Source organism: Streptomyces sp. NPDC002676 (assembly GCF_053592455.1).
Window position 1 is genome coordinate 1 of the sequence record NZ_JBSFVT010000023.1, and the last position, 55,356, is coordinate 55,356.

The 55,356-nt window shown below is 70.4% G+C and carries 55 protein-coding genes and 1 tRNA gene (1 of these 56 only partly in view); 33 read left to right on the forward strand and 23 right to left on the reverse strand.

Annotated elements, in window-relative coordinates; genetic code table 11:
- Window positions 1–341 (forward strand): hypothetical protein (locus ACWD3E_RS36750; RefSeq protein WP_451391852.1); only part of this gene is annotated, 341 nt, incomplete at its 5' end.
- A gap of 89 nt (window positions 342–430) precedes the next feature.
- On the opposite strand, the gene ACWD3E_RS36755 is transcribed toward ACWD3E_RS36750, so the two are convergent.
- Both ACWD3E_RS36755 and ACWD3E_RS36760 read right to left on the reverse strand, forming a co-directional pair.
- Window positions 431–832 carry a hypothetical protein gene (locus ACWD3E_RS36755; RefSeq protein WP_451391853.1) on the reverse strand — a complete coding sequence of 134 codons (402 nt, stop codon included), beginning with the start codon at window positions 830–832 and terminating at the stop codon, window positions 431–433.
- A gap of 282 nt (window positions 833–1,114) precedes the next feature.
- Window positions 1,115–1,186, reverse strand: a tRNA-Arg gene (locus tag ACWD3E_RS36760).
- Between the two features lie 118 nt (window positions 1,187–1,304).
- On the opposite strand from ACWD3E_RS36760, the gene ACWD3E_RS36765 reads away from it, so the two are divergent.
- The 8 genes from ACWD3E_RS36765 (at window position 1,305) to ACWD3E_RS36800 (ending at window position 12,028) form a co-directional block, all read left to right on the forward strand.
- Window positions 1,305–1,880: a response regulator gene (locus ACWD3E_RS36765; protein WP_451391939.1), complete on the forward strand. Its 576-nt coding sequence runs from the start codon at window positions 1,305–1,307 to the stop codon at window positions 1,878–1,880.
- Window positions 1,881–2,003: 123 nt separating this feature from the next.
- The gene (gene nrtL / locus ACWD3E_RS36770; RefSeq protein ID WP_451391854.1) at window positions 2,004–2,993 is read left to right on the forward strand and encodes an ArgS-related anticodon-binding protein NrtL; all 990 of its coding nucleotides are present in this window, start codon (window positions 2,004–2,006) and stop codon (window positions 2,991–2,993) included.
- Between the two features lie 53 nt (window positions 2,994–3,046).
- Window positions 3,047–4,438 carry a diaminopimelate decarboxylase gene (gene lysA, locus ACWD3E_RS36775; RefSeq protein ID WP_451391855.1) on the forward strand — a complete coding sequence of 464 codons (1,392 nt, stop codon included), beginning with the start codon at window positions 3,047–3,049 and terminating at the stop codon, window positions 4,436–4,438.
- 242 nt (window positions 4,439–4,680) lie between these two features.
- Window positions 4,681–5,973 carry a homoserine dehydrogenase gene (locus tag ACWD3E_RS36780; RefSeq protein ID WP_451391856.1) on the forward strand — a complete coding sequence of 431 codons (1,293 nt, stop codon included), beginning with the start codon at window positions 4,681–4,683 and terminating at the stop codon, window positions 5,971–5,973.
- A gap of 6 nt (window positions 5,974–5,979) precedes the next feature.
- The gene (thrC, locus tag ACWD3E_RS36785) at window positions 5,980–7,038 is read left to right on the forward strand and encodes a threonine synthase (RefSeq protein ID WP_451391857.1); all 1,059 of its coding nucleotides are present in this window, start codon (window positions 5,980–5,982) and stop codon (window positions 7,036–7,038) included.
- A gap of 335 nt (window positions 7,039–7,373) precedes the next feature.
- Window positions 7,374–8,303, forward strand: a complete 930-nt coding sequence (thrB, locus tag ACWD3E_RS36790; RefSeq protein WP_451391858.1) for a homoserine kinase — start codon at window positions 7,374–7,376, stop codon at window positions 8,301–8,303.
- Between the two features lie 407 nt (window positions 8,304–8,710).
- The gene (gene rho / locus ACWD3E_RS36795; protein WP_451391859.1) at window positions 8,711–10,654 is read left to right on the forward strand and encodes a transcription termination factor Rho; all 1,944 of its coding nucleotides are present in this window, start codon (window positions 8,711–8,713) and stop codon (window positions 10,652–10,654) included.
- 237 nt (window positions 10,655–10,891) lie between these two features.
- Window positions 10,892–12,028 carry an LCP family protein gene (locus ACWD3E_RS36800; RefSeq protein WP_451391860.1) on the forward strand — a complete coding sequence of 379 codons (1,137 nt, stop codon included), beginning with the start codon at window positions 10,892–10,894 and terminating at the stop codon, window positions 12,026–12,028.
- A 9-nt stretch (window positions 12,029–12,037) separates the two neighbouring features.
- On the opposite strand, the gene ACWD3E_RS36805 is transcribed toward ACWD3E_RS36800, so the two are convergent.
- Window positions 12,038–12,508, reverse strand: coding sequence for a hypothetical protein (locus ACWD3E_RS36805; protein ID WP_451391861.1), 471 nt, complete (start codon window positions 12,506–12,508; stop codon window positions 12,038–12,040).
- Between the two features lie 161 nt (window positions 12,509–12,669).
- On the opposite strand from ACWD3E_RS36805, the gene rpmE reads away from it, so the two are divergent.
- The 17 genes from rpmE to ACWD3E_RS36890 all read left to right on the forward strand — a co-directional run bounded on the left by rpmE (window position 12,670) and on the right by ACWD3E_RS36890 (window position 27,827).
- On the forward strand, window positions 12,670–12,894 hold the full coding sequence (rpmE, locus tag ACWD3E_RS36810) for a 50S ribosomal protein L31 (RefSeq protein WP_030672379.1): 225 nt from the start codon (window positions 12,670–12,672) through the stop codon (window positions 12,892–12,894).
- A 106-nt stretch (window positions 12,895–13,000) separates the two neighbouring features.
- Complete coding sequence (gene prfA, locus ACWD3E_RS36815; RefSeq protein ID WP_451391862.1) at window positions 13,001–14,068, forward strand: peptide chain release factor 1; 1,068 nt, start codon at window positions 13,001–13,003, stop codon at window positions 14,066–14,068.
- A gap of 72 nt (window positions 14,069–14,140) precedes the next feature.
- Window positions 14,141–14,980 carry a peptide chain release factor N(5)-glutamine methyltransferase gene (prmC, locus tag ACWD3E_RS36820; protein ID WP_451391940.1) on the forward strand — a complete coding sequence of 280 codons (840 nt, stop codon included), beginning with the start codon at window positions 14,141–14,143 and terminating at the stop codon, window positions 14,978–14,980.
- A 61-nt stretch (window positions 14,981–15,041) separates the two neighbouring features.
- On the forward strand, window positions 15,042–15,689 hold the full coding sequence (locus ACWD3E_RS36825) for an L-threonylcarbamoyladenylate synthase (protein ID WP_451391863.1): 648 nt from the start codon (window positions 15,042–15,044) through the stop codon (window positions 15,687–15,689).
- Window positions 15,686–16,363 carry an arsenate reductase/protein-tyrosine-phosphatase family protein gene (locus ACWD3E_RS36830; protein ID WP_451391864.1) on the forward strand — a complete coding sequence of 226 codons (678 nt, stop codon included), beginning with the start codon at window positions 15,686–15,688 and terminating at the stop codon, window positions 16,361–16,363. The genes ACWD3E_RS36825 and ACWD3E_RS36830 overlap by 4 nt, the downstream gene beginning before the upstream one ends.
- Window positions 16,364–16,432: 69 nt before the next feature.
- Window positions 16,433–17,671 (forward strand): serine hydroxymethyltransferase, encoded by a 1,239-nt coding sequence (locus ACWD3E_RS36835; protein ID WP_451391865.1) that lies wholly within the window; start codon window positions 16,433–16,435, stop codon window positions 17,669–17,671.
- Window positions 17,672–17,822: 151 nt separating this feature from the next.
- Window positions 17,823–19,121: an MraY family glycosyltransferase gene (locus ACWD3E_RS36840; protein WP_451391866.1), complete on the forward strand. Its 1,299-nt coding sequence runs from the start codon at window positions 17,823–17,825 to the stop codon at window positions 19,119–19,121.
- 302 nt (window positions 19,122–19,423) lie between these two features.
- Window positions 19,424–19,861 carry a hypothetical protein gene (locus tag ACWD3E_RS36845; RefSeq protein ID WP_451391867.1) on the forward strand — a complete coding sequence of 146 codons (438 nt, stop codon included), beginning with the start codon at window positions 19,424–19,426 and terminating at the stop codon, window positions 19,859–19,861.
- 273 nt (window positions 19,862–20,134) lie between these two features.
- The gene (atpB, locus tag ACWD3E_RS36850; RefSeq protein WP_451391941.1) at window positions 20,135–20,905 is read left to right on the forward strand and encodes a F0F1 ATP synthase subunit A; all 771 of its coding nucleotides are present in this window, start codon (window positions 20,135–20,137) and stop codon (window positions 20,903–20,905) included.
- A 70-nt stretch (window positions 20,906–20,975) separates the two neighbouring features.
- Window positions 20,976–21,215 carry a F0F1 ATP synthase subunit C gene (locus ACWD3E_RS36855; RefSeq protein ID WP_451391868.1) on the forward strand — a complete coding sequence of 80 codons (240 nt, stop codon included), beginning with the start codon at window positions 20,976–20,978 and terminating at the stop codon, window positions 21,213–21,215.
- Between the two features lie 40 nt (window positions 21,216–21,255).
- Complete coding sequence (locus tag ACWD3E_RS36860; RefSeq protein WP_451391869.1) at window positions 21,256–21,804, forward strand: F0F1 ATP synthase subunit B; 549 nt, start codon at window positions 21,256–21,258, stop codon at window positions 21,802–21,804.
- Window positions 21,801–22,616, forward strand: a complete 816-nt coding sequence (locus ACWD3E_RS36865) for a F0F1 ATP synthase subunit delta (RefSeq protein ID WP_451391870.1) — start codon at window positions 21,801–21,803, stop codon at window positions 22,614–22,616. The genes ACWD3E_RS36860 and ACWD3E_RS36865 overlap by 4 nt, the downstream gene beginning before the upstream one ends.
- Before the next feature lie 131 nt (window positions 22,617–22,747).
- Window positions 22,748–24,340: a F0F1 ATP synthase subunit alpha gene (gene atpA / locus ACWD3E_RS36870; protein ID WP_451391871.1), complete on the forward strand. Its 1,593-nt coding sequence runs from the start codon at window positions 22,748–22,750 to the stop codon at window positions 24,338–24,340.
- Between the two features lie 21 nt (window positions 24,341–24,361).
- Entirely contained in the window at window positions 24,362–25,279 is a 918-nt protein-coding gene (locus tag ACWD3E_RS36875) for a F0F1 ATP synthase subunit gamma (RefSeq protein ID WP_451391872.1), read from the forward strand.
- Window positions 25,279–26,715 carry a F0F1 ATP synthase subunit beta gene (atpD, locus tag ACWD3E_RS36880; protein ID WP_451391873.1) on the forward strand — a complete coding sequence of 479 codons (1,437 nt, stop codon included), beginning with the start codon at window positions 25,279–25,281 and terminating at the stop codon, window positions 26,713–26,715. The genes ACWD3E_RS36875 and atpD overlap by 1 nt, the downstream gene beginning before the upstream one ends.
- Before the next feature lie 118 nt (window positions 26,716–26,833).
- The gene (locus ACWD3E_RS36885) at window positions 26,834–27,208 is read left to right on the forward strand and encodes a F0F1 ATP synthase subunit epsilon (protein WP_451391874.1); all 375 of its coding nucleotides are present in this window, start codon (window positions 26,834–26,836) and stop codon (window positions 27,206–27,208) included.
- Window positions 27,209–27,380: 172 nt separating this feature from the next.
- Complete coding sequence (locus ACWD3E_RS36890) at window positions 27,381–27,827, forward strand: DUF2550 domain-containing protein (RefSeq protein ID WP_451391875.1); 447 nt, start codon at window positions 27,381–27,383, stop codon at window positions 27,825–27,827.
- 8 nt (window positions 27,828–27,835) lie between these two features.
- On the opposite strand, the gene ACWD3E_RS36895 is transcribed toward ACWD3E_RS36890, so the two are convergent.
- The 3 genes from ACWD3E_RS36895 to ACWD3E_RS36905 form a co-directional block, all read right to left on the reverse strand.
- The gene (locus ACWD3E_RS36895) at window positions 27,836–29,659 is read right to left on the reverse strand and encodes a glycosyl hydrolase family 18 protein (RefSeq protein ID WP_451391876.1); all 1,824 of its coding nucleotides are present in this window, start codon (window positions 29,657–29,659) and stop codon (window positions 27,836–27,838) included.
- Window positions 29,660–29,774: 115 nt separating this feature from the next.
- Window positions 29,775–30,425, reverse strand: coding sequence for a response regulator (locus tag ACWD3E_RS36900; RefSeq protein WP_451391877.1), 651 nt, complete (start codon window positions 30,423–30,425; stop codon window positions 29,775–29,777).
- Complete coding sequence (locus ACWD3E_RS36905) at window positions 30,422–31,594, reverse strand: sensor histidine kinase (RefSeq protein ID WP_451391878.1); 1,173 nt, start codon at window positions 31,592–31,594, stop codon at window positions 30,422–30,424. Before ACWD3E_RS36905 ends, ACWD3E_RS36900 begins: the two co-directional genes overlap by 4 nt.
- Before the next feature lie 149 nt (window positions 31,595–31,743).
- Here ACWD3E_RS36905 and ACWD3E_RS36910 point away from each other — a divergent pair, with 149 nt between their 5' ends.
- Window positions 31,744–32,286, forward strand: coding sequence for a hypothetical protein (locus tag ACWD3E_RS36910; RefSeq protein ID WP_451391879.1), 543 nt, complete (start codon window positions 31,744–31,746; stop codon window positions 32,284–32,286).
- Here the strand turns inward: ACWD3E_RS36910 and ACWD3E_RS36915 are convergent.
- The 3 genes from ACWD3E_RS36915 to ACWD3E_RS36925 are packed head-to-tail and all read right to left on the reverse strand — an operon-like array spanning window position 32,283 to window position 34,412.
- Window positions 32,283–32,855 carry a cob(I)yrinic acid a,c-diamide adenosyltransferase gene (locus ACWD3E_RS36915; RefSeq protein WP_451391880.1) on the reverse strand — a complete coding sequence of 191 codons (573 nt, stop codon included), beginning with the start codon at window positions 32,853–32,855 and terminating at the stop codon, window positions 32,283–32,285. The genes ACWD3E_RS36910 and ACWD3E_RS36915 overlap by 4 nt on opposite strands.
- A 13-nt stretch (window positions 32,856–32,868) precedes the next feature.
- Window positions 32,869–33,618 (reverse strand): ABC transporter permease, encoded by a 750-nt coding sequence (locus ACWD3E_RS36920; protein WP_451391881.1) that lies wholly within the window; start codon window positions 33,616–33,618, stop codon window positions 32,869–32,871.
- A gap of 8 nt (window positions 33,619–33,626) precedes the next feature.
- Window positions 33,627–34,412 (reverse strand): ABC transporter ATP-binding protein, encoded by a 786-nt coding sequence (locus tag ACWD3E_RS36925; protein ID WP_451391882.1) that lies wholly within the window; start codon window positions 34,410–34,412, stop codon window positions 33,627–33,629.
- Window positions 34,413–34,503: 91 nt separating this feature from the next.
- Here ACWD3E_RS36925 and ACWD3E_RS36930 point away from each other — a divergent pair, with 91 nt between their 5' ends.
- Entirely contained in the window at window positions 34,504–35,145 is a 642-nt protein-coding gene (locus ACWD3E_RS36930; RefSeq protein ID WP_451391883.1) for a TetR/AcrR family transcriptional regulator, read from the forward strand.
- Here the strand turns inward: ACWD3E_RS36930 and ACWD3E_RS36935 are convergent.
- From ACWD3E_RS36935 to ACWD3E_RS36955, 5 genes are read right to left on the reverse strand one after another with little or no spacing between them, the layout of a single operon-like run.
- Window positions 35,142–35,348 (reverse strand): DUF397 domain-containing protein, encoded by a 207-nt coding sequence (locus ACWD3E_RS36935; RefSeq protein WP_451391884.1) that lies wholly within the window; start codon window positions 35,346–35,348, stop codon window positions 35,142–35,144. The genes ACWD3E_RS36930 and ACWD3E_RS36935 overlap by 4 nt on opposite strands.
- Complete coding sequence (locus ACWD3E_RS36940; RefSeq protein WP_451355140.1) at window positions 35,330–36,172, reverse strand: helix-turn-helix domain-containing protein; 843 nt, start codon at window positions 36,170–36,172, stop codon at window positions 35,330–35,332. Before ACWD3E_RS36940 ends, ACWD3E_RS36935 begins: the two co-directional genes overlap by 19 nt.
- 49 nt (window positions 36,173–36,221) lie before the next feature.
- A complete protein-coding gene (locus tag ACWD3E_RS36945) occupies window positions 36,222–36,989 on the reverse strand; it encodes a hypothetical protein (RefSeq protein WP_451391885.1) in 768 nt (255 codons plus the stop codon).
- A gap of 11 nt (window positions 36,990–37,000) precedes the next feature.
- Window positions 37,001–37,882: an XRE family transcriptional regulator gene (locus ACWD3E_RS36950; protein ID WP_451391886.1), complete on the reverse strand. Its 882-nt coding sequence runs from the start codon at window positions 37,880–37,882 to the stop codon at window positions 37,001–37,003.
- Window positions 37,879–38,085 (reverse strand): hypothetical protein, encoded by a 207-nt coding sequence (locus tag ACWD3E_RS36955; protein WP_451391887.1) that lies wholly within the window; start codon window positions 38,083–38,085, stop codon window positions 37,879–37,881. Before ACWD3E_RS36955 ends, ACWD3E_RS36950 begins: the two co-directional genes overlap by 4 nt.
- A 536-nt stretch (window positions 38,086–38,621) precedes the next feature.
- On the opposite strand from ACWD3E_RS36955, the gene ACWD3E_RS36960 reads away from it, so the two are divergent.
- The 3 genes from ACWD3E_RS36960 to ACWD3E_RS36970 all read left to right on the forward strand — a co-directional run bounded on the left by ACWD3E_RS36960 (window position 38,622) and on the right by ACWD3E_RS36970 (window position 42,694).
- On the forward strand, window positions 38,622–39,470 hold the full coding sequence (locus ACWD3E_RS36960) for a 3-hydroxyacyl-CoA dehydrogenase family protein (RefSeq protein WP_451391888.1): 849 nt from the start codon (window positions 38,622–38,624) through the stop codon (window positions 39,468–39,470).
- 176 nt (window positions 39,471–39,646) lie between these two features.
- Window positions 39,647–39,970 (forward strand): STAS domain-containing protein, encoded by a 324-nt coding sequence (locus tag ACWD3E_RS36965; protein ID WP_451355083.1) that lies wholly within the window; start codon window positions 39,647–39,649, stop codon window positions 39,968–39,970.
- Between the two features lie 282 nt (window positions 39,971–40,252).
- Window positions 40,253–42,694 carry an ATP-binding protein gene (locus ACWD3E_RS36970; protein ID WP_451391889.1) on the forward strand — a complete coding sequence of 814 codons (2,442 nt, stop codon included), beginning with the start codon at window positions 40,253–40,255 and terminating at the stop codon, window positions 42,692–42,694.
- Window positions 42,695–42,778: 84 nt separating this feature from the next.
- Here the strand turns inward: ACWD3E_RS36970 and nucS are convergent, their stop codons facing one another.
- Window positions 42,779–43,450, reverse strand: coding sequence for an endonuclease NucS (gene nucS / locus ACWD3E_RS36975; protein ID WP_451391890.1), 672 nt, complete (start codon window positions 43,448–43,450; stop codon window positions 42,779–42,781).
- Window positions 43,451–43,726: 276 nt separating this feature from the next.
- On the opposite strand from nucS, the gene ACWD3E_RS36980 reads away from it, so the two are divergent.
- A complete protein-coding gene (locus ACWD3E_RS36980; protein ID WP_385418850.1) occupies window positions 43,727–44,119 on the forward strand; it encodes an SCO5389 family protein in 393 nt (130 codons plus the stop codon).
- A gap of 89 nt (window positions 44,120–44,208) precedes the next feature.
- On the opposite strand, the gene ACWD3E_RS36985 is transcribed toward ACWD3E_RS36980, so the two are convergent.
- Entirely contained in the window at window positions 44,209–45,237 is a 1,029-nt protein-coding gene (locus ACWD3E_RS36985; protein ID WP_451391891.1) for an LLM class flavin-dependent oxidoreductase, read from the reverse strand.
- A gap of 222 nt (window positions 45,238–45,459) precedes the next feature.
- Between ACWD3E_RS36985 and ACWD3E_RS36990 the strand changes: the two genes are divergently transcribed.
- Window positions 45,460–45,792 carry an ATP/GTP-binding protein gene (locus ACWD3E_RS36990; protein WP_451391892.1) on the forward strand — a complete coding sequence of 111 codons (333 nt, stop codon included), beginning with the start codon at window positions 45,460–45,462 and terminating at the stop codon, window positions 45,790–45,792.
- A 5-nt stretch (window positions 45,793–45,797) separates the two neighbouring features.
- On the opposite strand, the gene ACWD3E_RS36995 is transcribed toward ACWD3E_RS36990, so the two are convergent.
- From ACWD3E_RS36995 to mce, 7 genes are all read right to left on the reverse strand, one after another.
- The gene (locus tag ACWD3E_RS36995; protein ID WP_451391893.1) at window positions 45,798–46,682 is read right to left on the reverse strand and encodes an ABC transporter permease; all 885 of its coding nucleotides are present in this window, start codon (window positions 46,680–46,682) and stop codon (window positions 45,798–45,800) included.
- Window positions 46,679–47,983, reverse strand: a complete 1,305-nt coding sequence (locus ACWD3E_RS37000) for an ABC transporter ATP-binding protein (RefSeq protein WP_451391894.1) — start codon at window positions 47,981–47,983, stop codon at window positions 46,679–46,681. The genes ACWD3E_RS36995 and ACWD3E_RS37000 overlap by 4 nt, the downstream gene beginning before the upstream one ends.
- 153 nt (window positions 47,984–48,136) lie before the next feature.
- Complete coding sequence (locus ACWD3E_RS37005) at window positions 48,137–48,910, reverse strand: ABC transporter permease (RefSeq protein ID WP_451391942.1); 774 nt, start codon at window positions 48,908–48,910, stop codon at window positions 48,137–48,139.
- A 2-nt stretch (window positions 48,911–48,912) separates the two neighbouring features.
- Window positions 48,913–49,872 carry an ATP-binding cassette domain-containing protein gene (locus tag ACWD3E_RS37010; RefSeq protein WP_451391895.1) on the reverse strand — a complete coding sequence of 320 codons (960 nt, stop codon included), beginning with the start codon at window positions 49,870–49,872 and terminating at the stop codon, window positions 48,913–48,915.
- An 84-nt stretch (window positions 49,873–49,956) separates the two neighbouring features.
- The gene (locus ACWD3E_RS37015; protein ID WP_451391896.1) at window positions 49,957–50,892 is read right to left on the reverse strand and encodes a cellulose-binding protein; all 936 of its coding nucleotides are present in this window, start codon (window positions 50,890–50,892) and stop codon (window positions 49,957–49,959) included.
- Window positions 50,893–51,074: 182 nt separating this feature from the next.
- The gene (gene scy / locus ACWD3E_RS37020) at window positions 51,075–54,923 is read right to left on the reverse strand and encodes a polarized growth protein Scy (RefSeq protein ID WP_451391897.1); all 3,849 of its coding nucleotides are present in this window, start codon (window positions 54,921–54,923) and stop codon (window positions 51,075–51,077) included.
- A 206-nt stretch (window positions 54,924–55,129) separates the two neighbouring features.
- Window positions 55,130–55,356: the 3' portion of a methylmalonyl-CoA epimerase gene (mce, locus tag ACWD3E_RS37025; protein ID WP_451391898.1), read on the reverse strand. 214 nt of this gene lie beyond the right edge of the window; only the last 227 of its 441 coding nucleotides appear in the window; the start codon falls outside the window, past its right edge; the stop codon is at window positions 55,130–55,132.

A 55,356-nucleotide genomic window follows, 5' to 3' on the forward strand; every position in this document is an offset into this window, starting at 1 on the left:
ATGCGACCGCGGCTCGCGCCGCTGGTATCACCGGCTGCTTCCACCACTTCGAGCTGGTCGAAGTGTTACTCGACGACGGCTACCTGGGCCTGAGCCGTGACCATCCCGGCCAGGCACTCACCCCGCCCAGAAAGCCCCGGCCCGGAGCACTGCCCGGCAGGGTCGAACAGTGGGAACGCGATCGGCACGATCACTCATCCGACCGCATCACTGTCGAGCACGCCCTGGCCGATCACAAACGCTGGAAGCAACTGATGCGCTGGACCCACCGACGTGATCGCCTGCCCGAGACCTACCGAGCCATCGCCGGCCTCGTCTCCGACCGCACCGTCATGACCTGAAAAGGACCGCGAGTAGGGCGAACACGCCTCACCCGCTATCACGCACCAACTCGTAAGAGGATTCGCGGCTGTACTTGCTTGCTCAGACATCATGTTTCATGACGTTGCGCGGTCCTCTCACGCTCGGCTAGTGCGGCACGGTACAGCTGAACGATCTCAGCATCTGAGAGCTGCGCGGCAGCACCGTGGCCTCCCGCCTCACGGCTGAGCCATTGGACTCTCTCCAGTAGTTCAGTGCCGGGTGTGCCCCGTCGCCAGGCCACAATGTGGTGGTTCTGGCTGCGTGGTAGGCGAACAGGTAGGTGCTCGAACTGTCGGGCGCGCAGGATCTCGGTGATATGCGTGAGAGCTTTCCCTCGCAAGCTCCGGTGCTTCCCGATGCGGCGGAGTTCTTCCATCGAGAAGATCCCGAGCTCGCTGCGGCCTGCAAACGTTTCGATGATGCGCACGGCCTCGGAAGTGGCAGGCAGGCGTTCAACTGCGGTTGTCATCATCCCCCCTTGGACATGGCAGCACGGGGGCAGCCTAGGGTGCGGCCGGCGTGGGCGCATGGCGAATGCCAGAGTGATCTGCGGCGAGCCGGTCAACGATTGGCTGCCCGGTGACCTCCCATTGCAGCAGCTGACCAGGGCGAATGCCCCAAGATCCTGTCCACAAATAGTCCACAGACCCCGTCCTAGGGCCGCTCAGCGCTGCATACGCCTGCACATACGCGAAGACCCCGACCGCAGCGTTTCCGCTGGTGACGGGGTCTTTGGGCACCTCATACTGGGTGCCCCCGGCAGGATTCGAACCTGCGCACACGGCTCCGGAGGCCGTTGCTCTATCCCCTGAGCTACGGGGGCGTGTCGGGCGCTTTGCTTCTTGCTTGCGGCGACGGGTAGAACCCTAGCAGGTCTCGCGGGGTGATCAGGAACGGGTTTCCTCGGCGCAGTGGGGGAGGGTCCCCTGTACGGGGTGGAAGTGGGGAAAACCCGGACGCGGTGGCCGGTCCGGACCTACTCTCGAGTTGTGCCAGGCGCGTCGGGTCGGGTGCTTGTTGTGGACGACAACAAGGTCATCCGGCAGCTGATCAGGGTCAACCTTGAGCTGGAGGGGCTCGAGGTCGTGACCGCAGCCGATGGTGCCGAGTGTCTGGACGTGGTGCATCAGGTGCGGCCCGATGTCGTGACCCTCGATGTCGTCATGCCCCGTCTCGACGGGCTGCGGACCGCCGCTCGGCTCCGTGCCGACCCCCGTACGCACGACCTGCCCCTCGCCATCATCAGCGCCTGTACGCAGTACGAGGTCGAGACCGGTCTCGATGTCGGCGTCGACGCCTTCCTCGCCAAGCCCTTCGAACCCGCGGAACTCGTTCGTCTCGTCAAGCACTTGATCGGGAAGAAGAGCGGGGATGTTGCCAGTGGTGGCGGCGGTGGCAGCGGTGGTAGCGGTGGCAGCGGCAGTGGTGAGGACGAGGGGGGTGGTGAGGACAGTGGGGACGGTGACGACGGAGGCCTCGCCGATGAGGTTCCCGATGGCGTCTCTTTTGGCGGGTAGCTGATCGGGCGGGGGCTCCCGTTGTCGTTTGTTCCTCCCGTTGTCCTCTTCCCCCTCCAGTTCCCCTTCCAGCACTTGAAACCGCCTCGCATACCCACCCCCCTCCTCCCCTACGCTTGTCCCGTGACCCCCGTCGAGCTTTCCCGCGTCGTGCTGCACGCAGTGCGTCGTGCCGTCGAGGGCGGGCAGCTCAGCGTGGCCGTGCCCGAGCGGGTCGTCGTGACCGAGCCGGGGCCCGGAGGGTGCGGGGACTTCGCGACCAACATCGCGCTGCAGCTCGCCCGGCCGGCCGGGCAGCCGCCGCTGCGGGTGGCCGAGATCCTGCGGCCCCATCTCGTCGGCACCGATGGCATCCGGGACGTCGTCGTCACCGGGCCGGGGTTCCTCAACATCCGTCTCGCCGAGCAGGCCCAGGCCGGCCATGTCGCCGCCCTCGTCCGGGAGATCCACGCCCGCGGTGGCTCGTACGGGCACGGAGACGGTCTCGCCGGGCAGGTCGTCGCGCTCCGCGTGCCGTACGAGGTCCGGGCCGAGGTCGTCGCCGACGCCGTCGTACGGATCGTCGCCACGCAGGGCGGGCGGGCCACCGTCGAGCACGGCGAGCCCGTGAATCTGCGGCCCGTCCCCGCGCCGGAGGACCCCGCCCCGCTCGGAGCCGACGCCGCCCAGTGGGCCCTGCTGCATCCCGCCCCGCACGACCGGCCCCGGATCACCGCCGACCATCTCGTGCAGCGGGAGAGCAATCCGCTGTTCCGGGTGCGGTACGCCCACGCCCGCGTCCGGTCCCTCGGCCGCAACGCCGCCCGCCTCGGCTTCTCCGCCGACCCCGGCGTCGTCCCCGCCATCGGTACTTCCCACCCCCTCACGACCGCCCTGGCCGCCCACCCCCGCGTCCTCGCCCTGGCCGCCACCCACCGGGCCCCGGACCGGCTCGCCCGGCATCTCGTGATCGTCGCTGATGCCGTGCTGCCCCTGCTGGCCACCGTGCTGCCGCGCGGCGACGAGAAACCCTCGGCCGCCCACCGCGCCCGGCTCGCGCTCGCCGAAGCCGCCGGGACGGTGCTGGCCGGCGGCCTGTCCCTGCTCGGTATCGACGCACCCGAACACCTCTGAGGGCCCAGCGCAGATGAGTCCCGGAGAGATACAGAGAGTCTGAGAGTCACGTCATGAGCCGTTCCGCGCACCCCGCCGGGCCCCGTCACGCCGACGTCCTCCCCGAAGGGCACTACGCCGCCCCGCCCGCCGACCTCAACGCCCTCGACCCCAAGGTGTGGGCCCAGACCGTCGGCCGGAACGACGACGGTGTCCTCACCGTCGGCGGGATCCCGGCGACTCGGCTCGCCGAGGAGTTCGGCACCCCGGCCTACATCCTCGACGAGGCCGACTTCCGCGCCCGCGCGCGGGCGTGGCGTACCGCCTTCGGTGCCGACGCCGACGTGTTCTACGCCGGCAAGGCCTTCCTCTCCCGCGCCGTCGTGCGCTGGCTGAACGAGGAGGGGCTCAACGTGGACGTGTGCTCCGGCGGTGAGCTGGCCACCGCCCTGTCCGCCGGTATGCCCGCCGAGCGCATCGCCTTCCACGGCAACAACAAGTCCGTCGCGGAGATCACCCGGGCCGTCGAGGCCGGTGTCGGGCGGATCGTGCTCGACTCCTTCCAGGAGATCGTGCGGGTCGCGCACATCGCGCAGTCCCTGGGCGTGCGGCAGAAGGTGCAGATCCGGGTCACCGTCGGCGTGGAGGCGCACACGCACGAGTTCATCGCCACCGCCCATGAAGACCAGAAGTTCGGCATTCCGCTCGCCGGGGGGCAGGCCGCGGAGGCCGTGCGGCGGGCGCTCCAGCTCGACGGGCTCGAACTGATCGGCATTCACAGCCACATCGGGTCGCAGATCTTCGACACCTCCGGGTTCGAGGTCGCCGCCCACCGGGTCGTCGGGCTGCTCAAGGACATCCGGGACGAGCACGGCGTCGAGCTGCCCGAGATCGACCTCGGCGGCGGGCTCGGCATCGCCTACACCAGCAACGACGATCCGCGTGAGCCGCACGAGATCGCCAAGGCGCTGACCGAGATCGTCACGCGTGAGTGCGAGGTCGCCAGGCTGCGGACTCCGCGCATCTCCGTCGAGCCGGGGCGCGCCATCGTCGGTCCCACGGCGTTCACCCTGTACGAGGTCGGCACCGTGAAGCCGCTCGACGGGCTGCGCACCTATGTCTCCGTCGACGGCGGCATGTCGGACAACATCCGCACCGCGCTCTACGACGCCGAGTACAGCGTCGCCCTCGTGTCGCGGACCTCCAGCGCCGAGCCGATGCTCGCCCGTGTCGTCGGCAAGCACTGCGAGAGCGGGGACATCGTGGTCAAGGACGCGTTCCTGCCCGCCGACCTGGCGCCGGGCGACCTCATCGCCGTACCCGCCACCGGCGCCTACTGCCGGTCCATGGCCAGCAACTACAACCACGTCCTCCGGCCGCCCGTCGTCGCGGTGCGGGAGGGAGAAGCCCGGGTGATCGTCCGGCGTGAGACGGAGGAGGACCTCCTGCGTCTCGACGTCGGGTGAACAGCCCGATGAACAGCCGGGTGAACAGTCCGACGAATAGCCGGATGAACAGCCCGATGAACAGCCGGGTGAACAGCCGGGTGAACAGCCGGGTGAACAGCCGGAAGAGGAGCCGGAAGATCTGCGGATTTTCCGTCTCGGCTGAATGAAATAGACGTCTCACGATCCGGACGAAGGGTAGAAACTCCCGTCCGGTGAGTGAGACTGGTCCAACCGTAGACGGTATGAGGAAACGAGGTCGGATGATGCGTACGCGTCCGCTGAAGGTGGCGCTGCTGGGCTGTGGAGTGGTCGGCTCAGAGGTGGCGCGCATCATGACGACGCACGCCGACGATCTCGCCGCCAGGATCGGGGCCCCCGTCGAGCTGGCCGGGGTCGCCGTACGACGGCCCTCCAAGGTGCGTGAGGGCATTCCGGCCGAGCTGGTGACCACCGACGCCACCGCCCTCGTCAAACGTGGGGACATCGATGTGGTGGTCGAGGTCATCGGGGGCATCGAGCCCGCCCGCGGCCTCATCACCACCGCCTTCGAGCACGGGGCGTCCGTCGTCTCCGCGAACAAGGCCCTGCTCGCCCAGGACGGGGCCGCCCTGCACGCCGCCGCCGAGGAGCACGGCAAGGACCTCTACTACGAGGCCGCCGTCGCCGGTGCCATCCCGCTGATCCGGCCGCTGCGCGAGTCCCTCGCCGGTGACAAGGTCAACCGGGTGCTCGGCATCGTCAACGGCACCACCAACTTCATCCTCGACAAGATGGACTCCACGGGGGCGGGCTACCAGGAGGCCCTCGACGAGGCCACCGCCCTCGGGTACGCCGAGGCCGACCCGACCGCCGACGTCGAGGGCTTCGACGCCGCCGCCAAGGCCGCCATCCTCGCCGGCATCGCCTTCCACACGCGCGTCCGCCTGGACGACGTCTACCGCGAGGGCATGACCGAGGTCACCTCCGCCGACTTCCGCTCGGCGAAGGAGATGGGCTGCACCATCAAGCTGCTCGCCATCTGCGAGCGGGCCGAGGACGGCGCCTCCGTCACCGCGCGCGTGCACCCGGCCATGATTCCGCTCACCCATCCGCTCGCCTCCGTGCGCGGCGCGTACAACGCCGTCTTCGTCGAGTCGGACGCGGCCGGGCAGCTGATGTTCTACGGCCCCGGCGCCGGCGGTGCCCCGACCGCCTCCGCCGTCCTCGGCGACCTCGTCGCCGTGTGCCGCAACCTGCTGAGCGGCTCGACCGGGCCGGGCGAGTCGGCGTACGCCGACCTGACCGTCTCGCCGATGGGCGAGGTCGTCACGCGCTACCACATCAGCCTCGACGTGGCGGACAAGCCGGGTGTGCTCGCCCAGGTCGCCACCGTCTTCGCGGAGCACGGCGTGTCGATCGACACTGTTCGCCAGCAGGGCAAGGACGGCGAGGCCTCTCTCGTCGTCGTCACCCACCGCGCGTCCGACGCCTCCCTGTCCGGGACCGTCGAGGCGCTGCGCAAGCTCGACACCGTGCGGGGTGTCGCCAGCATCATGCGGGTTGAAGGAGAGTAAGCAGCAATGACCCACCAATGGCGCGGAATCATCGAGGAGTACCGGGACCGACTGCCGGTATCCGCCACTACGCCGGTCGTGACGCTTCGCGAGGGTGGTACGCCCCTCGTGCCCGCGCAGGTGCTCTCCGAGCGCACGGGCTGCGAGGTCCACCTGAAGGTGGAGGGCGCCAACCCCACCGGTTCCTTCAAGGACCGGGGCATGACCATGGCCATCAGCAAGGCCAAGGAGGAGGGGGCGAAGGCCGTCATCTGCGCCTCCACCGGCAACACCTCCGCCTCCGCCGCCGCGTACGCGGTGCGGGCGGGCATGGTCTCGGCCGTGCTCGTGCCGCAGGGCAAGATCGCGCTCGGCAAGATGGGCCAGGCCCTCGTGCACGGCGCGAAGATCCTCCAGGTCGACGGCAACTTCGACGACTGCTTGACGCTCGCTCGAGCCCTGAGTGAGAACTACCCGGTGGCGCTGGTCAATTCGGTCAACCCGGTGCGCATCGAGGGCCAGAAGACGGCCGCCTTCGAGATCGTGGACATGCTCGGGGACGCGCCCGACATCCACGTCCTGCCGGTGGGCAACGCGGGCAACATCACCGCCTACTGGAAGGGCTACAAGGAGTACGCCGCCGACGGCATCTCCGCGAAGACCCCTCGGATGTGGGGTTTCCAGGCCTCCGGCAGTGCACCGATCGTGCGCGGCGAGGTCGTCAAGGACCCGTCGACCATCGCCACCGCCATCCGCATCGGCAACCCTGCCTCCTGGCAGTACGCGCTGGCCGCGCGGGACGAGTCCGGCGGCGCCATCGACGAGGTGACGGACCGTGAGATCCTGCGCGCCTACCGGCTGTTGGCCGCGCGGGAGGGCGTCTTCGTGGAGCCCGCCTCCGCCGCCTCCGTGGCCGGTCTGCTCAAGGCCGCCGAGCAGGGCAAGGTCGACCCGGGGCAGCGCATCGTGTGCACCGTCACCGGCAACGGCCTGAAGGACCCCGACTGGGCCGTCGCCGGCGCCCCGCAGCCGGTCACCGTCCCGGTCGACGCGGCCACCGCGGCCGAGCGCCTCGGCCTGGCCTGAGCGCAGGCTCCAGTGCCGGGCCGAGTACCGGCCTGAGCAGGGGCAAACCCGTGGCGAGGGGCACAGGGGGCTTACGACACGCATCGTGCGCCTCCTGTGCGCCCTATGTCGCCACAGAACCTTCCTTCGATAGGCTGTACTGAACCCGCCCACCGCATATGCCCTGCGTGTGGCACGGGGCCGCGTCGTCTCCGCGGCCCGACGGGTCTTCGTACGTCATCGAATGTCATCATCGAATGTCCATGTCATCGAATGCCTCCTGAGTGACCACCGAATCCATCGAGCGTCATTCGAGCGCCATTCGAGCCACGCAGCTCAAGGAGAGTCTTCGAGCGATGGCCGGTCCAGCCTTCCGCGCCGCCGCCGTCCGGGTGCGCGTTCCCGCCACCAGCGCCAATCTCGGCCCGGGTTTTGACGCCCTGGGCCTCGCGCTGGGTCTGTACGACGACGTCGTCGTCCGGGTGGCCGACTCCGGGCTGCACATCGACATCGCGGGTGAGGGCAGCGAGACCCTCCCGCGCGACGAGAGCCACCTTCTCGTCCGCTCCGCCCGCACCGCCTTCGATCTGCTGGGCGGACAGCCCCGAGGCCTGGAAATCGTCTGTGCCAACCGCATTCCGCACGGGCGGGGCCTGGGTTCCTCCTCCGCTGCCATCTGCGCCGGAATCGTCGCCGCCCGCGCGGTGACCATAGGTGGCGAGGCCAGGCTCGACGACGCTGCCCTGCTGGAACTGGCCACCGAGATCGAGGGTCATCCGGACAACGTCGCGGCGTGTCTGCTCGGCGGGTTCACCCTGTCCTGGATGGAGGCCGGCGCCGCCCGGGCGATCAGGATGGAGCCCAACGATTCCATCGTTCCGGTGGTTTTCGTCCCCGGAAAGCCGGTACTGACGGAGACCGCCCGCGGTCTGCTGCCGCGCACCGTGCCGCACGTCGACGCCGCCGCCAACGCGGGCCGGGCCGCCCTGCTCGTCGAGGCCCTCACCCGGCGCCCCGAACTGCTGCTGCCCGCCACCGAGGACCGCCTCCACCAGGAGTACCGCGCCCCGGCCATGCCGGAGAGCGCCGCGCTGGTGGAACGGCTGCGCGCCGACGGCATCCCGGCTGTCATCTCCGGCGCCGGCCCCACCGTGATGGCCCTGGCCGACGCGGGCACCGCCGCCAAGGTGGAGGCCCTGGCCGGCACCGGCTGGGCCGCCAACCGGCTCAGCCTCGACACCCAGGGCGCGAGCGTGCTGCCGCTCGCGGCCTCCGGTGTGGACTGACCGCGGACGGTTGCCGGATATTGGAGAGGGGGAATGTTTGTTGGATCCGGTAGTGTTAACCTCAAGTCTGCACCCGACCTGACCACGGCGAGGTGCTTCGTGTCCCCGTCCGGGACAGACATTCTTCCGGGAGCCTCCCAAGCCACTCCGTGTTCCGTGCGCCGTACCTGGGCAGTACGACGTATGCGGACACTGAGCGGGCCGCGCAAGCTCCGGAATCGGTGCGACCACGCCACGTGACACCGGGTGCCACGGCCCGCGGAAGCGCCATCACCAGCAAATTTCTCTTCCGCCGCGTTGGCGGACCACCGCCCCGGCACGGTTCACCGAAGACAGGACCGTAGCCGGACAGCACAACCGGTCGCCGAGCCAGACAGGCCGACGTCCGCTCCAGGGAAGGACCCTTCGTGAGCGACACCACCGATCTGATGGGCGCACGTGTCGAGGAGACCGCTGCCGCGCCCGCCACGGACGCCTCCGCGCCTGCCACCGGTGCCGGCTCCCGGCGGCGCCGCGGTACCGGCCTCGAGGGCATGGTGCTGGCCGAGCTGCAGCAGGTCGCCTCGGGCCTCGGCATCAGGGGCACCGCGCGGATGCGCAAGAGCCAGCTGATCGAGGTCATCAAGGAGGCCCAGGCCGGTGGGGGCGCCGCCCCCAAGGCCGAGGCCGCCACCGAGACCAAGCCCAAGCGCCGGGCCACCTCCAAGGCCCGTACGGGTGAGACCGCCGACGGCGAGAAGAAGGCCGAGGCTCCGGCCGAGAAGGCCGTGGCCCAGCAGCAGATCGAGATCCCCGGCCAGCCCGCCAGCGACGACGCCCCCACCGAGCGCCGCCGTCGCCGTGCCACCGCCGAGGCCGGCAGCCCCGCCGCGACCGGCACCGAGACCGTCGTGGCCGAGGCGAAGGCCGAGCCCAAGGCCGAGACGCCCGCGCAGCCGCAGGGCGAGGCCGGTGACGGCGAGGGCCGTGGCCGCCGCGACCGCCGGGAGCGCGGGCGTGACCGCGACCGCCGCGGCAAGGGCGAGGAGCAGCAGGGCCAGGGCGGCCAGCAGCGCCAGCAGCAGGGCCAGCAGGGCGGCCGTCAGGACCGCCAGCAGGACGAGGACGACTTCGAGGGCGGCCGTCGGGGCCGTCGGGGCCGCTACCGCGACCGCCGTGGCCGTCGTGGCCGCGACGAGATGGGCGCCGCCGAGCCGCAGCTCGCCGAGGACGACGTCCTGATCCCCGTCGCGGGCATCCTGGACATCCTCGACAACTACGCCTTCATCCGGACCTCCGGCTACCTGCCGGGCCCGAACGACGTGTACGTCTCCCTCGCCCAGGTCCGCAAGAACGGCCTGCGCAAGGGTGACCACATCACCGGTGCGGTCCGTCAGCCGAAGGAGGGCGAGCGTCGCGAGAAGTTCAACGCGCTGGTCCGCCTCGACTCCGTCAACGGCATGGCGCCCGAACACGGCCGTGGCCGCCCGGAGTTCAACAAGCTGACCCCGCTCTACCCGCAGGACCGCCTCCGCCTGGAGACGGACCCGGGCGTGCTCACCACCCGCATCATCGACCTGGTCTCGCCGATCGGTAAGGGCCAGCGCGGTCTGATCGTGGCCCCGCCGAAGACCGGTAAGACCATGATCATGCAGGCGATCGCCAACGCGATCACGCACAACAACCCCGAGTGCCACCTGATGGTCGTCCTCGTCGACGAGCGTCCGGAAGAGGTCACCGACATGCAGCGGTCGGTCAAGGGCGAGGTCATCTCCTCGACCTTCGACCGCCCGGCCGAGGACCACACCACGGTCGCCGAGCTGGCCATCGAGCGCGCCAAGCGTCTGGTGGAGCTGGGTCACGACGTGGTCGTGCTGCTCGACTCCATCACGCGTCTGGGCCGTGCGTACAACCTCGCCGCGCCCGCCTCCGGCCGCATCCTGTCCGGTGGTGTCGACTCGACCGCCCTGTACCCGCCGAAGCGCTTCTTCGGTGCGGCCCGCAACATCGAGGACGGCGGCTCGCTGACGATCCTCGCCACCGCCCTGGTGGACACCGGGTCCCGCATGGACGAGGTGATCTTCGAGGAGTTCAAGGGCACCGGCAACATGGAGCTGAAGCTCGACCGGAAGCTCGCCGACAAGCGCATCTTCCCGGCGGTGGACGTCGACGCGTCCGGTACCCGTAAGGAAGAGATCCTGCTCGGCAACGAGGAGCTGGCCGTCGTCTGGAAGCTGCGCCGGGTGCTGCACGCGCTCGACCAGCAGCAGGCGATCGAGCTGCTGCTCGACAAGATGAAGCAGACCAAGTCGAACGGCGAGTTCCTGATGCAGATTCAGAAGACGACGCCGTCGCCGGGCAACGGGGACTGAGTTCTCCGTGCCTCGGGCGAGACCTTTGCCACAAGGATCTCGTTCGGCACCGGTTTGCGGATGTACGACGTTTTCTGCTGAAGACGCTGGTGAGCGGGGTTTCGCCCCGCTGACCTGATCACACAGAGTGCCCATCGCTCCACGCGGTGGGCACTTTGCGTTGTGCAACCCTGTCCCGAGTTTCTCCGTCCGACCGGATGGAGCGACGATGGTGATTGGACGAGATCTAGGAGTGACGTGTCCGCCGAGAGCGCGCCGCAGCCCGGCATACCGGAGCCGATCGAGGCCGGCCCGAGCGGGGGCGGCACGGGTCGTCGCCGCAAGGCCCGCAGCAGGGGTCGTACGGCCCTGAGGGCCGTGGCCTGGACGGCCGCGGGCATCGTGGTGCTGGGCGGCACGGGCGCGGGGTACCTGTACTTCAAGCTCAACGGCAACATCAAGAGCGTCGACATCAACCAGGCGCTCGGCCCGGACCGGCCCTCGAAGACCGACAACGGTTCCGAGAACATCCTGGTCCTCGGCTCGGACAGTCGCTCCGGCAGCAACAAGAAGCTCGGCGGCGGCACGGACGACGGCAGCGCCCGCTCGGACACGGCGATGATTCTGCACGTCTACCAGGGCCACAAGAAGGCCGGCGTGGTCTCCATCCCGCGGGACACCCTGATCGACCGCCCCGCGTGCACCGATCCGAAGGGCACGAAGTACCCGGCCGCGACCGGCGTGATGTTCAACTCCGCGTACTCCACCGGCGGCGCGGCCTGCGCGGTGAAGACGGTCGAGACGATGACCGGCGTCCGCATGGACCACTACCTGGAGGTCGACTTCGCCGGCTTCCAGAAGCTCGTCGACGACCTCGGCGGCGTCCAGGTCACCACGACCAAGAGCATCGACGACCCGCAGAGCCATCTGAGCCTCAAGGCCGGCAGGCACACTTTGAACGGGCAGCAGGCCCTCGGCCTGGTGCGCACCCGGCACGGCGTCGGCGACGGATCCGACCTGGGCCGCATCCAGCTTCAGCAGGCCTTCATCAAGGCGCTGATGACCCAGGTCAAGCACGTCGGCGTCTTCTCGAACCCCAAGAAGCTGTACGACCTCGCCGACACCGCCACCAAGGCCGTCACCACCGACTCCGACCTCGGCACGGTCAACTCCCTCGCCGACTTCGCGAACGGTCTCAAGGGCATCAGCTCGTCCCACATGAGCATGGTCACCATGCCGGTCCGCTACGACCCGGCCAACCTCAACCGCGTCCTCCCGGCCGCAGCCAAGGACCAGCTGGTCTGGGACGCCCTGAAGAACGACCGGCCCATCCCGAGGGCAGCCACCGCAGGAACGGCCACGGGCGAGGCCAAGGGCGTCGTCACGACGCCGTAGCGCCCGGGCTCAGCCGAGCCACCGCGCCGGGTACCGATGGCGCCCCAGCCCGACCGCGGAGAACTCGTCCTCCCCGCCCCGCGCCACCGCGCCCAGTCGGCGCAGGGCCCGGGAAACGGGGCTGCCGGCCTCGGGGAAGGGCTCTCCCTCCGCCACCCGCAAGGGCCCCAGCACCAGGCCGCCGTCGGCCCAGACGGCGGCCTGCTGCTCGCCCACGCCGCCGAAGTACTCCGCCTCCACGTAGGCGACCGGGCCGCGGCCCGACCACTCGGCGAGACGCACGTCGAACCCTCCGGGCAGCCACCAGAAACCCAGGGCCCGGGCGGGGCCGCCGTCGGTGACCGAGTCGAACAGGTCGTCCGTCATCGGCATCAGCGACAGGCCCTGGCCGAGCGGCACCGAGCGGGCGCCGGGCAGCTCTCCCGTCATCGTCCGCAGCACGCTCTCGGCCCCGACCACCCCGCGCAGTTCGTAGCCCACCCCGCGACTCCTCCCGCTCCCGGCCGTCCGGGAATAGTTCCCCCCGACCCCCGGTTTTGGGGGATGGGCCCAGTCCTGGCAGACTGGTACGTCGGCTCCGGTTCACGCTTCCGCATTCCCGTGGCGGCGACCCGGCGCCCTCCCGGAATCTAGGAGACACCTTGAAGCGCGACATCCACCCCGAGTACGTCGAGACGCAGGTCAGCTGCACCTGTGGCGCGTCGTTCACCACCCGTAGCACGATCCAGTCCGGCACCATCCGTGCTGAGGTCTGCTCCGAGTGCCACCCGTTCTACACGGGCAAGCAGAAGATCCTCGACACCGGTGGCCGTGTGGCCCGCTTCGAGGCCCGCTTCGGCAAGGCTGCCGCCGGCTCCAAGAAGTAGCGAGCCCCAAACCGCCGGTCCACGGCCACGCCCTTGCGGGGGTGTGCCCGGGACCGGCGTTTTTGGTCGCCCGCCCTTCCCTTCATCGCAGTATCAGGAGCCCAAGATGTTCGAGGCCGTCGAGGAACTCGTCGCCGAGCACGCCGACCTGGAGAAGCAGCTCGCCGATCCGTCGGTCCACGCCGACCAGGCGAACGCGCGCAAGCTGAACAAGCGCTACGCCGAGCTGACCCCGATCGTCGCCACGTACCGCTCCTGGAAGCAGGCCGGCGACGACATCGAGACCGCGCGCGAGCTCGCGGCCGACGACCCCGACTTCGCAGCCGAGGTCAAGGACCTGGAGAAGCAGCGCGAGCAGCTGACCGAGAAGCTGCGCCTGCTCCTGGTCCCGCGCGACCCGAGTGACGACAAGGACGTCATTCTGGAGATCAAGGCCGGTGCCGGCGGTGACGAGTCGGCGCTGTTCGCCGGCGACCTGCTGCGCATGTACCTGCGGTACGCCGAGCGCATCGGCTGGAAGACCGAGGTCATCGACGCCACCGAGTCCGAGCTGGGCGGCTACAAGGACGTCCAGGTCGCCGTGAAGGCCCGCGGGCAGATCGAGCCCGGCCAGGGTGTCTGGGCCCGGCTGAAGTACGAGGGCGGCGTGCACCGCGTGCAGCGCGTGCCCGCGACCGAGTCGCAGGGACGGATCCACACCTCGGCGGCGGGTGTCCTGGTGACCCCCGAGGCCGAAGAGGTCGAGGTCGAGATCAACCCCAACGATCTGCGCATCGACGTCTACCGGTCCTCCGGGCCCGGCGGCCAGTCCGTCAACACCACCGACTCCGCCGTGCGCATCACGCACCTGCCGACCGGCGTCGTCGCCTCCTGCCAGAACGAGAAGAGCCAGCTCCAGAACAAGGAGCAGGCGATGCGTATCCTGCGCTCCAGGCTGCTCGCCGCGGCGCAGGAGGAGGCCGAGCGGGAGGCCGCCGACGCCCGCCGCAGCCAGGTCCGCACCGTCGACCGCTCCGAGAAGATCCGCACCTACAACTTCCCGGAGAACCGCATTTCGGACCACCGCGTCGGCTTCAAGGCGTACAACCTGGACCAGGTCCTGGACGGCGACCTCAACGCGGTGATCCAGGCCTGCGTCGACGCCGACTCGGCGGCGAAGCTCGCAGCCGCGTAAGGCACGTACGAGTACTTCCGGAGGGCATGCGTGCAGCAATCCATTGGGGGGCGACCCTCAAGTAACCGAAGTCTGCTGCTCGCTGAGGTGGCGCAGGCCACCCAGCGACTGGCCGACGCAGGCGTGCCCTCGCCGCGCACCGACGCGGAGGAGCTGGCCGCGTTCGTGCACGGGGTGAAACGCGGCGAACTGCACTCCGTGAAGGACGTGGACTTCGACGCCCGGTACTGGGAGGTCATCGCCCGCCGCGAGCAGCGCGAGCCGCTCCAGCACATCACCGGGCGGGCCTACTTCCGGTACCTGGAACTCCAGGTCGGCCCGGGGGTGTTCGTGCCGCGCCCGGAGACCGAGTCCGTGGTCGGCTGGGCCATAGACGCCGTGCGCGCCATGGACGTGGTCGAGCCGTGCATCGTCGACCTGTGCACCGGCTCGGGCGCCATTGCGCTCGCCCTCGCCCAGGAGGTCCCGCGCTCGCGCGTGCACGCCGTGGAGCTGTCCGAGGACGCCCTGGTGTGGACGCGGAAGAACGTGGAGGGGTCCAGGGTCGACCTGCGCCAGGGGAACGCCCTGGACGCCTTCCCGGACCTCGACGGCCAGGTCGACCTGGTCATCTCCAACCCGCCGTACATCCCGCTCACCGAGTGGGAGTACGTCGCCCCGGAGGCCCGTGACTACGACCCGGAACTGGCGTTGTTCTCCGGCGAGGACGGTCTCGACCTCATCCGGGGCCTGGAACGCACCGCGCACCGGCTGCTGCGCCCCGGCGGCGTCGTCGTCATCGAACACGCCGACACCCAGGGCGGACAGGTGCCGTGGATCTTCACCGAGGAGCTGGGCTGGGCCGACGCGGCCGACCACCCCGACCTCAACAACCGCCCGCGGTTCGCGACCGCCCGCAGGGCGCTGCCGTGAGCACCCCGACGGCAGTGATTTCCGAAGTCCCGCATTACGTGTACGAGGAGGCCCGCTAGACATGGCACGGCGATACGACACCAACGACTCGACCGACCGCACGACGGGTCTGCGCGAGGCCGCGTCCGCCGTCCGCCGGGGCGAACTGGTGGTGCTGCCGACCGACACCGTGTACGGCATCGGCGCCGACGCGTTCTCCTCGGACGCCGTCGCGGACCTGCTCGCCGCCAAGGGCCGGGGCCGTAACATGCCCACCCCTGTCCTCATCGGCTCCCCGAACACGCTGCACGGCCTCGTCACGAACTTCTCCGAGCTGGCCTGGGACCTGGTCGACGCGTTCTGGCCGGGCGCGCTGACGCTGGTCGCCAAGCACCAGCCGTCCCTCCAGTGGGACCTGGGCGACACGCGCGGCACGGTGGCCGTCCGCATGCCGCTGCACCCCGTCGCCATCGAGCTGCTCACGGAGGTCGGCCCGATGGCGGTCTCCTCCGCGAACCTCACCGGGCGCCCGGCGCCGGAGACCTGCGGCGCCGCCCAGGAGATGCTCGGCGACTCCGTCTCCGTCTACCTCGACGGCGGCCCCACGCCCGCCAACATTCCGTCGTCCATCGTGGACGTCTCCGGCGAGGTGCCGGTGCTGCTGCGCGAGGGCGCGATCTCGCCGGACGAGCTGCGGAAGGTCGTACCCGACCTCGAGGTGGCGAATTGACACCCCCTGAAGCGGGGCGTGGCATAGGCAACGGGGAACGCGAGGCGGAGCAGACCACGACCTTCGGGTTTCCGCCTGACACCTTCCACATCCTCCACGTCAGCACCGGCAATGTGTGCCGCTCGCCGATCACCGAGCGGCTGACCCGGCATTTCGTGGCCGAGCGGCTCGGCGTGCTCGGCGGCGGGCTGATCGTGACGAGCGCGGGCACCTGGGGCCACGAGGGCGCGCCCATGGAGGCGAACGCGGAGACGGTCCTCGCCGACTTCGGCGCGGACGCCTCCGGCTTCGTCGGCCGGGAACTGCTCGACGAGCACGTCATCAAGGCCGACCTGGTCCTGACCGCCACCCGCGACCACCGCGCCCAGGTCATCTCCATGGGCCACTCGGCGGGCCTGCGCACCTTCACCCTGAAGGAGTTCACCCGCCTGGTCCGCGCGATAGACCCGGCCACCCTGCCGCCCCTGGAGGACGGCGTGGTCCTGCGCGCCCGCGCCCTGGTCCGCGCCGCCGCGGCCCTGCGCGGCTGGCTGCTGGCCCCGACGGCGGAGGCGGACGAGGTGTACGACCCGTACGGGGCACCGCTGCCGTTCTTCCGTTCGGTCGGCGACGAGATACGCGAGGCGCTGGATCCGGTGGTGACGGCGTTGACGGGGGTTCCCGCGCGGGCGTAATGGTCGCGCGGGGCGGTCGGGGCGGGCCTACATTGGGGGTACGTCACCGTCCACCGCCCGGAGTCCGTCATGTCGGTCACCACTGTTCCCGAGACCGATGTCCTGCGGCGGCAGGATCCGGAGCTGGCCGAGATCCTGCTCGGGGAGCTGCGCCGGCAGTCGACGACGCTCCAGCTGATCGCCGCCGAGAACTTCACCTCCCCGGCCGTGCTGGCCGCGCTCGGCTCGCCGCTCGCCAACAAGTACGCGGAGGGCTATCCGGGCGCCCGGCACCACGGCGGCTGCGAGCTCGTGGACGTCGCCGAGCGCCTCGCGGTCGACCGGGCCAGGGCCCTGTTCGGCGCCGAACACGCCAATGTGCAGGCCCACTCGGGATCGTCGGCGGTGCTGGCCGCGTACGCCGCCCTGCTGCGCCCCGGTGACACCGTCCTCGCGCTGGGGCTGCCGTACGGCGGTCACCTCACGCACGGTTCGCCCGCCAACTTCTCCGGGCGCTGGTTCGACTTCGTCGGCTACGGCGTCGACGCGGAGACCGGGCTCATCGACCACGACCAGGTGCGCACCCTGGCCCGCGCGCACCGGCCGAAGGCCATCGTGTGCGGCTCGATCGCCTATCCCCGGCACATCGACTACGCCTTCTTCCGGGAGGTCGCCGACGAGGTCGGGGCGTATCTCATCGCGGACGCGGCGCACCCCATCGGCCTGGTCGCCGGGGGAGCCGCGCCCAACCCCGTGCCGTACGCGGACGTCGTCTGCGCGACCACCCACAAGGTGCTGCGCGGCCCGCGCGGCGGGATGCTGCTGTGCGGCGCCGAGCTGGCCGGGCGCGTCGACCGGGCCGTGTTCCCCTTCACGCAGGGCGGCGCGCAGATGCACACCATCGCCGCCAAGGCCGTCGCGTTCGGCGAGGCGGCGACCCCGGCCTTCGGTGCGTACGCCCATCAGGTGGTCGCCAACGCGCGGGTGCTCGCGGCCCGGCTGGCCGCGGAGGGGCTCGTCGTCACCACCGGCGGCACGGACACCCATCTGATCACCGCCGACACCGCCCCGCTCGGCGTGGACGGCCGCACCGCGCGCGGCCGGCTCGCCGCCGCCGGCCTCGTCATGGACTGCTGCGCGCTGCCGCACGGCGACAACCGCGGCCTCAGGCTCGGTACGGCCGCGGTGACCACGCAGGGCATGGGGGAGCCCGAGATGGAGCGGATCGGCGCACTGCTCACGGAGGTGCTGCGCGAGGAGACGGATCCTGCCACGGCGCGGGACGAGGTGCGTGCGCTGACCGGGCGTTTTCCGCCGTATCCGCGCTGATCGGGGGTAGGCGAAGTCACGTACACCCCGGTGCGGAGCGTGGCGCACAGCCTCACGTGCAACCATCGTCGCTACCCGGAAGTCCTCATCCATATGCGCGCCTCGCTAGGGTGTGGGGCTGTGATGGCCAGCGAGACCTGTGGGGAAGCCCGTGCGTGAATACCTGCTGACGCTCTGCATCACGGCCGCGGTGACGTATCTGCTGACAGGGCCGGTACGGAAGTTCGCGATCGTGGCCGGAGCCATGCCGGAGATCCGGGCGCGCGACGTGCACCGGGAACCCACTCCGCGCCTCGGCGGGATCGCCATGTTCTTCGGGCTGTGCGCGGGCCTGCTGGTGGCGGACCACCTCACCAACCTCAACGAGGTCTTCGCGAAGTCGAACGAGCCGCGGGCCCTGCTCTCCGGAGCCGCCCTGATCTGGCTGATCGGCGTCCTGGACGACAAGTTCGAGATCGACGCGCTGATCAAGCTGGGCGGACAGATGATCGCCGCCGGCGTGATGGTCATGCAGGGCCTGACGATCCTGTGGCTGCCCATCCCGGGCGTCGGCAACGTGGCGCTGACCCAGTGGCAGGGCACCCTGCTCACGGTCGCCCTGGTCGTCATCACGATCAACGCGGTGAACTTCGTGGACGGCCTGGACGGCCTCGCGGCGGGCATGGTCGGTATCGCGGCGACGGCGTTCTTCCTCTACTCGTACCGGATCTGGTACTCGTACGGCATCGAGGCCGCGGCCCCGGGAACGCTGTTCTCGGCGATCCTGGTGGGCATGTGCCTGGGCTTCCTGCCGCACAACATGCACCCGGCGCGGATCTTCATGGGTGACTCGGGCTCGATGCTGATCGGCCTGGTGCTTGCCGCGGGCGCGATCTCCATCACGGGCCAGCTCGACCCGGACGCCCTCGCTCTGTTCACGGGTTCGGAGAAGGCGGCGGTCCACCAGACGGTGCCGGTGTACATCCCGCTGCTGCTGCCGCTCACGATCATCGCCGTACCGGCCGCCGACCTCGTCCTGGCCATCGTCCGCCGAACCTGGCGCGGCCAGTCGCCGTTCGCCGCGGACCGGGGGCATCTGCACCACCGGCTGCTGGAGATCGGGCACTCGCACAGCCGGGCCGTGCTGATCATGTACTTCTGGTCGGCCCTGATCGCTTTCGGTGCCCTCGCCTACTCGGTCAACTCGGCGTCGATGTGGATCGGGCTGGGCGTGGTCTTCCTCAGCGCGGTGGGCCTGGTGCTGCTCCTGCTGCCGCGCTTCACACCGCGCGCCCCGCGCTGGGCGGAGCGGTTCGTGCCGCCGCGTTACCGCAGGCGCCGGAGCGCCGCCGAGGCGCCCGTGCAGCAGGTTCAGGAGACCGAGGAGCGCACCCCCGCCGTGGCCGGGGTCTCACGCGTCAACGGCGCTACCGCCATCGGCGCTCGTTCGCGTTTTCTTGACCGGCGCTAAGCCCACCAAGGTAAGAATCTGACTAGAGCATTGCCGTCTCATGGGGGAGCGAACTCCCCCAATACCAGACAAGTGGACCCGGTTTTTGCACAGACGCGCGCCGTCACTCTCATGTGTGACAGCCAGCACACCCACCAGGTAAAGACCTCATCAAATAGTTTGTGATACGGTTCACGAGAACCCCGGAGAGAGCCGAAGGACCCGAGTGCGACGGTCCTTTGGTGTGAGATCTCGATCACTCAGCCCGGGACTACGCTCGTCCATGACGACACCTGCCCCCCTGTGAAAGCGGAGTTGCCGCCATGCCGTCCAAAGACGTCCGGAACCTTGCGCAGATCGCTGTGCCCACAGCGGCTGCCGGCGTGATCGCCGTCGCCGTGAGCGCCGCGGTCGCGGGGGGCAAGGGCGCGCTCGGCGCGGCTGTCGGCACGCTGCTGGCCGTCCTGTTCATGGGAATCGGCCTGTACGTGCTCCAGTGGACGGCAAAAACGCTCCCGCAGCTGTTCCAGATGATGGGGCTGATGCTCTACGTCGCGCAGCTGCTGCTCCTCCTGATCTTCGTCGCTGTTTTCAAGGACACCTCCCTCTTCAACGCGAAGGCGTTCGCCGTGGCGCTCGTCGTCGCAACCGTCGTGTGGATGGCCGCGCAAGCTCGCGCGCACATGAAGGCCAAGATCTTCTACATCGACCCGGACTCCGAGAAGAGTGAGAAGCCCGAGAAGACAGGGCCGTCGTCGTGAGGGGTAGGGGCGGGATAAAGGCTTGTGAGATCTCCTGCTATCGTCCGGTGCCAACTGCGGCATCGCGGGCGCGGGCATCTGAGCTGACGCCTGCTCAATCGCGAGGCTCGATGCCCCCCAGCCGCCCCCACATCCGTAACACCAGTCCGGTGCCGATCCGCGGCCATGTGCCGCGCCGACACAACGAGGTTGCCGAACCCATGCGTCACGCCGAAGGAGCCCGCGGTGAGTGCTGACCAGACCCAGCTCGCCTTTGACTGGAGTTGTCGGATCATGTCCGACAACGGGTGCGGCTTCCCGGCTCCGGGCCTGCACTCGTTCCTGTTCAAGCCGATCGCCACGGTCGGCGGGTTCGAGTTCAACAAGGTGATGCTGCTCGCGCTCGTCACGTCCGTGCTCGTCGTCGCCTTCTTCGCGACGGCCTTCGGCAAGGCCAAGGTCGTCCCGGGCAAGCTGCAGATGATCGGCGAGGCCGGCTACGACTTCGTGCGCCGCGGCATCGTGTACGAGACCCTCGGCAAGCGCGAGGGCGAGAAGTGGGTGCCGCTCATGGTCTCCCTCTTCTTCTTCATCTGGATCATGAACATCTGGTCCGTGATCCCGCTGGCCCAGTTCCCGGTCTCCTCGGTCTTCGCCTTCCCTGTGGTCCTCGCCGCGCTGGTGTGGATCCTCTGGGTCGGTCTGACGTTCAAGCGCCACGGCTTCGTGGGCTTCTTCAAGAACGTCACGGGCTACGACAAGTCGCTCGGCGCGGTGCTGCCGCTGGTCATGCTGATCGAGTTCCTCTCGAACCTGTTCGTGCGGCCCTTCACCCACGCGGTGCGACTCTTCGCCAACATGTTCGCCGGTCACCTGATGCTGGTGATGTTCACCGTCGCCTCCTGGTACCTGCTGAACAGCTGGATGATCCCGGCGGCCGGTGTGTCGTTCGTGATGACCGTCACGATGATCCTCTTCGAGCTTTTCGTGCAGGCCGTCCAGGCGTACGTCTTCGTACTCCTCGCCTGCTCGTACATTCAGGGCGCTCTCGCCGAGCACCACTGAGCCCCACCCCAACCCCTGGTCGTCCGGTGGCCAACCCCCACCGGTTCGTAAAAGAGAAGGAAGAAACGGCATGTCCGCGACCCTCGAACTCGCCGCTGGCGTCTCCGGCTCCCTCGGTTCCATCGGCTACGGTCTCGCTGCCATCGGCCCCGGCGTCGGCGTCGGCATCATCTTCGGTAACGGCACCCAGGCCCTGGCCCGCCAGCCCGAGGCTGCCGGTCTGATCCGCGCCAACCAGATCCTCGGCTTCGCCTTCTGTGAGGCGCTCGCCCTCATCGGCATCGTTATGCCGTTCGTGTTCGGTCGGTAATTAACCCACCCACCGACACGAAACGACGAAAGGCACTGATGTGATCGCCAACCTGGTACAGCTGGCGGCCGAGGAGAAGGGGAACCCGCTCGTTCCGGCCGGTCCCGAGCTGCTCGTCGGCACCATCGCCTTCGCCATCGTGTTCTTCTTCTTCTGGAAGAAGCTGCTTCCGAACATCAACAAGGTTCTGGAGGAGCGTCGAGCGGCGATCGAAGGCGGCATCGAAGAGGCCGACGCCATGAAGGTCGAGGCCCAGAGCGTCCTTGAGCAGTACAAGGCTCAGCTCGCCGAGGCCCGGCACGAGGCCGCGCGTCTGCGCCAGGAGGCGCAGGAGCAGGGTGCCGCGCTCATCGCCGAGATGCGGGCCGAGGGCCAGCGGCAGCGCGAGGAGATCGTCGCCGCCGGTCACACGCAGATCGACGCCGACCGCAAGGCCGCCGCGCAGGCGCTCCGGCAGGACGTCGGCACGCTCGCCACGGAGCTGGCCGGCAAGCTCGTCGGGGAGTCCCTCGAGGACCACGCCCGCCAGAGCCGTGTGATCGACCGCTTCCTCGACGAGCTTGAGGAGAAGGCCGAGGCCACGCGATGAACGGAGCGAGCCGCGAGGCCCTGGCAGCCGCACGTGAGCGTCTCGACGCGCTGACGGACTCCACGTCCGTGGACGCCGTACAGCTCGCGGACGAGCTGGCGGCCGTCACCGCGCTGCTCGACCGCGAGGCCGGCCTGCGTCGGGCCCTCACCGACCCGGCGCAGCCCGGAGAGGCGAAGGCGGAGCTGGTCCAGCGCCTGATCGGCGGCCAGGTCAGCGGTGCCACCGCCGACCTGGTGTCCGGGATGGCCCGCGCGCGCTGGTCGCAGCCCCGCGACCTGGTCGACGGGCTGGAGCAGCTGGCGGACATCGCCGACCTCACCGCCGCGGAGAAGTCGGGCACGCTGGACGACGTGGAGGACGAGCTGTTCCGGTTCAGCCGGATCGTCTCCTCCAGCACCGACCTGCGCGCCGCACTGACCGACCGCGCCGCCGGCACCTCGGCCAAGACCGAGCTGCTGCGCCGGCTGCTGGGCGGGCGGGCGAAGCCGGCCACCGAGCGTCTGGTGACGCGCCTCGTGACCGCGCCGCGTGGACGTAGCCTGGAGTCGGGACTGGAGTCCCTGTCCAAGCTCGCCGCTGAGCGCCGGGACCGCATGGTCGCAGTCGTCACCTCGGCGGTTCCGCTGAGCGACGGCCAGAAGCAGCGCCTCGGCGCCGCCCTGACCAAGCTCTACGGGCGTCGGATGCACCTGAACCTCGACGTCGACCCCGAGGTCGTCGGCGGGATCCGGGTGCAGGTCGGTGACGAGGTCATCAACGGTTCCGTCGCGGACCGGCTGGAGGACGCGGCCCGCCGCATGGCGAGCTAGCAGCACCTCGGCATTCGAGAAAAGCAGTAAGTACTTACGGCCCTGGTTGGGCCGTGCAGAGGATTCCTGGGGGTCGCCCCCAGACCCCCAAAGTGAAACTTCGGGCCCAACAAGGAGAGCAGGGAACCCAGATGGCGGAGCTCACGATCCGGCCGGAGGAGATCCGGGACGCGCTGGAGAACTTCGTCCAGTCGTACAAGCCGGACGCGGCCTCGCGCGAGGAGGTCGGTACGGTCACCCTTGCCGGCGACGGCATCGCGAAGGTCGAGGGCCTGCCCTCGGCCATGGCCAACGAACTGCTGAAGTTCGAGGACGGCACCCTCGGCCTCGCGCTCAACCTGGAAGAGCGCGAGATCGGCGCCATCGTCCTCGGTGAGTTCAGCGGCATCGAGGAGGGTCAGCCGGTCACGCGCACCGGTGAGGTGCTCTCCGTCGCGGTCGGCGAGGGCTACCTCGGCCGCGTTGTCGACCCGCTCGGCAACCCGATCGACGGCCTCGGCGAGATCGAGACGTCCGGCCGCCGCGCCCTCGAGCTGCAGGCCCCCACGGTCATGCAGCGCAAGTCGGTGCACGAGCCGATGGAGACCGGCTACAAGGCCGTCGACGCGATGACCCCGATCGGCCGTGGTCAGCGTCAGCTGATCATCGGTGACCGCCAGACCGGCAAGACCGCCCTGGCCGTCGACACGATCATCAACCAGCGCGACAACTGGCGCTCGGGCGACCCGAAGAAGCAGGTCCGCTGCATCTACGTCGCCATCGGCCAGAAGGGCTCCACCATCGCCGGCGTGCGCCGCGCGCTGGAGGAGAACGGCGCCCTGGAGTACACGACCATCGTCGCCGCCCCGGCGTCCGACCCGGCCGGCTTCAAGTACCTGGCGCCGTACACCGGTTCGGCCATCGGTCAGCAGTGGATGTACGAGGGCAAGCACGTCCTCATCATCTTCGACGACCTCTCGAAGCAGGCCGACGCCTACCGCGCCGTGTCCCTGCTGCTGCGCCGCCCGCCGGGCCGTGAGGCCTACCCGGGTGACGTCTTCTACCTGCACTCCCGTCTGCTGGAGCGCTGCGCCAAGCTCTCCGACGACATGGGCGCCGGCTCGATGACCGGTCTGCCGATCGTCGAGACCAAGGCCAACGACGTCTCGGCGTTCATCCCGACCAACGTCATCTCCATCACCGACGGCCAGTGCTTCCTGGAGTCGGACCTGTTCAACGCCGGTCAGCGTCCCGCGCTGAACGTCGGTATCTCCGTCTCCCGAGTCGGTGGTTCCGCGCAGCACAAGGCGATGCGCCAGGTCTCCGGCCGCCTCCGTGTCGACCTCGCCCAGTTCCGTGAGCTGGAGGCGTTCGCCGCCTTCGGTTCCGACCTGGACGCGGCCTCCAAGGCCCAGCTGGAGCGCGGTCAGCGCATGGTCGAGCTGCTGAAGCAGGACCAGTACCAGCCGATGTCCACCGAGGACCAGGTCATCTCCGTCTGGGCCGGCACCAACGGCCGTATGGACGACGTCCCGGTCGCCGACATCCGCCGCTTCGAGCGCGAGCTGCTGGACTACCTGCACCGCCAGGAGTCGGGTCTGCTCACCTCCATCCGCGAGGGCGCCAAGATGTCGAACGACACGATCCAGGCGATCGACGACGCCGTGGCCGCGTTCAAGAAGCAGTTCGAGACCTCGGACGGCAAGCTGCTCGGCGAGGACACTCCTGCCGCTGCCGCCAAGTGACGTAAGGAAGGGACCTGACTCATGGGAGCCCAGCTCCGGGTCTACAAGCGTCGCATCCGATCCGTCAGCGCGACCAAGAAGATCACCAAGGCGATGGAGATGATCGCCGCCTCGCGCGTCGTCAAGGCGCAGCGCAAGGTGGCGGCCTCCACGCCGTACGCGACCGAGCTGACGCGCGCGGTCACGGCGGTCGGTACGGGTTCGAACACCAAGCACCCGCTCACCACGGAGGCGGAGAACCCGGCCCGCGCCGCGGTCCTGCTCCTCACGAGCGACCGCGGTCTGGCCGGCGCCTTCAACTCCAACGCCATCAAGGCGGCGGAGCAGCTGACCGAGCGCCTGGAGCGCGAGGGCAAGCAGGTCGACACGTACATCGTCGGCCGGCGCGGTGTCGCCCACTACAACTTCCGTGAGCGCAAGGTCGCGGAGTCGTGGACGGGCTTCACGGACGAGCCGACGTACGCGGACGCCAAGAAGGTGGCGGAGCCTCTGATCGAGGCCATCGAGAAGAACACGGCCGACGGCGGCGTGGACGAACTCCACATCGTCTTCACCGAGTTCGTCTCGATGATGACGCAGACGGCGCTCGACGCCCGGCTGCTGCCGCTGCGCCTCGAAGAGGTCGCGGAGGAGACCGCCCACAAGGGCGAGATCCTTCCGCTGTACGACTTCGAGCCGTCGGCGGAGGACGTCCTCGACGCCCTGCTGCCGCGCTATGTGGAGAGCCGCATCTACAACGCGCTGCTCCAGTCGGCCGCTTCGAAGCACGCCGCCACGCGGCGCGCGATGAAGTCGGCCACCGACAACGCGGGCGAGCTGATCAACACGCTCTCCCGTCTTGCCAACGCGGCCCGCCAGGCCGAAATCACCCAGGAAATCAGCGAGATCGTCGGTGGCGCCAGCGCCCTGGCCGACGCGACCGCGGGGAGTGACCGATAATGACCACCACTGTTGAGACCGCGACGGCTACGGGCCGCGTCGCCCGGGTCATCGGCCCGGTCGTCGACGTGGAGTTCCCCGTCGACGCGATGCCGGACATCTACAACGCCCTTCACGTCGAGGTGGCCGACCCGGCCAACGCCGGCGAGAAGAAGACGCTGACCCTGGAGGTCGCCCAGCACCTGGGTGACGGCCTGGTCCGCACCATCTCCATGCAGCCCACCGACGGTCTGGTCCGCCAGGCCCCGGTGACGGACACCGGTAACTCCATCACGGTGCCCGTCGGTGACTTCACCAAGGGTAAGGTGTTCAACACCCTCGGTGAGGTGCTGAACGTCGACGAGCAGTACGACGGCGAGCGCTGGGGCATCCACCGCAAGGCCCCGAACTTCGACGAGCTCGAGTCGAAGACCGAGATGTTCGAGACCGGCGTCAAGGTCATCGACCTGCTGACCCCGTACGTCAAGGGCGGCAAGATCGGTCTGTTCGGCGGCGCCGGCGTCGGCAAGACGGTGCTCATCCAGGAGATGATCTACCGCGTCGCCAACAACCACGACGGTGTCTCCGTGTTCGCCGGTGTCGGTGAGCGCACCCGTGAGGGCAACGACCTCATCGAGGAGATGTCCGACTCGGGCGTCATCGACAAGACCGCGCTCGTCTTCGGTCAGATGGACGAGCCCCCGGGCACCCGTCTGCGCGTCGCGCTGGCCGGCCTCACCATGGCCGAGTACTTCCGTGACGTCCAGAAGCAGGACGTGCTGTTCTTCATCGACAACATCTTCCGCTTCACGCAGGCCGGTTCCGAGGTCTCCACGCTGCTCGGCCGTATGCCGTCCGCGGTGGGTTACCAGCCGAACCTGGCCGACGAGATGGGCCTCCTCCAGGAGCGCATCACCTCGACCCGTGGTCACTCGATCACCTCGATGCAGGCGATCTACGTCCCCGCGGACGACCTGACCGACCCGGCCCCGGCCACCACCTTCGCCCACCTCGACGCGACGACGGTTTTGTCCCGTCCGATCTCCGAGAAGGGCATCTACCCGGCCGTGGACCCGCTGGACTCCACGTCCCGGATCCTGGACCCGCGCTACATCGCGCAGGACCACTACAACGCCGCCATGCGCGTCAAGACGGTTCTGCAGAAGTACAAGGACCTCCAGGACATCATCGCGATCCTCGGTATCGACGAGCTGGGCGAGGAGGACAAGCTCGTTGTCCACCGTGCCCGTCGCGTGGAGCGCTTCCTGTCCCAGAACACCCACGTCGCCAAGCAGTTCACCGGCGTCGACGGTTCGGACGTCCCGCTGGACGAGTCGATCGCGGCCTTCAACGCGATCATCGACGGTGAGTACGACCACTTCCCGGAGCAGGCGTTCTTCATGTGCGGTGGCATTGAGGACCTCAAGGCCAACGCCAAGGAGCTGGGCGTCTCCTGACTCGGGCACTCGCCTGAGTCGTGAGGGGGCGGGCACGTCCCCGCCCCCTCTCTCACGCCCACTAGACTTGTAACCAACACCCGGCAGAACCGCCGGGTGGTGACCCGAGGAGCCTCCCTTGGCTGCTGAGCTGCACGTCGAGCTGGTCGCCGCCGACCGCCAGGTCTGGTCCGGCGAGGCCACCCTGGTCGTCGCGCGCACCACGTCCGGCGACATCGGCGTCATGCCCGGTCACCAGCCGCTGCTCGGTGTGCTGGAGTCGGGCCCGGTGACCATCCGTACGAGTGATGGTGGAACGGTCGTTGCTGCGGTGCACGGCGGTTTCATCTCGTTCGCGGACGACAAGCTGTCGCTGCTGGCCGAGATCGCCGAGCTGGCGGACGAGATCGATGTCCAGCGCGTCGAGCGCGAGCTGGAGCGCGCGAAGGCGGAGGGCGACGCCGCTGCCGAGCGCCGTGCGGACGTCCGCCTGCGTGCGGCGGCGGCGCGCTGAACCCAGCGCGCGGCGCGTTGACGTCACTCAGCCGCGGCCGGCCCGGAGCAATCCGGTGCCGGTCGCGGCTGAGGCAGATACGGGTGGCTTTTCCTTTTCATTACTCAGTTACAGACGCAGACGTAGTTCCGGATTCAGTTCCAGTGCCTAGGAGACGAGGAGGTCGGTGCCGATGGTCCTCGCTCTGACTGTGTGCGGGATCGTGATCGCGCTCGTGGTGGTGGGTCTGTTCCTGTTCGGTCTGCGCCGCAGACTGATCCAGCGTTCGGGCGGCACCTTCGACTGTTCGCTGCGCTGGGACGTCGCCGAGAAACCGGACGCCAACGGCAAGGGCTGGAGCTACGGCGTCGCCCGCTACAACGGCGACCGCATCGAGTGGTACCGGGTCTTCTCGTACGCCTTCCGGCCGCGCCGGGTCCTGGAGCGGGCCCAGATCGAGGTGTCCGGCCGCCGCCTGCCCGAGGGCGAGGAGGAGCTGGCGCTGCTGTCCGACTCGGTCGTCCTCGCCTGTACGCACCGGGGCACGCGCCTCGAACTCGCGATGAGCGAAGACGCGCTGACCGGATTTCTCGCGTGGCTGGAGGCAGCCCCGCCCGGTCAGCGCGTCAATGTCGCTTAGGCGCTTTTCTACAGATTGCTGCTGATGGCGCTCACCAGCTCGCCGTTGCTGGTGTCACCGCTGAACTCCCAGAAGAACGCGCCGCCGAGGCCCTGGTTCTTGGCCCACGCCATCTTCGTCGCGATGGTGGCGGGGGTGTCGTACGACCACCAGTTGCTGCCGCAGTGCGCGTACGCCGTGCCCGCGACGGTGCCGGTGGCCGGACAGGACGTCTTGAGCACCTTGTAGTCCTCGATGCCCTGCTCGTACGTGCCCGCCGCCGGGCCCGTGGCCGTGCCGCCCGGGGCGTCCTGGGTGACGCCGGTCCAGCCGCGGCCGTAGAAGCCGATGCCGATGAGCAGCTTGTTCGCGGGGACACCGATCGCCTTGTACTTGGCCATCGCGTCGGCGGTGGTGAAGCCCGCCTTCGGGATGCCGCTGTACGAGGTGAGCGGGGAGTGCGGGGCCGTCGGGCCCTTGGCGTCCCATGCGCCGAAGAAGTCGTACGTCATCACGTTGTACCAGTCGACGTACTGGGCGGCGCCCGCGTAGTCGGCGGACTCGATCTTGCCGCCGGCGGAGCCGTCCGCGGTGACCGCGGCCGTGACCATCGCGGAGGAGCCGAACTTGGCGCGCAGCGCGGCCATCACGTTCTTGAAGGCCGCCGCCCCGCTGGTGTCACAGGACAGACCACAGGCGTTCGGGTACTCCCAGTCGATGTCGATGCCGTCGAAGACATCGGCCCAGCGCGGGTCCTTGACCAGGTTGTAGCAGGACTGTGCGAAGGCGGTCGGGTTGGCCGCCGCCTGCCCGAAGCCGCCGGACCAGGTCCAGCCGCCGAAGGACCACAGCACCTTGAGGTTCGGGTACTTGGCCTTCAGCTCGCGCAGCTGGTTGAAGTTGCCGCGCAGCGGCTGGTCCCAGGTGTCGGCGACGCCGCTGACGGACTGGTCGGCGGTGAAGGCCTTGTCGTAATCGGCGTAGGAGTCGCCGATCGCGCACTGGCCGTTCGTGACGTTGCCGAAGGCGTAGTTGATGTGCGTGATCTTCGCCGCCGAGCCGGAGGTCACCAGGTTCTTGACGTTGTAGTTGCGGCCGTAGATGCCCCACTCGGTGAAGTAGCCGAGCTTGACCTTGGAGCCGCCGGTGGGCGGGGGAGTGGTGCCGCCTCCGGTGGTGTGGACCGCGACCGCGCTGCTGACCGGGCCGGTCTGGTCGGCGGTGTCGCGGGCCTGCACGGTGTAGGAGTAGTCGGTGCCGGCGGTCAGGCCGGTGTCCGTGTACGACGTCGTGGTCACGGTGGAGACGACCTTGCCGTCGCGCAGCACGTCGTAGTTCTTGATGCCCTTGTCGTCGGTGGCCGCGCTCCAGCTGAGCTTCACCGAGGTGTCGGTGACGGAGGAGGCGGTCGGAGTGCCCGGTGCCGAGGGGGCCGCGTCGCCCGGAGCCGTCGTACCGTCACAGCTGTCGCCGTTGAGCTTGCAGTTGCTCGGCGAGCCCGATCCGGCGCCGTTGAAGCCGAAGGAGACGGAGGCGCCCGGGGCGAGGGTGCCGTTGTAGGACTTGTTCTTGGCGGTCCAGTGGGTGCCGGAGTTGGTGACGTCCGCGTCCCACGCGGAGGTGACGGACGTGCCGGAGGGGAAGTCCCACTCGACGGTCCAGGAACTGATGCTGCTGGTACCGGTGTTCTTGATGGTCCACTGACCGCCGAAGCCGGTTCCCCAGTCGCTGGTCTTGGTGTAGGTGGCGGTGGCGTTCGTCGCGGCCTTGGCGGGGCCCGCGAGACCGACCAGGCCGGCCAGGGGGAGCAACAGGGTCGCGAACCCTGCCGCGGCTCTGTGTCTGAAGCGCATGCTGCGCCTCCCTCTTTGTCGGGGATGTCAGGGCATGACTGAGCCTTCATGCCCACGGTGCCGCGAGAATAGAAAGGTCTGGACCACAGGTCAATAGGTCTGGACCACTCGCCCGTCAGTTCGAGCGGATCCCCAACTCCTGTGCCAGCACGGCGGCTTGCACCCGGCTGCGCAGCTCCAGCTTGGCCAGCAGCCGACTGACGTGCGTCTTCACCGTGCCCTCCGCCATCTCCAGCCGCCCCGCGATCTCGGCGTTGGACAGCCCCTCACCGATGTGCGCCAGCACCTCGCGCTCACGCCGGGTGAGACCGTCGAGCACGGCCGGGTCGGCCTTCGCGTCCCGCGCCGGCTGCGTGGCGAACTCCGAGATCAGCCGCCGGGTGACCGCGGGCGCGACGATCCCCTCCCCGCGCGCCACCGTCCGCACCGCCGCCAGCAGATCGCGTGCCTCGGTGTTCTTCAGCAGAAACCCGGCCGCGCCCGCCCGCAGTGCGCCGAACACGTACTCGTCGAGGTCGAAGGTGGTCAGCACCAGGACGTCCGCGAGTTGCTCGGCGACGATCTGCCGGGTCGCCGACACCCCGTCGAGGCGTGGCATCTGAACGTCCATCAGTACCACGTCCGGACGCAGCTCCCGGGCCAGTTCGACCGCCCGCTCCCCGTCCGCCGCCTCCCCGGCCACCTCGATGTCGGGGGCGCTGCCCAGGATGAGCACGAGCCCGGCGCGGACGGCGGACTGGTCCTCGGCCACCAGCACGCGAATCATGCGGGGTCTCCTTCGGTGAGCGGAAGAGCGGCGCGCACGGTCCACAGCCCGTGCTCGGGTCCGGCCGCGAAGCTGCCGCCGAGCAGCGCGGCCCGCTCGCGCATGCCGGTGAGCCCGGAGCCCGAGCCGGGGGCGCGCGGGCGGTCGCCGGGCCGGTAGGGGCTGGTCACCCGGACGTGCAGGGCGTCGCTCTGCTGCCGCAGGGCGACGTCGACGCGCCCCTTCGCCGCGTGCTTCAGCGCGTTGGTCAGCGACTCCTGCACGATCCGGTAGGCGGCCAGTTCGACCGGCGCGGGGACACGGTCGTGCACGGCGTCGAGGCTGACCTCCAGGCCATTGGCGCGGGCACCCGCGACCAGGGCGCCGACGCCGTCCAGGGTCGGGGTCGCGGCCGGTTCGATGTCGCCGGAGCTGTCCCGCAGGATCCCGATCAGGCGGCGCATCTCGGCCAGCCCCTCCACGCTGTTCTCCCGGATGACGGCCAGGGCGTCCCGGGAGGTCTGCGGATCGTCGAGGGAGAGCGCGGCCGTGGAGTGGATGGCGATGGCGGACAGATGGTTGGCCACCACGTCGTGCAACTCCCGTGCCATCCGAGCCCGTTCGACGGTGACCGCCTGCGTCCGGTCCATCTCCGCGAGCAGCGCGGTCTGTTCGGCCCGCAGCCGGGCGGCCTCGGCCGCGTCCCGGTGGTTGCGCACCACCCAGCCGGTCGAGGCCGGCGCGAACGCCACCACGCCGACGCCCACGCCGATCAGCAGGCCCTGGGGATCGCGCCAGAGAGCGGCGGGTACGACCCCGCCGAGCACGGTCAGCATCCCGGTGATCCAGGGGATGCGCCGGGCGGTGGCCGGGCTGCTGTACAGGACGGCCGCGTACACCAGGTCCGTGTACAGCACGACCGTGACGACGCTGCCCAGGGTCACCGTGTCCCCGACGAGCGCCACGGTGCCGACCAGCAGGCCGAACCGGGGCCGGATGCGGCGCAGCGGCTCGCAGGCGGCGGTCACCGCGAGCGGCACCAGCGGGGCCCAGGGCGCCCGCCACAGCACGAGGCTGTCCGCGGGCACGCGGGGGTGCATGCCGAGCGCCCACATCAGCACCCCGCCGAGGAGCCCGCCCACGGCGATGCGCAGGTCGTCGCGGTGGGGGCGGGGGAGTGTGCGGGGCATGAGCCCATCCAACACGGCCCACGGCCCGTCCGTCTGCTCCCCGGGAAGGGTCCCCAACTGCAACTTTCGCTTACCGCCGGTTCCTCTGCGGCGACGACGCCCGAGCCTTTCGCAGCCGGGAGCCTTGAGGTGAGCGAAGGGAGTGTGCCGTGATCGTCGGACTGATCGTCGCCTGTGAGGTGGCGTTCTGGGTGCTGCTGGTGGCCGGACTGGTCTTCCGGTACGCGCTGCGGATGCCGCGCACCGGTCTGGCGCTGCTGCTGTGCGAGCCGCTGCTGGAGGTGGTGCTGTTCACGGTGACCGCGATCGACCTCAAGCACGGCGCCCAGCCCGACTGGCGCCACGGCCTCGCCGCGGTCTACATCGGCTTCACGGTCGGCCTCGGCCACTCCACCGTCAAGTGGGCCGACGCCCGCGTCGCCCATCGCTTCGCCGGCGGCCCCCCGCCGGTGCGGCCCCCGAAGTACGGCACGGCCCGCGCCGTCCACGAGTGGAAGGTCGCGGGCCGCTGGATCCTGGCCTCGCTCGTCGCCCTGGCCCTGCTGCAGGGGGCGGTCTGGTACGTCGGCGGCGACGGCGAGACCGGTTCGCTGCGGGCCTGGCAGCTGCGCATGGTGTGGGTGATCGGCATCAACGTGGTGATCGCCGCCAGCTACACCTTGTTCCCGAAGGTCCCCAAGCGAGAGCCCTAGCGCTCCCCGCCCGGGACCCACAGCACGTCCCCGACCTCCTTGTTGGCCGTGCGAGCCAGGATGAACAAGAGGTCGGAGAGGCGGTTGAGGTACGTGGCGGTGAGCGGGTTCATGGTCTCGCCGTGGACCTCCAGGGCCGCCCAGGTGGAGCGCTCGGCCCGTCGTACGACCGTGCAGGCCTGGTGCAGCAGGGCCGCGCCCGTGGTGCCGCCGGGGAGGATGAAGGAGCGCAGCTTCTCCAGCTGCTCGTTGAAGCGGTCGCAGTCCGCCTCCAGCTTGTCGACGTAGAACTGCTCGACCCTCAGCGGCGGGTACTTGGGGTTCTCCACCACCGGCGTCGACAGATCGGCGCCCACGTCGAACAGGTCGTTCTGGACACGGGTGAGGACCTTTACGACCTCCTCGTCCAGGCCGCCCAGCGCGATCGCGGTGCCGATCACCGCGTTGGCCTCGTTGGCGTCCGCGTACGCGGAGATCCTGAGGTCCGTCTTGGGCACCCGGCTCATGTCCCCCAGGTTGGTGGTGCCCTGGTCGCCGGTCCGGGTGTAGATGCGTGTCAGATTGACCATGCGGCCAGCGTAGTTACGCTCCGGCCGTTCGGAACACTCGTGTGCCCACCGTCACCGACAGGGCGGTGAATCCGACGGCGACGAGGACGCCGTACAGCATGTGCGCGCTCGCGTACCGGCCGACGTACGCGTCGCGCACCGCGTCCACCAGGTAGCGGAACGGCACGAAGTGCGAGAGCACGTCCAGCCAGCCGGGCGCGAGGGACATCGGGAGCATCAGGCCGGACAGCAGCATCGACGGCATCGACAGCATGTTGATCGTCGGGCCGAATTCCTGCGGGGTACGGGCCCTCATCCCGAGCGCGTACGACAGCGAGGCCAGCGACAGCGTGAGCAGGGCGACGAACCCGAAGCCGATGAGGATGCCGGGCACGGGCGCGCGCAGGCCCATCACCAGGGCGGCCAGCACCAGCAGCACCGCCTGGAAGACGAAGACCGTGGCGTCCCGCAGCACCCGGCCGAGGAGGAGGGCGAGGCGGCTGACCGGGGTCACCCGCATCCGCTCCACCACCCCCTGCCCCTTCTCGATGATCACTGTGAAGCCCGCGAACAGGGCTCCGAACAGGCCGAGTTGGAGCAGCAAGCCGGGTACGAGCACCTGCCAGGAGCTGCCCTTCCCGCCCAGCGGCAGATCGGTGAGCAGCGGGCCGAAGAAGAGGAGATACAGCAGGGGCGTGAGGACGCCGAAGAGGAGGGCGAAGCGGGAGCGCAGGGACTGGCGGAGGTAGCGGCCGTAGATGAGGGCCGTGTCGTGGAGGAGCATGCGGGGTCCTATACGGCTACGGGGGCGGCGTCGGCCGGGACGGGCCCGCGGCCGGTGATGGCGAGGAAGGTGTCCTGGAGCGTGGCGTCGAGCGAGCCGCCGTAGCGGAGCTTGAGGGCGCCGGGGGTGCCCTCGGCCGCGACCGTTCCCCGGTCCACGACGACCAGGCGGTCGGCGAGCGCGTCGGCCTCGTCCAGGTAGTGGGTGGTGAGGAAGACCGTCGTGCCGTACTCGTCGCGCAGCCGGCGGACCAGCGCCCACAGGTCGGCGCGGCTGCCGGGGTCCAGGCCGGTCGTCGGCTCGTCCAGGAACAGCACCTTCGGGCGGTGGGTGAGCGCCATCGCGATGTCCAGGCGGCGCCGCTGACCGCCGGAGAGCGCGCCGGCGCGCCGGTCGAGCAGGTCGGTGAGGTCCAGTTCACGGGCGAGTTCGGCCGCGCGCTCGACCGCCCGCGCCTTCGGCAGGCGGTACATCCGGCCCTGGGTGACCAGTTCCTCCCGCACGCTGATCTGCGGGTCGACGCCGCCGGACTGGGCGACGTACCCGCACACCCCGCGCACGCCCACCGGGTCGGTCGCCAGGTCGTGCCCGGCGACGGTGGCCGCGCCGCCGGTGGGGGCGAGCAGGGTGGTGAGCATCCGCAGGGTGGTGGTCTTGCCCGCCCCGTTGGGCCCGAGGAGGCCGAGGATCTCGCCTTCCTGGACGGCGAGATCGACACAGCGCACGGCCTCGACGGGGCCCTGCTTGGTCTGGAAGGTGCGCGCCAGTCCGGCCGCGCTGATGACTGTTGCCATGACGAACAGAAAAGCAGAGGCGTTGAAAGTTTGCAATGCCACCAAAAATTCAGAGACTCCAGCGACCCTGTCGGCAACCTACGATGACGGCATGGCAGAGGGACTCAGAGAGCGGAAGAAGCGCGAGACCAGGCAGCGGATCTCGGACATCGCCACGGGACTGTTCCTGGAGCACGGCTTCATGGCGGTGACGATGGCAGACGTCGCCGAGGCGGCCGACGTCTCCGTCAACACCGTCTACAACTACTTTCCGGCCAAGGAGGACCTCTTCTTCGACCGCTCCACGGGAATGGCCGACCGGCTCACCCGCTGGGTGCGCGGCCGGGATGCGGGCGAGTCCGCAGCCCAGGCCGTCCTGCGTGAACTGCGCGAGGAGGCCGAGGCCGTCTCCCCTCGCCTGGGCCTGCTGGAGGGCTACGACCGCTTCATGCGCGTCATCCACGAGGCCCCGCCGCTGCGCTCGCGCCTGTGGAGCCTGCAGCAGGAGATCCACGACAACCTGGAGGCGGCCCTGCGCGAGGAGACGGGCGCGGCCGACGGCGACCCGCTGCCGGGGCTGATCGCCGGTCAGATCTGCTGGATCCACCAGACGGTCTTCGTCACCGTCGGCCGCGAAATGCTCGCGGGCCGCAAACCGGCCGAGGTGTCACGAGAGGTGCTGGTCCTCATCGACGACATCGAGGACCTGCTCAGCGAGAAGGTCCTCGGTTATGCGGTACGCGGACAGAGCTAGTGGAACGCCCCGCCCTTCACGGCCGTGACGAAGGACGCCCATGGCTTGGCCGCGAAGACGAGGGCCGGGCCGTGGGGGGTCTTGCTGTCGCGGACGGGGACGGCGGAGGGGATGGTGTCGCAGACTTCGAGGCACTCGCCGCCGTCCGGATTGCTGTAGCTGCTTTTGCGCCACGTCAGGGCGGTCAGTTCGATGGCTCGCACGGTACTTCCTCCAACATCCGCAGGATGAACTTCCGCGACTCGGCAGGAGTCAGCGCCTGGTCGCGCATCGCATCGTATGCACGTTGCAGCCGCTCAACTGCCGCGTTTTCTTCGATCAGTTCGCCACGGTACGCATTCTCGGTGTAGGCCACCGTAGTACCGCTCGTCAGCCGTAGGAACATGACGGAGGTGCTCACCAGGCCGTGCATACCCGAACGGTCCGGCAGCACCTGAATGGTGATGTTCGGACGCTCCGACATCTCCAGGAGATGGTCCAACTGCTCCCGCCACGCTCCCGCGTCCCGCAGCGGCGTGCGCAGCACCGCCTCGGCAATGAGGGCGCGGAACGGCGGCGCGTCCTCACCTTCCAGCAGCATTCGCCGACCTGAGCGAGCCGCCACCTGCTGCTCCAGTTCCTCGCCTTTGTACCCGCCGAGTGTGAGCACCTCGCGCGCGTAGGCATCCGTCTGCAACAAGCCCGGCAGGATGCTCACTCCGAAGTGCCACAGGCTCATCGCCTCCGCCTCCAGAATCATGTACCGCCGGTACTGCTCCTTGAACTGCGTCGGATCCCCCAGCGCCATCTCCCACATCGCCAACAACAGCCCAGGCGTGCCGTAGAACTGGTCCAGTGCCTCCGCGACTTCCGGGCCGCCCAAAGTCTCCCCGCTCTCCAGCTTCTTGAAGAGCGACGGATCCCAGCCCACCGCGTCGGCCAGCGCGCGCAGACTGAGGCCCTTGGCGGCGCGCAGTCGGCGGAGTTCCTCCGCGTACCGCCGACGGGGCTCCTGGCTGCGTCCCGTGATCACCCTTCGTGCCGGCATCGCGGACCTCCGTGCGTAGTTGCTGGAGCACATACGGTAGTCGGGGCGGTCACTGTCCCGTGCCCGAACGGCTGGGCAGGGTCGGGTTGAAGACGTTCGCGCGGGGGCCGGTCCAGGGCGGGGTGAAGGTCAGGAGGAAGGTGACGCGGTCGGCGAAGCGGGGTTCGGGTACGGGTATCTCGACGCCGGGGTGCTCGGCGTAGCCATGGGTGACCGTACGGGCCACGTAGTTGGTGATGGCGTCGGCGCGGTGGGGGCGTGGGCGCCCGCCCGGGGCGGTCAGGCGGCTGAGTATGCGCAGCACCGTGGGGACGGACGCGTCGAACGTGAAGTCCAGGGGCGGGTTGATGCCGCTGACAGGGATGGTGTCATGGTCGGGCACGGTGTCGAGGCCTGTCTGGTCGTACCAGAAGGCAGCCGCGTGGGCCTCGCCGCGGGCGCGGTGGTGCAGGGAGAGGCAGTAGGCGGCGGAAGAGTGTCCCGCGCCGGCGGCGTACTGCCACCAGAAGCGGGCTCCCTCGTCGATGCCGGCGACGTGCAGAGCGCAACCCAGCAGCCAGGCTCCTTCCGGTTCGGGGAGCTGGTCGGTGAGGAACTGAAGGGTGCCGGGGGCGAGCGCGGTGAGGACGGCGTCGCACAGGGTGCGCAGCTGGCGGACCGTGACGGCGTCGGCGTCGGCGTGCGGGGCCTCGGCGAGGGCGGTGTCGTCGTAGGTGTGGTCGGGGTAGGCGCCGTCTTCATACGGGACGGTGTCGGCGGGGACGCCGGGGCAGTCGTGCAGGCGGGCGCGGGCGAGGAGGGCGTCTATGGCAGTCATGGCGAACGGATTCACTCCCGGGGGCTGTCGAGGAGGTCTTCGAGGGCGGCGCGGGCATGGTGGTCGATGGCGTGGGCGATGGCCGGGCTCAGACCGGTGACGTAGGGGATCGTTTCCTCCAGGTCCAGGCCGCACAGGTGGCCCAGCACGATGACGTCCATCTGGTCCTGCGGGAGCCGGGTGATGGCGTCGAAGAGGTCCACCATCTCGGTCAGGACGACGAGGTGCCCCGGCACGCTGCCGTTGACCTCCTCGGTGGAGAAGACGGCGGCGCGCAGATCGGGGTGGCCGTCACGGTGGGCGGCGCGGGCCAGGACGCGGGAACGCAGCAGAAGCCAGGCGTTGCGCCGGAGGTTCGCGCTGCTGGCGGCCGTGCTCCAGGACAGCCACAGCAGGTCGAAGGTCTCGCCCACCGCCCAGTGGACGCGGTTGTCGGTCAGCAGGAAGGCGCGCGCGTAGGCGGTGTACGGGGCGAGCATCTTCTCGGTGAAGGCCTGGTGGGCCAGGGGCTGGATCTCCGGTTCGCAGGCGACCTGCTGGATGCAGTTCTGGATCCAGTGCGGCTTCTTGTGGGCCTCGCGCGCCGCCGCCGTCCACAGGCGGCGCATCGGCTGGACCGGCAGGCCCAGCGCGCGTATCACGCTGAAAGTGATCTCCCAGGCGGGGTAGTACCCATGGCCGCGCAGGAGTTCGCTGATGCGGGCCTTGGAGTAGCCGGAGCGGTCGACGAGGTCGTTCAGGGTCAGTCCGCTGGAGAACACGTAGCTGCGGACCGGCTCCAGCCAGGCCCGGTGCGAGGGGCCCGCCGCCTCGGAGATCGGGAGCGGCTTACGGCCCCGCCTGCCGCTGTTCTCCGACGGGAGAGGCTGGTCGTCGCCAGGAGGCCAGATCATCGGGGCGGCTCCTCGCCGGCGGTGGTGGGAGCGGGGGCCGGGTCGGCGGGCCCGTTCAGTGCCTGGGCGATCTGCTGCACGAGCAGGCCCAGGGATGGGAGCAGGGTGGCCACGGCCGAGACCTGTCCCAGCACGGTCATCACCGTGCTCCACGTGAGGACCGCCACCAGTACGGCGACGGTCACCACCTTCTTACTCGACATCGCACTTCGTTTCTGTGAGCGGGGGTCTCACTCCAACTGGCCCTCCTTCAGGCGGTGCTGAAGCGCCATCAGGAGGGAGAGCCAGCATGGCCCCGGCACCGTTCCGCACGCCACGTGATCATGGAGGTACGGAACAATGGCCCCAAGGGGGCCAGGCTCCGCTAGCCCGCGCCACCCCTGGCGCGCCGGATGAACGGCGATGATTCAGTCCTTTGAGGGGGAAAGGCCGCATCTGTGCGCGCAATGCCGAGGGCGCCGTCATCATGGAGCCGGAGGCGCCACTCGACGCCGCACTGGAAACCGTGCGGCCCCCTGTGCTGAAGCGACAACCAAGAGGGGGCCGCTCGGGCGGATGCGGATCCGGAATCGCGGGCCGAACGGCGGGAGGAAAATGCCCCATTGGACGACTAGTGCCGCTGCCGGTGTGATGTCCGTCATCTGAGACGTGACGCGCGTTACTTACCGGTCACACGGCCGCTCCGGAGCGCTATCGTCCGCCGAAGAGGCAGACGTTCACAGCGTTCAAGGGAGTCGGAGTGGCACGGAAGCTCGCCGTCATCGGGGCCGGTCTCATGGGGTCCGGTATCGCTCAGGTCGCCGCGCAGGCGGGCTGGGACGTCGTGTTGCGCGACGTCACCGACGAGGCACTCAAGCGTGGCACCGACGGCATCAAGGCCTCGTACGACAAGTTCGTGAGCAAGGGCAAGCTGGCGGCGGACGACGCCGAAGCCGCCCTCGGCCGCATCACCGCGACCACCGACCTGGACGCCGCCGCCGACGCCGACATCGTCGTGGAGGCCGTGTTCGAGAAGCTTGAGGTCAAGCACGAGATCTTCCGCGCGCTCGACAAGATCGTGCGCGAGGACACCGTGCTCGCCTCCAACACCTCCGCCATCCCGATCACCAAGATCGCGGCGGCCACGGAGCGCCCGGAGCGGGTCGTCGGTGTGCACTTCTTCTCGCCGGTGCCGATGATGCAGCTGGTCGAACTCGTCCGCGGCTACAAGACCAGCGACGAAACCCTCGCCACCGCGCGGGAGTTCGCCGAGTCCGTCGGCAAGACCTGCATCGTCGTCAACCGGGACGTCGCCGGGTTCGTGACGACCCGTCTCATCTCGGCGCTCGTCGTCGAGGCGACCAAGCTCTACGAGTCCGGCGTCGCGACCGCCGAGGACATCGACCTCGCCTGCAAGCTGGGCTTCGGTCACGCCATGGGCCCGCTGGCCACGGCGGACCTCACCGGCGTCGACATCCTGCTCCACGCCACCGGCAACATCTACACCGAGTGCCAGGACGAGAAGTTCGCCCCGCCGGAGCTGATGCGCCGGATGGTGGACGCCGGTGACATCGGCCGCAAGAGCGGGCAGGGCTTCTACAAGTACTGATCCGTACAGATCCGTATAGATCCGGACACACTCCCCGGGAGGTTCACTCCCGGGGGTGAATTCGGTATCGGTTCGCTTACAAGCAGCAACCGCTCTGCCACTGAGGCAGTCAGACGTTGCACAGCACCGTCATCACCGTCATGGAGTACGCCACTCGCACTCAACGGGGAGCGCATATGTACATCAGGGGCGACCACGTCGAGCTGGTCGTCGGGGGCCGCCTCGACGTCCGCAGCGCGGCGGACGCCCGTACGGCCCTGCACTCGGCCGTCGACGACGGAGTCGGCGACCTGGTGCTCGACCTGTCCGAACTCGACTCCTGGGACGCCACGGGACTCGGGGTGATCATGGGCGCCCACCGGCGGGCCGGCCGCTGCGGCCGTCGCCTGGTGCTGCGCGGCGTGCCGCCGCAGATGCAGCGCCTGCTGGTGGCCACCCGGCTGCACCGGATTCTCGCCATCGAGGGCGGCATCGGGGTGGAGTCGCTGCCCCGGGTCTGACGGCCCCGGATCTGACGGCCCCGGATCTGACGGCCTCGGATCTGACGGCCTCGGATCTGAGGGCGAACCGTACGTCGAGGGCAATCCTCGTAAGACCGTGACGTCTCGGGCCGCGCGGCACCCCGCCCTGTCGGTGACACCGGCCGAAGGTTTAGGGTTCGGTCGCCCGCTGCCTTGCGACCCTCGATCGAGCGGGCCCGGACCAGAAGCGACAGCTCAGTGTGCAGCAGGCCGGGAGGGGCCGGTAACCGAGCACACAACGCTTTTGGGGGGCTGGAACCCATGGACCCGATCAACCCGGGACCCGAGAAGCAGGGCCAGGCTCCGGGCCGACGCCCGCCCCGGGACTCCCTCACCGCCGACTTCGGCCCGGGCACGCCCGCGCTCGCCCGTACAGCCCGGCTCGTCTCCGGGGACTTCCTGCTGACCGTCAACCCCGTGGACGGCAGCGAGATAGCGCCCTGCCGGCCGGACGAGGCGCCCGGCAGGCCCCGCAAGCTGACCGCCGCCGAGCGCGCCGAAGCCGAGCGTGCCGCCCGGCCCCCCGTGCCGCCCGGCCCGGCCCGGCCCGCGCTCTCCCTCCTCGAACGCCAGGACGAACGCGAACGCCTGGTCCGGCTGCTGGCCCGCGGACGCTCGGTGCGGCTCACCGGCCCCGGCGGCTCCGGCCGCACCGCCCTGCTCGACCTGGTCGCCGAGGACTGCCAGGACCTCGCCCCCGACGGCGTCGTCCGGCTCAGCGGCTTCCACCGCACGGCCGGCGACCTGCTGGACGACCTCTTCCGTGCCGTCCACGACGCGCCCCGGTACCGCCCCGAACGGGACGAACTGCTCGCCCTCGTCGGGCAGATCGGCGCGGTCGTCGTCGTGGACGACCTGGAGTTCGGCGGCGCCGCCCTGGAGGAACTGCTCGACGCCACCCCCGAGTGCGCCTTCCTGTTCGGCGCCACGCCCGAGGTCCCCGGTCCGTCCGCCGAGGCGGACGTCGAGGAGGTCTTCCTGCCCGGCCTGGACCGGGCCGGCGGACTGGAGATCCTGGAGCGGGCCGCCGGCCGGGTCCTCACCGAGGACGAGGCCAACTGGGCCGGCGACCTGTGGTTCGAGTCCGAGGGGCTGCCGCTGCGCTTCGTGCAGGCCGGCGCCCTGCTCCGGCAGCGCGACGAGCTGCGGGCCGGCACCGAAGCGGTCGACGAGTACGGCGTCTTCGAGGACGTACGCCCCCCGGTGGACGCGCCCCTGGCGGCCGAGGACGAGGTCCCGCTGCCCTCCCTCGGCGAGGCCGCGGCGCCCGCCCCGCTGCTCGCCTCCCGGCTCAGCGCCTCGGCCCGCGCCACCCTCCGCTTCGCCGTCGCCCTCGGCGGCGAGGTGCCGCACCAGGCCCATCTGCCCGCGCTGGTGGGTGACACCCACGCGGACGCCGCGCTCGGCGAGCTGGCGGGCTGCGGGCTCATCTCGCCGGTCGGCTCCCGCTACCGCCTCGCGGCCGGGGTGCAGACCCAGCTGGAGGCCGCCGGATACGCCGACGATGCCCCGGACCGTGCGCTCACCGCGGCCGAGCACTACGCCTGGTGGGCGGGCCACCCCTCGGTCACCCCCGAGCGGGTGTGCGTGGAGGCCGATGCCGTGCTGGCCGCGCTCACGGTCGTCGCGCCCGCCACGGTGCCGCCCGTCGAGGGCGAGGAGAGCTGCGCCGTACGGCTCGCCCGCACGGCCGCGCCCGCCTTCGCCGCCGGGCTGCACTGGAGCGCCTGGGAGCGGGCCCTGCGGTCCGGTGCGGAGGCCGCCCGGCTGGCCGGTGAGGTGTCCGAACAGGCCTATTTTCACCATGAGTTGGGTGTCCTCGCGCTGTGCGGCGGACAGCTCGACCGGGCCCGCGCCGAGCTGGAGGCGTCCATCGGGCTGCGCGGCGCGCTCGCCGACAAGCGCGGCACGGTCGCCGGACGGCGCGCCCTGGCCCTGGTGGCCGACCGCGCGGGGGACCTGCCCGGGCTGCCGGTGTTCGCCGCCGAGGAGGCTGCGGAGGCCCGCCACGAGGAGTCGGCGCCGACCCGGCCGACCGGCATGCCGACCACGTTCCCGAAGCCGTACCAGGCCCCCGCGGACACCCTGGTCACCCCGCGGGCCCCGAGCGGCCCCTCCGGCGGAGGCATCCGGCGGCTGGCCCGGCGCAATCTGGTGGCGGCCGGGTCCGGTGCGCTGCTGGTCGCCGTCCTCGGCACGGTCGTCACGCTCGGGTTCACGTCCCACGACAGCGCGGACGACAACCCGGCCGACAAGGTGAACAACGTCAACCCGTCGGTGAACCAGGACGCGGGCGACGACGCCCCGGACGCCGACCCGAGCCAGAGCACCAGCAGCACCGCCGCCCCGGGCACCCCCACCGGCCGGCCCACGACCCCGGGCCCCGGCGTCACGTACACCACGGCACCGACGCAGCCCAGGACCGGTCCGACGGGCACGCCGGGCACGGGCGGCGGGGGCGCCACTCCCACGCCGTCGAAGTCGCGGACGAGCAGCCCGCCGACTCCGACGCCCACGCCGACCCATACGACCCCGACGGCACCACCGACCACACCGACGCCCACCGGCACTTCGGGTTCCCCGACCCCGACCGGCTCGGCCTCGACCACCCCGTCCACGACGAACACGGCGAGCGGCCCGACGACGTCGACGAGTTCGGCGGGGGCGCCAGGGGGCGGCGGCAGCCGGGGTTCCGTGATCTGACGCCTGCCGCAGACAGCAGGAGGGCCGGTCCTCACACGGACCCGGCCCTCATGCTCGTATCACGCCCGCACCACGCGGAGCTGATCAGAACAGCCGCAGCTTGTCGTCCTCGATGCCCCGCAGGGCGTCGTAGTCGAGGATCTGGCAGTTGATGCCGCGGTCGGTGGCGAGGACGCGGGCCTGGGGCTTGATCTCCTGGGCGGCGAAGACGCCGCGGACCGGGGCGAGGTGCGGGTCGCGGTTCAACAGCTCCAGGTAGCGGGTGAGTTGCTCCACGCCGTCGATCTCACCGCGGCGCTTGATCTCCACCGCCACCGTCTGCCCGTCCGCGTCCCGGCACAGGATGTCCACCGGGCCGATCGCGGTCATGTACTCGCGGCGGATGAGGGTGTAGCCCTCGCCGAGCGTCTCGATGCGGTCGGCGAGCAGTTCCTGGAGGTGTGCTTCCACGCCGTCCTTGATCAGACCGGGGTCCACACCCAGTTCGTGCGAGGAGTCGTGGAGGATCTCCTCCATCGTGATGATCAGTTTCTCGCCCGCCTTGTTGATGACGGTCCACACGCCCTCGTCCTCGCCCGTGCCCTCCTTCAGCGTGCAGGGCGGCGACATCCAGTTGAGGGGCTTGTAGGCCCGGTCGTCCGCGTGGATGGAGACGCTGCCGTCCGCCTTGACCAGGATCAGGCGGGGCGCCGAGGGCAGGTGGGCGGTGAGCCGGCCGGCGTAGTCGACCGAGCACCGGGCAATGACGAGACGCATGGTCGGCAACGCTACTCGACGTCCGCCGGTGCACGCGATTCGCCCGTTCTGCTTCCTGTGCATCGCCCCATTTGTCCCTGGAAACTCTTGTTCCTCCCTGGCCGATTGTGGGTGTAACGCGACCGTTCCATATACGCATTCTGCTGGTGTGGTCACCGACCGTTGCCTACCGTAGTGAACGGGAGGTCGCGAGCCGTGTACTAAGCGTGTTCGATATCGCGAACTCCCCTGTCTGTCCGGCAACCCCTGCTCCGCGGGGGTGCGAGAGGAGAACCCATGTCGCTCGACGTCTCACCGGCCCTACTCGAACAGGCCGAGCGAGGCGAGGTCGACGAAGCAGCATTCGTCGACTGCGTCCGGACCTCCCTGCCCTACGCATGGGAGATGATCAGCTCCCTGGTGGCCCAGCTGAAGGTGGACGGCGGAGAGTTCGCCGACAACCAGACGCCTCCGCCGGACGAGCAGGCACGCGGTCAGCTGCTGCGAGCGCTGGCGAGTGACGCCATACGCGGCGCCCTGCAGCGGCACTTCGGTGTGCGGCTGGCCTTCCAGAATTGCCACCGGGTGGCGGTGTTCCCGCTGGACCCCTCGGTCGACGAGAGGCTGGCCCGTTTCACCTCGGTACGCGCCCAGCTGCTGAACCAGTCTCCGGAGCTTCGGGACTGCTGACGCCGAGCTCCGGGACTGCTGAGCCAATGAGCTGCTCGCTTGCCGCTCCACCCGGGGGAGGTGCATCGACTACTGGGGCGGCAAGCCCCTCAGCGCAGCTGCGGCAGCACCTCGGCGCCCAGCCGCCGTAGGTTCTCCTCCGTCGCCGCCAGGTCGCCCGAGCCCTCCACGAGGAGGGCGAAGCGGGAGATGCCGGTGCGCTCCGACGTGGCCGCGAGCCGGTCGGCACACAGCCGGGGCGTGCCCACCGGGTGCAGCCCGCAGAGCAGTTCGGTGTAGGCGAGCGGGTCGCGCATCGCGCGCGCCCGGCCGTCCACCGTCACATGCGCGTCCAGGCCCTGCTTCAGCCAGCCCGGCATCGCCTTCAGCAGGGTCTCCACCGCGTCGGTGCGCCGGTCCGCGATCTGGCAGACCCCGGCCGACACATGGGCGGCGCCCGCGAGCTCCTCGGCGGGTCGGCCCGCCGCGCGTGCGCAGCGCTGCCACAGGGCGACCATCTCGGCCTTCTCCTCGTCCCCGATGTGCATGCCGAGCAGCATCGGCAGCCCGCGCTCGGCGGCCAGCCGGACACTCGCCGGGGAGGTGCAGGCGACGACGACCTCCGGTCCGGGCGTCTCCGTCAGGGCCTCGGAGGGGCGCGGTACGACGGGCACCTCGCGGAAGGAGAACCGCTCGCCTGTGGCGGCGACGGACGGCTCGCGCAGCCAGCGCACCAGCAGATCGAGTGATTCCGGGAACCCGCGCTCGTACGCCGCGAGGCCCGCGCCGAAGACCTCCAGGTCCACCCAGGGCCCGCCGCGCCCGACGCCCAGCGTGAACCGTCCGCCGCTCGTCAGGTGCAGCAGTGCGGCCTGCTCGCCGAGGGCGACCGGGTGCGTGGTGGGCAGCACACTGACCGCCGTACCTACCCGGACGCGTCGGGTGCGGCCGAGCAGCAGCGCGGCCAGGGTGACCGCGGACGGGCATGTGCCGTACGGCACGAAGTGGTGCTCGGCCAGCCACACTGTGTCGAGCCCGGCCTCCTCGGAGACCTCCGCCGAGCGGACCGCCCGGTGCAGGGCCTCCCCCGGTCCCTGGCCCGGGAACTGGGCCGCCAGCACAAAACTTCCTACACGCATCGCTTTTCCTGATTCCTCGGCCCCGACCCGGAGCTCCCCCGCCCCGCATAACCGGGGGACACGTGCCGAGGACACGGCCTGGCGGGGTAATTTGCGGATTGTCTGCAGAATCGGACGCTCTGGAGGGGGACTTGTGTGGGTTGGTTCCCTACGCGTACCCCGGTCGGCGCGGCGTACGCTGGATGAAGCCCGTGCTTCCTGTATAGCCCCGAGAGGTGTTCTGTGTCCCCGCGTCGCAACCGACCGAAGGCAGCCGGATCGTCGGGCCGGAGCGCCGAGGACGACAGCGCCGGCCGGTACGGCGGCTGGCAGTCCACGGAGAACTGGCAGGGCGAGGACTGGAGCGTGCGCCATGTCGCCGGGGCGAGCGCGCAGGGCAAGACGTACCGCTGCCCGGGCTGCGACCAGGTGATCCCCTCCGGCGTTCCGCACGTGGTGGCCTGGCCGGAGCACGCGGGCGTGGACGACCGCCGGCACTGGCACAAGGCCTGCTGGAACGCGAAGGACCGCCGCACCACGCGGGTGCAGCGGTCCCGTAACTCGCCGAGGTTCTGAGGGACTTACACGTCCCGGCTCTGCAACAGCGCGTACGCGCCCGCGTACGTCGCCGCGGTCACGACCAGGATGATCCACAGTGGGTCCCAGCCCGTCGGGCCGCCCGACTGGGTCAGGGAGTTGTCGTAGAAGGCGCTCAGCTGGCTCGGGATGGAGTACTCGAACAGCTTCTCGCGCACGCTCTCCAGCGAGGACGCGAACATGAACAGCGCGATCACCAGCGGCGCGAGCACCGCGCCGATCATGAGGGTGATGGCGCCCGCAGAATGCCGGATGATCGAACCGACGAGCAGCGAGAGCAGCCCGAGCAGCGCGATGTAGAGGCTGATGCCGACCGTGCCCTTCAGCCATTCCCCACCGGACGGGGTGTGCCCGCCGTGCCCCTGCAGCATGGACGCCTGCACCATCGCCACGAAGGAGACGGCGGCCAGCGTCACCACGAAGGCGACGGAGAAGAACACGATCGCCTTGGCGGCCAGGACCCGGCCCCGGCTCGGGCACGCGGTCATCGTCGTACGGATCATGCCGGTGCCGTACTCGGAGGCCGTGGTCAGCACGCCGAGCGTGATGATGCACATGCTGCCGAGCAGCAGGCCGAAGAAGCCGAGGGACAGCCGGTTGTCGTCGGGGCCCATTTGCGAGGAGGAGTTGCTCGCCACGGCACCGGCCAGCAGGCCGATGCCGACGACGAGCAGCACGAACACGCCGAGCGTCCACATCGTGGAGCGCACCGACTTGATCTTCGTCCACTCGGAGGCCAGCGCATGACCCAGGCGGGTGCGTACGACCGGGATCGGCGACGTGTATCCGGGGTACTGCGCCCCGCCGGGCGCCGCCTGCCAGTCGGGCGCTACGGGGGCCTGTGGCATCGGGGGCTGGTGGGTGCTCATCGGGCGTCCTCGTGCTGGGTCGTGGGTGCGGCGGGAGCGGAGGGTGCGGCGGGGGCTGCCGGTGCGGCGGCGGGCGGGGCCGAGGGCATCGCCGGCGCCGGGGGAGCAGCGGGGGCCGCCGCCTGAGGCTGGCCCTGCGGCTGCTGCGGGGCCTGCGGGGCCTGCTGTGCCGGCGGGGCGTACGGGTTCGGGGCCGGGGCGCCGGGAGCGCCGTACGCGCCCGCGGGCGCACCGCCGTACGGGCCCGGGGCCGGTGGCGCGAACGGCTGGCCGCCCTGCTGGGGCGGCGGCGGGGCGTACCAGCCCGGCTGGCCCTGGCCGGGCACCGGCATGGGCGGCTGGGCGCCGGGCGGCAGCGGCTGCTGGAGGCCCGCCTTCTGGTCGACCGTCGAGCGGTAGTCGACGGCGCCCTGCGTCATCCGCATGTACGCCTCCTCCAGCGAGGCCTGATGCGGCGACAGCTCCCACAGCCGTACGTCCGCCTCGTGCGCGAGGTCGCTGATGCGGGGCAGCGGCAGCCCGGTGACGCGCAGCGCGCCGTCCTGCTCGGGCAGCACATGGCCACCGGCCCCGGTGAGCGCGGAGGTCAGCTTCTCGCGGAGCTGGGGCTCGGTGTCGGGGGTGCGGACCCGTGCGAAGTCGGCGGAGTTGGCCGAGATGAAGTCGCTCACGCTCATGTCGGCGAGCAGCTGTCCGCGCCCGATCACGATGAGGTGGTCGGCGGTCAGCGCCATCTCGCTCATCAGATGGGAGGAGACGAAGACCGTACGGCCCTCGGCGGCGAGCGCCTTCATCAGGTTGCGGACCCAGAGGATGCCCTCGGGGTCGAGCCCGTTGACCGGCTCGTCGAAGAGCAGCACCTGGGGGTCGCCGAGCAGCGCGGCGGCGATGCCGAGGCGCTGGCCCATGCCGAGCGAGAAGCCCTTGGAGCGCTTCTTCGCCACGCCCTGGAGGCCGACGACCCCGAGCACCTCGTCCACCCGGCGGGCCGGGATGCCCGAGAGCTGGGCGAGGCTCAGCAGGTGGTTGCGGGCGGCCCGGCCGCCGTGCACGGCCTTGGCGTCGAGCAGCGCGCCGACCTGGCGAGGGGCGTTGGGCAGCTTGCGGTACGGGTAGCCGCCGATGGTCACCGTGCCGGACGTCGGGTTGTCCAGTCCGAGGATCATCCGCATGGTGGTGGACTTGCCCGAGCCGTTCGGCCCGAGAAAGCCGGTCACGGCGCCGGGCCGCACCTGGAAGGAAAGGTTGTACACGGCGGTCTTGTCGCCGTAGCGCTTGGTCAGGCCGACAGCCTCGATCATGCTCCGCACCCATCGAAAGGTTCAGGACAGCGGGGCACACGCCCCCGTAAGGGTTAGGAGGATATCCGGGCGCTGACGGTTCCGCCCAAGAGAAAGTAAAGCCAGAGCATCGTCAGCCGTAACGAATCGGCTCACCGGGCGTCCGGGCTCGCCTCATTGGGCATCCCGCCGCTTCAGCAGGACGTACCCGCCCGCGATCGCCGCGATCACCCACAGCACCATGATCCCGAGCCCGCCCCAGGGGCCGTAGGGCGTGTCGTCGCCGAGCCGCGGCACCACCTGCATGATCCGGCTGCCGGCCTGGTCGGGCAGGTAGCGGCCGATCTTCTTGGTCGCCGAGACGTTGCCGAGGATGTTGGAGATCAGGAAGAAGAACGGCATCAGGATGCCGAGCGACAGCATGGGGGAGCGCAGCATCGCGGCCATGCCCATGGAGAACGCCGCGATCAGGGTCATGTAGAGCCCGCCGCCGACCACCGCGCGCAGCACACCCGTATCGCCGATGTGGGCTTGGTGCGGGCCGAGCATCGCCTGGCCGAGGAAGAACGCGGCGAAGCTGGTGGCCATGCCGACGGCCAGTGCGAGCGCGGTCGCCACCGCGATCTTGCTGAAGAGGAAGGTGCCGCGCTGCGGCACGGCGGCCAGCGAGGTGCGGATCATGCCGGTGCTGTACTCGTTCGAGACGACGAGCACCCCGAACACGATCATGGCGAGCTGGCCCAGGGTCATGCCCGCGAAGCTGACGAAGGTGGGGTCGAAGAACAGCCGGTCCCGCGCGGGCATGGAGTCGAACTGACTTCGCGACAGGGCGGAGATGAGCATGCCGAGCGCGATGGTGACCACCACGGCCAGGGACAGCGTCCACACGGTGGAGGCCACCGACCGGATCTTCGTCCACTCGGAGCGGATGACCTGGACGGCCGCCATGGTCACACCCCCTTCTTCCAGTCGGCGCCCCAGTCCTGCGGGGCGGGGCCCGGGCCGGTGTGGGCGTGGTACTCCACGGACTCCGCCGTCAGCTGCATGAACGCCTCCTCCAGCGAGGCCTGCTGCGGGCTCAGCTCGTGCAGCACGATCCCGTACTGCGCGGCCAGCTCCCCGATGATCGCCGCGGCCTTGCCGCCCTCCACCTCCAGCGCGCTGCCGCCCGCCTCCACGACCGTGATCCCGGCCTGGTGCAGCACGTCCAGCAGCCGCTCGCGCTGCGGGGTGTGGATGCGGACGTAGGAGCGCGCGTTCTGCCGGATGAAGTCGGCCATGGAGGTGTCCGCGAGCAGCCGCCCCTGGCCGATGACGACCAGATGGTCGGCGGTCAGCGCCATCTCGCTCATCAGATGGCTCGACACGAACACCGTCCGCCCCTGCGCGGCCAGCGATTTCATCAGGTGCCGGATCCAGTGGATGCCCTCGGGGTCCAGCCCGTTGACCGGCTCGTCGAACATCAGGATCCGCGGATCGCCGAGCAGCGCGGCGGCGATCCCGAGCCGCTGCCCCATGCCGTACGAGAACCCCTTGGCCTTCTTCCTCGCCACGGCGGTGAGCCCGACGGCGTCCAGCACCTCCGCCACCCGCCGATCGGGGATCCCGTTGCTCTGCGCGAGGCACAGCAGATGGTTGTAGGCGCTGCGCCCGCCGTGCACGGCCTTGGCGTCCAGCAGGGCGCCGATGTACGTCAGCGGGTCCTTGAGCTGGTCGTAGTGGCGCCCGTCGATGCGCACATCGCCGGCGGTGGGGTGATCGAGCCCGAGGATCATCCGCATGGTGGTGGACTTCCCGGCACCGTTGGGCCCGAGGAACCCGGTGACGATGCCGGGCCTGACGGTGAAGGTGAGGTGGTCCACCGCGACTTTCTCCCCGTACCGCTTGGTCAGCCCCGCCAGCTCGATCATGCGGCCACGCTAAGACGGCACGAAGCCCCCTGCCACCGGAGTGGCAGGAGGCTTCGGCTCGTTCAGTGAGGCTGCGCCGGAGCGTTACCGGGACTGCTGCGCCGGAACCCCGCGGGAGACCGGCTCGTCCTCGGCCGGGGTGCCGGCCGCGGCGACCGCAGCGCCGGTCAGCGTGGCGAGCATCTCGCGGACGTTCGTCAGCTGGGCGTTGATGCTGTCGCGGCGGTTGGTGAGCGCCGCCAGCTCGCGCTCGGATTCCGAGCGGATGCGGTCGGCCTTGGCGTTGGCGTCGGCCACGATGTCCTCGGCCTGGCGCTGGGCCGTCTCCACCGTCTGGCGGGCACGGCGCTCGGCGTCGGTGCGCAGCTTCTCCGCCTCCAGGCGCAGCTGCTCCGCGCGGTGCTCGATCTCCGCGAGGCGCTTCTCGGCCTTGGCCTGACGCGAGGCCAGGTCGCGCTCGGACTGCTCGCGGCGCTTGGCCAGGTTCGTCTCGAAGTCGGCGGCGGCCTGCGCGGCCTTGGCGCGGGTCTCCTCGAAGAGGGCGTCCGCCTCCTCGCGCTTGGACTGAGCGTCCTTCTGCGCCTCGGAGCGCAGCTGGGAGGCCTCGCTCTTGGCCTTCTCGACGATCCGGACGCCCTCGTCCTCCGCCTTGGCCTTGCGCTCCGCGGCGAACGACTCGGCGTCGTTGCGGATCTGCTGGGCCGCCGACTCGGCGAGTTCGCGGTGCTGCTCGGACGCGCGCCGGGCCTCGTCACGCAGGTCCTTCGCCTCTTCCTCGGCCAGGCGAAGGATCTTCTCGACGCGCGCGCCGAGACCGGCGTACGACGGCTCGGCGTCGGTGACCTGAGTCTGGGCGTTCTGCGTTTCGAGGTGCAGCTCCTCGATCCGCTTCTCCAGGGCAGTGATGCGGGCGAGAGCGCTGTCACGGTCGGAGACGAGCTTGGAGATCCGTTCGTCCACCTGAGCGCGGTCGTACCCACGCCGCACAAGCTCGAAGCCGTAGGGGGAAGTGTCGCTCATGGGGTTCCTGTCGAAAGAGACCGGTGAGGTGATAGATGGAATCCTAGGGGCCGAAGCGGTGTGTCACCGAGCGGATACGTGTTTGATCTGGAAAATGACACCTCTTTTGGGTGGCCGAGGTCCGGATGGCTTGCCAAGGATCTGGGCAAAGCCCCCAGAACACACCGAAACCCTCGCGCACGCTAGCCGTCTGACGACTTGCCACCCGATCGGGGGGCGCCGACGCTCGCACCGGCCTTGACGCCGCCGTCCTTGCCGGCCACCGGCGCCTCGAAGGACTCCAGCGCCTCCAGGACGTCCTGGACCCGGGAGATCTCGGCGTTGATGTCCTCGCGCCGGCGCACCAGGATTTCCAGTTCGCGCTTGCCCTCCTCGACCGTGCGCAGTGCCTCGCGGACCGCTTCGGCCTTCAGCTCCTCGGCTTCCTTGATGAGCTTGGCCTTCTTCTGCTCGGCCTCCTTGAGCAGCCCCTCCGCCTTCTTCACGGCGGCGATGCGCACCTTGCCCGCCTCCGAGTCGGCGTCGGAGCGGATCTCCTTGGCCTTCGCCTGCGCCTCGGCCAGCTGCTCCTCGGCGGCCTTGATGAGCGCGTCGCAGCGTTCGCCGGTGGACTTCATCGTCTCGGCGACCTCGCGGCGGGCCCGCTCGTGCAGCTCCTCGACCTCGCTGGTGATCCGGTCGCGCAGCTCCTCCGCGCGCTCCCTTATGGCGGTCGCGTCCCGGCGGGTGCCGACGAGCAGCTCGTCCGCGTCCGTACGGGCCTGCTCCACCCGCGAGTTGCCCTCGACGGTCGCCTCGGAGATGATCCGCTCGGCCTCGCTGCGGGCCGCGCCCACCATGGTGTCGGCCTGCGACTCGGCGTCCGCCGTCGTCTTCAGCGCCTGCTCCTGCGCCTCGGCGAGCAGCTTGTCCACCTCGGCCGTGGTCTCCGTGATGAGCGTGTCGACCTGCTCGGCCGCCTCCGAACGCCGCTTGTTGGCCTCCTTGCGGGCCTCGTCCAGGGTGCGCTCGGCCTCCTTGCGGGAGGAGTTGACGAGCCGCTCGGCCGCCGCCTCCGCGTCCGCCGTGAGCTGCTCGGCGTCCGCCCGCAGCCGCTCGGCGTGCTGCCGCGCGGAGCCGACCGCCTCTTCGGCCTCGGCGCGCAGCCGCTCGGCCTCGCCGGCGGCGTCCGCGAGGAGCTGCTCGGCGTTCGCCAGCGCCTCGGCACCCACCCGCTCGGCCTCCGCAATCGTCTCCGTCTGGAGGCGTTCGGCCTCGTTGCGGGCCTCGGTGATGAGGGTGTCCGCCTGGGTCGCCGCGTCCGAGCGGATCCGGTTGGCGTCCTCGCGGGCGTCCGCCCGGGTGCGGGACGCCGCCTGGTCGGCCTCGGCACGCGCGTCCGCCGCCTCCGTGCGCATCCGCTGGGCGTACTCGGACGCGTCCGCGCGCAGCCGCTCGGCCTCCGCGAGCGCCTCCACCACCGTGCGCTCGGCCAGCGCCTTGGCGGCCTCCGCCTCCTCGTTCGCCTCGCGCCTCACGCGCGAGGCGTCCTCGCTCGCCCGCTCCCGCTCGGCATAGGCGTCGGTGCGGACCCGGTCCGCCTCCTCCTCGGCCTCCCGGCGGGTACGGTCCGCCGCGTGCTCGGCGGCCGAGCGCAGTCCGGCGATCTCCTCCTGCGCCTGCTCGTGCAGCCCGGACACGGACTCCCGCACCTGCTGCGCGTGCTGCTCGGCGGCGGAGACCATCTCGGTGGCGCGCCGGTCGGCCTCCTCGACCAGCCGGACCGCCTCGGTCTGCGCCTCCTCCACCCGCTTGCGCGCGGACGCCAGCAGCTCCTCGCTCTGCTCGCGGGCCCGTTCGCGCTCCTGGTCGGCCTCCTCGCGGGCCGAGCCCAGCAGTTCCTCGGCCTCGCGGCGGCGCCGGGCGGCCTCCTCCTGCGCGGCGGCCAGCGTCTCCGACGCCTCGGTGCCCAGCCGCTCCGCCGCGGCCTGCGCCTCGGCGCGGACCCGGTCGGCGGTCTCCTGCGCCTCGGCCTTCAGCCGCTCGGCCTCCGTGGCTGCATCGGTGCGCAGCCGTACGGCGACGGCCTCGCCCTCGGCCCGGGAGGCGGACGCGTCGGACGCGGCCTCGGTGCGCAGCCGTTCGGCCTCCTCAGCGGCCTGCTGCTGGAGCGTACGGATCCGCTCGGCGGCCTCGGCGCGCTGCCGCTCGGCCTCCTCAGCGGCCTCGCGACGGATCCGGGCGGCCTCCTCGCGGGCGTCCGTGAGCGCCTGCTCGGCCGCCTCCAGCCGCTCCTGCGCCTCCGTCTGGAGCCGGGTCAGCTCCCCGGCGGCCTCGGCGCGGCGGGCCTCGACGGACCGCTCGGTCTCCTCGCGCAGCTCGCGCGCCGCGTTCTCGGCGTCGGTCCTGACGGCCTCGGCCTGCTCGGCGGCCTCCGCGCGCTGCTGCTCGACCTCGGCGCGGGTGCGCTCCAGGGTCTCCTCGGCCTGCCGGCGCAGGGCCGTCGCCCGCTCGATGGCCTCGGTGCGGACCTTCTCGCTGTCCGTCGTCGCGGTCTTGCGCAGCTCGTCGGCGTCCGCCTTGGCCTTGGCCAGCAGCTCCTCGGCGGACTTGGCCGCCGCCTCGATCTGCGCCACCGCCTCGCGGCGGGCCTCGGCGCGGATGGACTCGCCCTCGGCGACCGCGTCGGCGCGCAGCTGCTCGGCCTCGCCGCGCAGCCGGCGGGCCTCCTCCTGCAGCTCGACCGTCTTGGCGCGGTACTCCTTGGTGTCGTCCTTCGCCGCGCCCTTGAGCTGCTCGGCGATGTCGTGCGCCTCGGCGCGCAGCCGGTCCGCCTCGGCCTCGGCCTCCGAGCGGATCCGCTCGGCCTCCTCGGCGGCGGCCCTGGTGGTCTTCTGGGCGTCCTCCGACGCCTTGTTGAGCACGTCCTCGGCGGTCTTCGCCGCCTTGGACAGCTGGGAGGCGGCCTCCTCGGCCGTGACGGAACGGGCCTTCTCGGCGGCCTCGGTCAGGACCTTCTCGGCCTCGGTACGCGCATCGGCGAGCAGCTGCTCGGCCTCGGCCCGGGTGGTCTCGGCCTCCTTGGTGGCCTCGCCGACCAGCCGGGCGACCTGCTCCTTGGCGGTTCGCGTGCGGGCCTCGCCGGCGGCCTCGGCGCTCGCGAGGGTCTTGCCCGCGGCCTCCTTGGCCTCGGTGACCAGCTTCTCGGCCTCGGTCTGCGCCTTGCGCAGCGCCTCCTCGGCCGCGGCCATCCGCTCCTCGGCGGCCCGGCCCAGCTCGGCCGCCTGCCGGCGCGTGGCGTCCGACTCGCTCGCGGTGGAGGTGCGCAGCTGCTCGGCGTGGTCGGTGGCCTCCTGCGCCTGGGTGGAGGCGGCGTTCAGCAGGCGCTCGGCGTCCGCGCGGGCGCGGCGCAGCAACTGCTCGGCCTCCGCGCGGGCGGCCTCGCCGTCGTTCTGCAGCCGCTCCCGGGCCTCCCGGGTCAGCCGCTCGGCCTCCGCGCGGGCGGCGGCCATGGCCTGTTCGGCCTCGGCACGGGACTCCTCCAGCAGCCGGCGGGCCTGCTGCTCGGAGCGCGAGCGCAGCTGCTCCGCCCACGCCACGTTCTCGTTGACGTGCGACTCGACCGTGGACCTGCGCTCGGCCAGCTCCTGGTCCAGCTGCTGGCGCCGGGTCACCGCCTCCTGGTGCAGCTCGGCCTGGAGCCGGGCGGCCTGCTCGGCGTGCTCCTGGAGGATGCGCTGGGTCTGCGCGCGGACCTGGCTCAGCTCCCGCTCGGCGTCCTGGCGCAGCTGTTCGGCCTGGATCTGGGCATTACGGAGCAATTGTTCGGCCTGATAGCCGATGTCGCCGCCGTCGTAGGCGGGCCGGGTCATGAGAGTGCGGCGCGCCTCGTGCAGCTTGGCGCGCAGCACCTCGACCTGGTAGCCGAGGTCCTCGGCGTGCTGAATCGCCTTTTCCCGCTCGGTCCTCAGCCGCTTCATCTCGGCCTCGAACCGAGAGAGGTGGTCGACGTCAGCCGCCGGCTCTCGCTCCTGGCTCTCGTAGCCCCGCACTGCGCGGTCCCATCCGTCCCCTGGTCAGCTTCTCCAACGAGCCTCGTCCATCCGCCGAACGGGGCCCCCGGGGAATGGTGTCAGATCGACGGCGGAGCGCGGGCTGCTGCCCGACCCTCGTCCCCCGAAACCCGGACCCCGGCATGCGGTCACCCGGGCTTGCGAGGGCGACCGCCCCCAACCCTACCGGCCCTTATGTACGGGGGTCAGTGCTCAGGGGACTCAACAGGGGCCGAAGTGACCAGTTCTGTCAGTACGCCATGACAGTCCTTGGGGTGCAGGAAGGTGATCCGCGACCCCATGGAGCCGGTCCGCGGCTCGTCGTACAGGACGCGTACGCCCTTTTCGCGGATCTGCTCGGAGTCGCCGTCCACATCCGCCGTACCGAATGCGATGTGGTGGACGCCCTCGCCGTTCTTCGCGAGCCACTTGC

What these genes read in the sequence shown, in the direction of transcription:
- ACWD3E_RS36925 (WP_451391882.1), bottom strand. Translation starts at nt 34,412, where the DNA reads ATGGCAACAGTCATCAGCGCGGCCGGACTGGCGCGCACCTTCCAGACC.
- atpA (WP_451391871.1), top strand. Translation starts at nt 22,748, where the DNA reads ATGGCGGAGCTCACGATCCGGCCGGAGGAGATCCGGGACGCGCTGGAG.
- ACWD3E_RS36965 (WP_451355083.1), top strand. Translation starts at nt 39,647, where the DNA reads ATGTACATCAGGGGCGACCACGTCGAGCTGGTCGTCGGGGGCCGCCTC.
- ACWD3E_RS37000 (WP_451391894.1), bottom strand. Translation starts at nt 47,983, where the DNA reads ATGATCGAGGCTGTCGGCCTGACCAAGCGCTACGGCGACAAGACCGCC.
- ACWD3E_RS36945 (WP_451391885.1), bottom strand. Translation starts at nt 36,989, where the DNA reads ATGACTGCCATAGACGCCCTCCTCGCCCGCGCCCGCCTGCACGACTGC.
- thrC (WP_451391857.1), top strand. Translation starts at nt 5,980, where the DNA reads ATGACCCACCAATGGCGCGGAATCATCGAGGAGTACCGGGACCGACTG.
- ACWD3E_RS36985 (WP_451391891.1), bottom strand. Translation starts at nt 45,237, where the DNA reads ATGCGTGTAGGAAGTTTTGTGCTGGCGGCCCAGTTCCCGGGCCAGGGA.
- ACWD3E_RS36955 (WP_451391887.1), bottom strand. Translation starts at nt 38,085, where the DNA reads ATGTCGAGTAAGAAGGTGGTGACCGTCGCCGTACTGGTGGCGGTCCTC.
- ACWD3E_RS36980 (WP_385418850.1), top strand. Translation starts at nt 43,727, where the DNA reads ATGTCGCTCGACGTCTCACCGGCCCTACTCGAACAGGCCGAGCGAGGC.
- ACWD3E_RS36890 (WP_451391875.1), top strand. Translation starts at nt 27,381, where the DNA reads ATGGTCCTCGCTCTGACTGTGTGCGGGATCGTGATCGCGCTCGTGGTG.
- atpB (WP_451391941.1), top strand. Translation starts at nt 20,135, where the DNA reads ATGTCCGACAACGGGTGCGGCTTCCCGGCTCCGGGCCTGCACTCGTTC.
- ACWD3E_RS36940 (WP_451355140.1), bottom strand. Translation starts at nt 36,172, where the DNA reads ATGCCGGCACGAAGGGTGATCACGGGACGCAGCCAGGAGCCCCGTCGG.
- ACWD3E_RS36755 (WP_451391853.1), bottom strand. Translation starts at nt 832, where the DNA reads ATGACAACCGCAGTTGAACGCCTGCCTGCCACTTCCGAGGCCGTGCGC.
- ACWD3E_RS37005 (WP_451391942.1), bottom strand. Translation starts at nt 48,910, where the DNA reads ATGGCGGCCGTCCAGGTCATCCGCTCCGAGTGGACGAAGATCCGGTCG.
- ACWD3E_RS36900 (WP_451391877.1), bottom strand. Translation starts at nt 30,425, where the DNA reads ATGATTCGCGTGCTGGTGGCCGAGGACCAGTCCGCCGTCCGCGCCGGG.
- ACWD3E_RS36845 (WP_451391867.1), top strand. Translation starts at nt 19,424, where the DNA reads ATGCCGTCCAAAGACGTCCGGAACCTTGCGCAGATCGCTGTGCCCACA.
- ACWD3E_RS36970 (WP_451391889.1), top strand. Translation starts at nt 40,253, where the DNA reads ATGGACCCGATCAACCCGGGACCCGAGAAGCAGGGCCAGGCTCCGGGC.
- ACWD3E_RS36930 (WP_451391883.1), top strand. Translation starts at nt 34,504, where the DNA reads ATGGCAGAGGGACTCAGAGAGCGGAAGAAGCGCGAGACCAGGCAGCGG.
- ACWD3E_RS36950 (WP_451391886.1), bottom strand. Translation starts at nt 37,882, where the DNA reads ATGATCTGGCCTCCTGGCGACGACCAGCCTCTCCCGTCGGAGAACAGC.
- ACWD3E_RS36825 (WP_451391863.1), top strand. Translation starts at nt 15,042, where the DNA reads ATGGCACGGCGATACGACACCAACGACTCGACCGACCGCACGACGGGT.
- ACWD3E_RS36780 (WP_451391856.1), top strand. Translation starts at nt 4,681, where the DNA reads ATGATGCGTACGCGTCCGCTGAAGGTGGCGCTGCTGGGCTGTGGAGTG.
- thrB (WP_451391858.1), top strand. Translation starts at nt 7,374, where the DNA reads ATGGCCGGTCCAGCCTTCCGCGCCGCCGCCGTCCGGGTGCGCGTTCCC.
- nucS (WP_451391890.1), bottom strand. Translation starts at nt 43,450, where the DNA reads ATGCGTCTCGTCATTGCCCGGTGCTCGGTCGACTACGCCGGCCGGCTC.
- ACWD3E_RS36995 (WP_451391893.1), bottom strand. Translation starts at nt 46,682, where the DNA reads ATGAGCACCCACCAGCCCCCGATGCCACAGGCCCCCGTAGCGCCCGAC.
- ACWD3E_RS36920 (WP_451391881.1), bottom strand. Translation starts at nt 33,618, where the DNA reads ATGCTCCTCCACGACACGGCCCTCATCTACGGCCGCTACCTCCGCCAG.
- ACWD3E_RS37015 (WP_451391896.1), bottom strand. Translation starts at nt 50,892, where the DNA reads ATGAGCGACACTTCCCCCTACGGCTTCGAGCTTGTGCGGCGTGGGTAC.
- prfA (WP_451391862.1), top strand. Translation starts at nt 13,001, where the DNA reads ATGTTCGAGGCCGTCGAGGAACTCGTCGCCGAGCACGCCGACCTGGAG.
- lysA (WP_451391855.1), top strand. Translation starts at nt 3,047, where the DNA reads ATGAGCCGTTCCGCGCACCCCGCCGGGCCCCGTCACGCCGACGTCCTC.
- atpD (WP_451391873.1), top strand. Translation starts at nt 25,279, where the DNA reads ATGACCACCACTGTTGAGACCGCGACGGCTACGGGCCGCGTCGCCCGG.
- ACWD3E_RS37010 (WP_451391895.1), bottom strand. Translation starts at nt 49,872, where the DNA reads ATGATCGAGCTGGCGGGGCTGACCAAGCGGTACGGGGAGAAAGTCGCG.
- ACWD3E_RS36895 (WP_451391876.1), bottom strand. Translation starts at nt 29,659, where the DNA reads ATGCGCTTCAGACACAGAGCCGCGGCAGGGTTCGCGACCCTGTTGCTC.
- ACWD3E_RS36835 (WP_451391865.1), top strand. Translation starts at nt 16,433, where the DNA reads ATGTCGGTCACCACTGTTCCCGAGACCGATGTCCTGCGGCGGCAGGAT.
- ACWD3E_RS36875 (WP_451391872.1), top strand. Translation starts at nt 24,362, where the DNA reads ATGGGAGCCCAGCTCCGGGTCTACAAGCGTCGCATCCGATCCGTCAGC.
- ACWD3E_RS36915 (WP_451391880.1), bottom strand. Translation starts at nt 32,855, where the DNA reads ATGGTCAATCTGACACGCATCTACACCCGGACCGGCGACCAGGGCACC.
- ACWD3E_RS36905 (WP_451391878.1), bottom strand. Translation starts at nt 31,594, where the DNA reads ATGCCCCGCACACTCCCCCGCCCCCACCGCGACGACCTGCGCATCGCC.
- ACWD3E_RS36855 (WP_451391868.1), top strand. Translation starts at nt 20,976, where the DNA reads ATGTCCGCGACCCTCGAACTCGCCGCTGGCGTCTCCGGCTCCCTCGGT.
- ACWD3E_RS36865 (WP_451391870.1), top strand. Translation starts at nt 21,801, where the DNA reads ATGAACGGAGCGAGCCGCGAGGCCCTGGCAGCCGCACGTGAGCGTCTC.